Raw genomic sequence first — 57,522 nt, forward strand, 5'->3', positions numbered from 1 at the left:
AGTTCCAGGATCTCGGTGGCCTCGTCCAGGGTGCCCGTGCCGCCCACCATGACCACGACCGCGTCGGACCTGGCGAGGAGCAGCGCCTTGCGCTCGGCGAGGTCCCGTGCGACGACCATCTCGTCGGCCCGGGCCCGGACCTTGTCGTGGAGGAACTCCACGGACACGCCGACCAGCCGGCCGCCGGTGTCCTCGACCGCGTCGGCCACGACCTTCATCAGCCCGCAGTCCGAACCGCCCCAGACCAGGGTGTGCCCGCCCTTGCCGATCAGCTCGGCGAACTCCCGGGCGGGGCCGGTGTAGCAGGGATCGAGGTCGGCGGCGGAGAGGAAGACGCAGATGTCCATGGCCCCACGGTACGGCCCGCCGGGGCTCCGGCCGCCGCCGCGTCGACCGGGCCCCCCGTCGGGCCCGGTGCGCGTCGGGGCGGGACGGGCAGGCGGCGGAACGGGGAGGCGGCCACCGTCGTGATCAGGTCATGTCCGGCGGGGGAACCGGCCCTACCGGTGGCCGCCCGGTGCGCCTGGGGCGTGAGACGTGATCTGGTGGAGCGGGTGCGGGTGGGGTGCCGCACCGCGTCCGGCCGCCTGGTCGCGGTGGGCGCGGTGGAGCCGCCCCGTGGGAGGGGCCGTCGGCCCCCGGCTCTCCGGAGCGGTTCCGCACCGCCCGCGCATCCACCGCGTACCGCACGGCCTCGTGCCGCACCTCGGAATTCGGAGCACCCCATGTCCCCTCCTGCGACCGGCCGTCTGCGTGCCGCCCTGCTGGGCCCGGCGCTCGCGCTCGGTGTCCTTGCCACCGGCTGCGGTTCCCCCTCGGACGCCCCGGCGGAGACCTCGGCCCGTCAGCAGCCCGCGGCACCGGCGGAGTCCACACCGGCCTCGCCCGCGGCGTCTCCTGCCGCGTCGCCGTCGCAGGGTCGGGAGCTGGCGACGGAGCAGGAAGTCGAGCAGGAGCTGGACGAGGTGGGCAGGGAGCGCGCCCGGCGGGAGGCGGTCCCGGGCGCCGTTCCGGTCTCGCCCGGCACGGCGGAGGCCGGTGCGCCGGGCACCCCCGTCGCCCAGGAGGGGGACGTGACCCTGTTCCCGCCCGTCAGGCGCGGCGAGGAGATCGCGGTGCCGGTGGAGATCGCCAACACGGGCGCCCGGCGGGCGATCTACCGCGTCGAGGTCCGCGTCACCGGTGCGGGCGGCTTCGACGCCACGCGCTCCCTGGAGACCGACACGGTGGGCGTCTACCCGGGCGCGTCCTGGCCGACCGAGCTGACCTTCACCGATCCCGGCGGCCCGGTCCCGGACGACCCGCGGGTCTCCATCGTCAGCAGCAGCAGGGAGATCATCGGCTGAGGACCCGTGGGCGTGCCGGACGCCGTCGGCACGGACACGGAGGGGAGCCGGTGCCCCGGGCCCGTCGATGCCCGGGGCGGCCGTGCGCATCGACGGGCCAGCGGCGTCAGGCGGTGCAGCCCACTCCGCGCTTCACGCTGGGGACGAAGTCGGCGACGAACGCCTCGACATCGGCCACACGCTGCCCGGCCTCCACACCGTGGTCCGGGTCGAAGAAGAAGCGGAAGAAGAGAGCCGAGTAGGGATCCTCGCACCCGGTGAGAGCCAACGCCCGGTCACTGCCCACGAGAGCCTTCTCCGTGGACGGAATCCGCGCCGTCGCACCGTCCTTGAAATTCGCGGGCTCCCAGTCCTCGGGATGCAGCCCACCCTCCTTCGACTCCCTGACCTCGACCGCCACGGCAATCCGACCGTCGATACGGATCCGGCAGAACGCGACGTACCCAGCCCCCGCCTGCGATGTGTCGGCAAGGCTCTCGCCGTCGAGCAGCACCGGGGACAGCGCGGCCTCCTGGACCTCGAAACCGCAGAACTCCTCCGGAACGGAGTAGCCACGCGCTTCGGAGGCGCAGCCGGCAAGCAGGCTCACCGCGGACACCCCCGCAAGCAATCCCGTCCCGTACGGGTTGCGCGCCACTCTCTTCCTCTCGCTCCGGCGTTCATCTCGCCCCGGCAACACCAGAACATGCTTCGCCGTCACGGTGAACCGATTCTCCGATCCCGATGCCACCGAACCGGCACGGCTCGACTCATCCTCACTGGAACGATCCATCAGGCCGTGCAGCCCACTCCCCGCTTCACGCTGGGGACGAAGTCGGCGACGAACGCCTCGACATCGGCCACCCGCTGCCCGGCCTCCACACCGTGGTCCGGGTCGAAGAAGAAGCGGAAGGAGAGAGCGGAATAGGGATCCTCGCACCCGGTCAGGGCCAGCGCCCGGTCACTGCCCACGAGGGCCTTCTCCGTGGACGGAATCCGCGCCGTCGCACCGTCCTTGAAGTTCGCGGGCTCCCAGTCCTCGGGATGCAGCCCGCCCTCCTTCGACTCCCTGACCTCGACCGCCACGGCCGTCCGGCCATCCACGACGACACGACAGGACGCAATAAGGCTCGGAGGATTATATGAAACGTCAGTGAGGCTTTCACCGTCAGGAAGAATCGGAGAGAGTGCGGATTCTTGCACCTCGAATCCGCAGTACTCCTTGGGAACAGCGTATCCGCGCCCGTCTGAGGTACACCCGGCCACTGCGGCCACGAAACCGACCACAAGCAGTGATGTCCAGAACCGACCGCCGCTCATTCCTGCTCCCCCGTAGTGCCATCGAAGGAAGAATTACCGGCATTGGCTGCTTCTCCGATCCGCTCGTAGACACCTTGCTCGCGCGAGTACCCAGTTTCGTTGGCTGCCCATTCGGAGTTGACCGAGTACCACTGATCAGCAAGGGACATGAGGTGCCCCTGGCGACGGTCGTACACCCTCACGTTCTCCGTCTCCATCGCCTTCTCTTCTCTTTGCGTCTCGTTCATCACCCACTGCGTGGTGACCATGTCGGCCCCCCTTTGCGCTATGTCGCCCACGACCGGGATGAAGTTCAGAACGGCACCGGAAGCGTGGTAGCTCCATGCCTTGTCCCAGGTCCGGTCCTTCAGGTCGCCCTGCATCGCGTTGTAGCGGCTCTCCTCGAGGAAACCGACCGTCCGGCCGGCCGACGACAGCGTGTCCTCCGGCGCACGATTCGTGTCGTGGAAGGATTCGACGATCGCGTAGTTCATCCCGGCGTTCAGGATGTCGTAGGAGTCCCTACTGCGGGATACCTGCTTCGTGATCTCGGCCAGCTGGTCGCGGTCCAGGACCGAGCTCCTGCCGTGCGTGTCGCTCATCTCCTCGTGCACTTCCCGGCCGTGGTTGATGAGGATCTTCGCCATGTCGTCCCGCAGCGCGGAGTGCATCTCGTCGCCCTGCTTCGACAGGAACTCCAGGCTGTGCTTGAAGACGCGGTCGTTGGCCTCGCTGTGCGACGTGGGCCGCGGTTCGCCGCCCGAGGGGTCCACGCCCGTGGCCGCCGCGGTGAGGGCCGCGCCCAGGCCCGCCCGGGTGTCCGCGTCCTCGACGTCCGGACCGGAGGTCTCGACCTTGCGGTACTCCCTGGTGTCGACGACGTCCCAGTCGCGCGCGCCGTCGCCCTGTCCCAGCAGGTACTCGAAGCGCTTCTTGCCCTCGTCCGTGGCCGGGTCCAGGTAGACGGCGGCACCCTCCGGGTCGCGGCTCATCACACCGAGCGCCCCGTCGACGGGGTCGTTGGCGAACCAGCCGTCCTTGTCGCCGCTGAAGTCTCCCCGCAGGTCCCAGATGTCGGGGTCCTTCTTCTCCATCGCGATCATGTTGTCCGTCACCTCGGAGACGAACGACGGGGAGTACCCCTCGCCCTGCTGCATGAGCGTGACCAGGCTCTGGTAGCCCCGTACCTCCTGGCCGTGGCCGTGGCCCAGCGAGATCTTCTCCCCGACGACCTCGGAGTCGAACTCGTCGTCCCCGAGCCTGTCGAGCTCGTCGATCCACTCGCGGTAGAAGCGCCCGTCGGAGGAGGCCCGCCATTCGCCGAACCGCTCCCGGTACTCCTCGCTCCCGTACTTCAGCGGCTGCCGCTTGCCGTCGGCGCCCCGGGGGCCCAGGAACTCGGGGACGCGTGTCGCGGTGGCGAGCGAGTTCGCCAGCCCCGTGTTGATGTGCAGATAGGAGCGCTTGTCCTTGGCGTCGTCGAGGTACGCGAGGTCGTTGAGCCGGTTCGACAGCTTGAGCGTGTCCTCGGGCCCGAGCGAGTTGAGCAGCGTCTGGCTGAAGACCCTGTTCTGGGAGTTGTCGCGCATCAGGCGCTCCCACTCCGCGAGGTCGGACGGCTCGCCGCCGGCCAGGATCTGGTCCGCGTAGACCTTGGCCCTGCGGGCCTCCACCAGTTCGATGTCGCCGACCGCGTTGGCGTTGAACCCGTCGCGTCCCAGAACGGAGTCAAACATCCGCTCGAAGAAGCTCTTGACGCCCGCCGCGTCGTGCAGGGCGAGCTTGACGCCCTTGTCGGCGTCGTCGACGGCCTTCACGGCCTGCTTGACCTTCTCGTTCCAGACGTCCACCGCGGCTCGCTTCTCCGCCGCCAGGTCCTTGGAGTCCGGGTCGTTCCGGTACTTGTTCAGCTCGGTGAAGTCGAAGTGGACCGTCCCGTTGGAGTCGACGTCCATCCCGTCCTTCTTCGCCTGCTCCACGACGTCGCGCACGGCGCCCACGAGAAGCGTGAACTGGCCGTGGGCGTCCCTGAGGATGTCGGCGATGGCTCGGGCCTCGGTCTGGCCCGCCGCGAACTCGGCCTTGGTGGCGTTGAACTTGACCGCGGCGGCGGCCGCGCTGATGCCCACCCATTCACCCCCCGTCGCGACGCCGAGGACCGTGCCGCTGTAGGCCTCTTCGAGCCTGCGGAAACCGTCGGCCATGTCGTCCCAGTCGTCGGCCGTCGAGGTGAGCGAGCCGAGGTCGGCGGAGACGACGTCCCGGTAGCTGAGCATGTCGGTGTCCCCCCGTCCGTCAGGCGTCGCGACGCGTCGCGGACGTGTTCACGGTCACCGACGACGCCTGGCCGTGCACCTCGTGGTCCACGAACCGGAAGTCGCTCTTCGCCTGCGTGAGCGCGGCCTGGTCGCCTTCGAGCCGGGTCTGGAGCATCGCCACCTGCCTCGCCCACTCCTCGTGCGCGTCCTTCAGGCCCGACCCGGTGTCCCAGGTGAGGAACTCGCGCTCCGTGGAGTTCGTCGAGTCGTCGGCGTGAACGCCCACCCTGCGCAGCCCGGGGCGTATGTGGACCTCAAGCGCGTTGATCGCGGCCTTCTTGCCCTGGGAGTGCGTCCGCAGGTCGGCGGCGCCGTCGGACCCCGAGGCGCTGTTCAGCTGCGTGCCGCCGTCGTTCCGCGCGGCGACGTCGGACTTGATCTGGTCCCACTCGTCCCAACCCATTGCTCTCCCCGTGACGATGTGTGATGTCGATGCCGGTGGCGTACCGCGCAGCGGCCCGGCAGGACGGTCCGGGCACCCGGACGCCGCCGTGGCGGCCGTGTCCCGGGCGTGCCCGGCTCTGCCGCCGTTCACGGCCGCCTGCCGGTGTGTCACGCCTCAGAACCCTCACCCCCGCCGTCCCGCCGCCCCGCATCCTACGTGGCACGGCGCGGCCCACCCGGCGGGCCGTCCGCCCGGGGCCCGGGCGGCCTCAGGCCGAGGCGGCGGGTCCGTCCGCGTCGGCCGGCACGTCCAGGAAGGCGCGGACCTCGCGGTTGAAGGCGTCGGGGTTCTCCCAGAACGCGAAGTGGCTCGCGCGGCCTTCCAGGATGCGCAGGGCCGCTCCCGGCACGGCCGAGGCCGTGAAGCGGGCGGCGGCGGTGGGGATCACGCTGTCGGCACCGCCGAGGACGAGGGTGGGGACGGTGATCCGGGGCAGGATGTCGCGCCAGTCCTGCACCACGTTGTCCAGGAGCAGCCTCCCGGCGTACTCCCTCGGCAGGAGCAGGTTCCGGGCGAGGACCCAGCGGCGGTCCTCCTCGGGGGCCGCAGGGCTCCACATGCCGTCCAGGAACTCGGCGCTCAGGCTCTCGGCGTCCGCCCCGGGGGCGCGCAGGCCCGTCACGACGTCGGCGATCTGGGCCAAGTCGTAGAGCGCGCCGACGCGGTCCGCCAGCCCGTCCGGCCAGTAGGGCTGCCTGATCAGGACCGGGGGTTCGTCGAAGAACACCAGGCGCGCCAGCCGGTCACCGCCGAAGAGGTCCCAGTAGGCCCAGGTGACGGAGCAGCCCATGGAGTGGGCCACCAGCACGATCCCGTCCAGGTCCAGGCCGTGGACGAGCTGGTGGAGGTCGTTCGCGAGGCGGGCGATCCGGTAGCCGTGGCCGGGCCGGTCGGAGTCCCCGTGGCCGCGGTGGTCCACGGCGACGACGTGGTGGGTCCGTGCGAAGTGGTCGATCTGGTGCCGCCACTGCGCGGCGGTCTGCGACCAGCCCGGCACGAGGAGCATGTCCGGCCCCGAGCCCGCCTCCAGGTAGTGGAGGCGGACACCGTCGTCGGTGGTCACGGAGCCGCTGCGCGCGTCGTACGTCCCGGTCCTCCGTGGTGCCGCGGGCATGTCGTGCCTCGTCCCTCCGCCCGGGGACACCGACGGTTTCGACAGCCTTGTCCCGGTATGACGTGTACGGAAGGCGATCCTGCACGGGTGCCCCGCCCGGGACAACCTCCCACGCCGAGCGGCCGGGCACCGGCGGCCCGCCCCCGGCTCCCGCCCGGTGGCGGGGCCGGGGGCGGAGGGCGAAACGGCGTGGCGCCCGCAGAGCCCCGTGTGCCAGGCTCGCCGTATGAACCGTGGAATCGAGATCCCCCGCACCCGGTGAGCCCCGTGACGGAGCGCCACGCTCCCCCGACGGGACCGTCCCTGTACGAGCAGGTGTGCCGGCTGCTGGACGCCGAGCCGGACCGCCGCCTCCCCGACCGCGCCTACGTGCTTCCCCGACCACCCCGAACGCCCGACTCCCCGGGTTACCCGCCGCGCCGCACTCACCAGGAGCGCGAAGAGATCGCCCGGCAGGCCCTTTCCGCCCTGGTGGCCGTCGAGAACCCGCCCACGTCGCGGGTGGACGAGGCCGAAGGCCACTTTCAGGCCATGCAGTTGAGGCCCTTTCATCTGTCGCGGGCCGTGCAGGCACTGGACGGCCCCGATACCGCTCGCGCTGCCGCACTCGGACGGCAGCTCGTGCGCAGGGGCCGCACGAGCCTCGGCGTCACCGCCGGAATCGCGCTGCTGGGGCGGTTCGGCGGCGCCGGGGACGTCCCCCTGATCTCGACCGTCGGCCTGGTGCGCGACCTGACCCCCTCGGCCGTCCGCGCGCTCGACAACCTCGACGAGGGCGCCGCCGCACGCTTGTGGCTGCCGCTGCGGCTCCGCGGCGCCATGAGGGCGCTGTACGCCGAACCGCCGCCCGTCGCAGCGGACTTCGAGGCCGTCCGGCGCTGGTTCGGGGACCTTCCCTCGGGCAGGCCGCCGATCGGGCCCACCGCGGCCCGCCGGCTCGCCGAGGCCGTCGACCTGCCCGGCCTGCTGGAGGCCGCTCCCGAGGACACCCGTGCCGCGGCCCGGGCGGCGCAGCTGCTGGCCACCATCACCGACCGGCACGGCGGCGACACCGAGATCCGCGCCTGCTCAGGGGCCGTTCGCGTCTACGAGGCCCTGCTGGGCCGCGTTCCGGCACTGCTGCGGGCCGACCCGGGCGTGGCCCCGACGCTGGTCGCCCTCGCCGTGGAGCTGCGTACGGGCGCGAGCGTCCTGCTGGACTGGCCCGCCGGTCGGCGGGAGGAACTGCTGGAGCGCCTGGCGGGGCAACTGCGTTCCGCCCTCGTCTCCGACACCGGCGGAACCTCGCCTCCCCACCGGGCGTGGGCCCGCCGCACGCTCGGCCGCCCCCTCGGTCCGGTACCGGGCGACATCCCGCTGCATGTGGAGGCCGCCGTGCCCGATCCCGCACGCCCGGGAGCCGTGGAGACGCGGATCATGCTGTACGGGCGCCCCATGGTGGCCGAGCTGTTCGGGCCGGGTCCTGCCGGAGACCCCTCCCACCTGCTCGACGGCGGCGGTCTGCGCGCCACCGAGGAGCCGCGCGAGGTGCGCCTGGCGGAGGCGTACTGCACCGAGGGCTGCTGCGGCGCGCTGTACGTGACCATCCGGCGCGAGGGCGTCGAGGTGGTCTGGGACGGCTGGCGCGGCGCGGAGCGGGGGGCGACACCCCCCGCGTACCGATTCGACGCCTCGGCGTACGACGCGGAGATCGCCCGCGCCGAGGAGGACCGGTCCTGGCAGTGGCCTGCCTGGCGGACGGCGCGCCTGATCGCCGACGGCCTCCGGAGGGAGGCCGTCCGGCGCGCCCTGGAGCGGTGGGAGCTGTGCCGCCCCAGGGCGTACACCCTGGAGGACCGGCCGGATGCCGTCGTGGTGCGGTTCACGCACCAGCCGGAGGCCGACGGGCCCTGGCTCCACTTCGCCCTGCACGTCCCCGACGACGGGAGGCCACCCGAGAAGGCGGCGGAGGCAGTGCTGCGGGGCATCGGGGAACGGGACCCCAAGGAGACCGCCACCGTATGCGGCGGCTCACCCGCGTACGCGCGGGCGCTGGGCTTCGCCTGGCCGGAGCGCCCGTCGCCCTGAGCTCAGGCGGCGAGGGCGGGCGGTGTCGGAGGCGTTGCGGGGAGGCGGAGCTCGAACCAGACGACCTTGCCCGTCCGCCCCGGGGCCGCCGCCTCCCGCACGCCCCCGCCCCAGGTGTCCGCGAGGAGGTCGAGGAGTTCCAGGCCGCGTCCGCCCTCCCGGTCCGCCGGGCAGGGCACGGCGAGGCGCGCGGGGAAGACCGGGCTGGGGTCGCTGACGCTCACCCTCAGCACGGGGTGCGCCCAGCGCAGCCGCATCGCGGCCGGACCGGGGGTGTGGCGCACGGAGTTGGTCGCCAGCTCGGAGGCCAGCAGCTCCGCCCGGTCGGCGAGTTCGCCCAGCTCGTGCGCGCACAGCACGGCACGCAGCAGGCCGCGCGCGATGCGGGGCGCACGGGGGTCGCGCGGGAAGTGCAGCTCGTACTCCCAGGGACGGGTGAGGGGGATGGGCCGGGGGGCGGGGTGCGGGGCGGTCGCCTCGTGGGTCATCGCGTCTCCGTGAGGGGGGTGGGTGGCTGGGGTCTGGCGTGGGGGCTCGACTCGACGGCCTCATGCGGCCCGGATCGGGACCGTGCGCTCCGCGTCGCGTCGGTTCCCCACTCGATCCACAACCCTGGCCGCTACTGACTCACATGTGAGTCAGAATTCACGAACGAGTGAATCGGAACTCGACCGCGATCGACGTGGGTTGATGATCTGACAGGCTTGCCCGGATACGGGAGGAAGGGGAGTCGTTGCATGGCGTCGCGAGCCGCACCCACGGGCCGTCAGCGTCGGCTGGCGACCGAGCTGCGCCGCATGCGCGAGGGTGCTGGCGTCTCCATCCGCGAGGCGGCAGCGATGCTGGGGGCCGACCGAACGATGATCTCCAACATCGAGGCCGGTCGCACGAGTGTCAGCGAGGACCGCGTCAGGCAGCTCGCCTGCCACTACCGCTGCCCCGACGAGGATCTGGTCGACGCGTTGAGCGCCATGGCGGCGAGCCGTCGGCGACACCACTGGTGGCGTGACTACCGGGGGCGGCTCCCGGACGGCCATCTCGACGTCTCGGAGGTTGAGCACCACGCCGTCCGCATCCGGACCGCCCAGACCGTCCATCTGCCGGGCCTGCTACAGACGGAGGACCACGCCCGCGCGATCTTCGAGCTGGCCGTGCCCAGACTGTCCCGTCTCGATGTCGAGCTGCGCGTGGCGCATCGCATGCAGCGGCAGTCGGTACTCCACGGGGACACCCCGACGCCGTACACGGGGATCATCCACGAGGCCGCCCTCAGGCTGGAGTTCGGCGGCCGAGCCGTTGCGCGCAGGCAGTTGGAGCGCCTTGCGGACGCCTGCGCCCAGCCGCACATCCGGTTGCTGGTGATCCCTTTCAGCGCAGGCGAGTTCCACGGCGCGGGGCAGTCGGTCCTGTACGCGGAGGGTCCGGTGCGGGCCTTGGACACGGTGCAGCTCGACACCGCGTTGGGAGCCAACTTCGTTGATGCACCGACGCCGTTGGCGAACTATCGTTCGCTGCTGGACCTGATGGAGCGGTCGGCGCTGCCGGCCGACGACTCACAGGACTTCATCCGGTCCATGGCGAAAGGACTGTGAATGGACCGGCGCACACCCGCCGCCCACTGGCGCAGGTCGTCGTACTGCGCCGGCGGAGGCAACAACTGCGTGGAGATAGCCCGCCTCGGCGAGGACGCCGTGGCCGTCCGCGACAGCGCAGCGCCCAGCCGGGCCCTGCGCGTCGGCGCCCCCGCCTTCGCCTCGTTCCTCGGCGCGCTCAGGCGGCCTCGGTCGTCCGGCGGACGGTAGCGGAGATCGTCGCGGAACCCACCACGCGCGTGCCGTCGTACAGGACGATCGCCTGCCCCGGCGCCACACCGCGGACCGGCTCGTCGAAGGTGACGCGCAGTTCGGCGCCGTCGACCGGCTCCGCCGAGACCGCGCACTCGCCGCCGTGGGCGCGCAGCTGCGCCGTGTAGCGGCCGGGGCCCTCGGGGGCGGAGCCGCACCAGCGGGGCTTGATCGCGGTGAGGCCGGTCACGTCCAGCGCCTCGACGGGACCGACGGTGACCGTGTTGTCCACCGGGGAGATGTCCAGGACGTAGCGGGGCTTGCCGTCGGGGGCGGGGTGGCCGATGCGCAGGCCCTTGCGCTGCCCGATGGTGAAGCCGTAGGCCCCCTCGTGGCTGCCGAGCCTGGTCCCGCTCTCGTCGACGATGTCGCCCTCCGCCCGGCCGAGGCGGTCGGCGAGGAAGCCCTGGGTGTCGCCGTCGGCGATAAAGCAGATGTCGTGGCTGTCGGGCTTCTTCGCGACCGCGAGGCCGCGCCGCTCTGCCTCCGCCCGGATCTCGTCCTTGGTGGTGAGGGTGTCGCCCAGCGGGAACATGGCGTGGGCGAGCTGCCGCTCGTCCAGCACGCCGAGGACGTAGGACTGGTCCTTGGCCATGTCGCTGGCGCGGTGCAGCTCGCGGACGCCGTCCTCGCGGAGGACGACCGTGGCGTAGTGCCCCGTGCACACCGCGTCGAACCCGAGCGCAAGGGCCTTGTCGAGCAGCGCGGCGAACTTGATCTTCTCGTTGCAGCGCAGGCAGGGGTTGGGCGTGCGCCCGGCCTCGTACTCGGCGACGAAGTCGTCGACCACGTCCTGGCGGAAGCGGTCGGCGAGGTCCCACACGTAGAAGGGGATGCCGATGACGTCGGCCGCGCGGCGGGCGTCGCGTGAGTCCTCGATCGTGCAGCAGCCCCGCGCTCCCGTGCGGAAGGACTGCGGGTTGGCGGAGAGGGCCAGGTGCACGCCGGTGACGTCGTGCCCCGCTTCCACCGCCCGGGCGGCGGCGACGGCGGAGTCGACTCCGCCGGACATGGCGGCGAGGACACGGAGGGGGCGCGGAGAGGTCTCAGTCATAGCCCCACCAGGGTAAGGGTGCCGGGGAACCGAAAGCTCGCGGATAGGCGTTGTCACGGGCATGGGGAACGAGAGCGGGCAGGGCGGCGGCAGCGGCAAGGGCAGGGTCACGCGCCGGGCCGTGCTGTTCGGGGGCGGTGCGGCGGTCCTCGGCGGGGGCTATCTCGTCCAGGACGAGGTCCGGCGGCTGTGGCGCGGAATGCCGTGGGTGCGGCCGCCCCGCAAGGAGGGGGAGATCGACCACGCGGGCGCCCAGTGGATCGCGGCCAACGCGGCGAACTGGCGGCTGGCCTACCGGCCCGACGACTACGAGATCGACCGCGTGGTGATCCATGTGGTCCAGGGCAGCTACCCGACCGCGCTGAAGGTGTTCCGGGACCCGACGCACGGGGCCGCGACGCACTACGTGGTCCGCAAGGACGGGCACGTGGCCCAGATGATCCGCGAGCTGGACGTGGCCTACCACGCGGGCAACCGCTCCTACAACGAGCGCAGCATCGGTATCGAGCACGAGGGCTTCGTGGACCGCCCCGAGGACTTCACCGACGCGATGTACGCGGCCTCGGCCCGGCTGACGGCCGACGTCTGCGCACGCTACGGCATCCCCGCGGACCGCGAGCACGTCGTCGGCCATGTCGAGGTCCCCGGCACCGACCACACCGACCCGGGCCCGCACTGGGACTGGGACCGCTACCTGCGGCTGGTGCGCGAGGCGCTGCCGCAGGCGCGCCGCGCCGCGGAGCGCAGGGCCTGAGGGACCGCTCCCGGGCGGAGCGGGCCGGGTCGCCCCGGCCCGCCGGCCGGGGGTCTTCGGCCTCAGCTGAGACCGGCGGTGCGGGCCCGTTCCACGACCGGGCCGATGGCGGCGGCGAGGGCGTCCACGTCCGCCTGGGTGGAGGTGTGGCCGAGGCTGAAGCGCAGCGTGCCGCGGGCCAGGTCCGGGTCGGTGCCGGTGGCCAGGAGGACGTGGCTGGGCTGGGCGATGCCCGCGGTGCAGGCGGAGCCCGTGGAGCACTCGATGCCCTGGGCGTCGAGGAGCAGCAGCAGGGAGTCGCCCTCGCAGCCGGGGAAGGTGAAGTGCGCGTTGGCGGGGAGCCGGTCGACCGGGTCGCCGCCGAGGACCGCGTCCGGGACGGCGTCGAGGACGGCGCGCACCAGGGCGTCGCGCAGGGCGCCCACCGTGCGGGCGAACTCCTCGCGGCGCCCGGTGGCGAGACGGCCCGCCACGGCGAAGGCGGCGATGGCCGGGGTGTCCAGCGTGCCGGAGCGCACATGGCGTTCCTGGCCGCCTCCGTGGAGGACGGGCACGGGGGTGTACTCGCGGCCGAGGAGGAGGGCCCCGATGCCGTAGGGGCCCCCGATCTTGTGGCCGGAGACGGTCATGGCCGCCAGGCCGGAGGCGGCGAAGTCCACGTCGAGCTGGCCGACGGCCTGGACCGCGTCGGCATGCAGCGGCACACCGAACTCGGAGGCCGTGGACGCGAGTTCGCGTACGGGGAAGACGGTGCCGATCTCGTTGTTGGCCCACATCACGGTGGCCAGGGCCACGTCGTCGGGGTTGCGGGCGATCGCCTCGCGCAGGGCCTCGGGATGCACCCGGCCGTGGGGGTCGACGGGCAGGTACTCGACGGTCGCGCCCTCGTGCCCGGCGAGCCAGTCGACGGCGTCGAGGACGGCGTGGTGCTCGACGGGGCTGGCGAGGACGCGGGTGCGGGCGGGGTCGGCGTCCCTGCGCGCCCAGTACAGGCCCTTGACGGCGAGGTTGTCGGCCTCGGTGCCGCCCGAGGTGAAGACGACTTCGCTGGGTCGCGCGCCGAGCGCCTCGGCGAGGCTCTCGCGGGCCTCCTCGACGGTGCGGCGGGCCCGGCGGCCGGCGGCGTGGAGGGCCGACGCATTGCCGGTGGCGACGAGCTGGGCGGTCATCGCCTCGACCGCCTCCGGAAGCATCGGGGTGGTCGCGGCGTGGTCGAGGTATGCCATGGTGACCCCGATTCTACGAGGCGGTCGCGGGGGCGCGGACGCGGCGCAGGGGTGCACGCTCGTCCGGCGTGCGCCCCCGGGGCATCGGCGGGGCCCGCACGGGGGCGGGGCGGCTCTCCCCGCGTGCGCCCTCGGCCCTGTGCGGCGGAGGAGACCCGCCGTCAGGAGCCGAAGCCCCAGACGACGTTGCCGCCCGCGGTCACCACGGCGGCGAGGACCACGAGGTCGGTGATGCCGAGGGCGAGCCCGAGGAGGGCGCGTCCGCGGCGGGTGGTGCCCCGGAGCAGGGCGAGCGAGGCGAGCACGACGGCAGCCGGGCCGAGGACGATGTTCATCACGAGGAGGCCGACGAGGCCGAGGACGAAGGCGGCGACGGCCATGCCGTCGGCGTCGCCCCGCGGCCGGCGCCCCTGTGGGGCGGGGGTCCCGGGGCCGCCGGGGGTGCGGCCCGCGGGCCGTGCGCGGTCGCGCTCCGTGCGGCGCGGCGGGAGCAGCAGGGTCATGGCGGTGGTTCTCCTTCCGTGGGTCGGGTACGTGGCGCGGAGCGGTTCAGCCGCGCCGGGCGTGGCGCTCGCGTACGGCGAAGACGAGCAGCCAGGCACCGATGGCGGCACCCGCGGCGAGCGAGACGGGGGCGGGGAGGTGGACCACGGCGCCCAGCATCACGCCCATCAGCAGGAGGACGGCTACGAGGATGATCACGGTCTTCCTTCCGGTGAACGGAGTTTGAGAGTACGACTGTTCACTGACTCTGAGTCTACCCATTCCCCTCCGCGGCGAACGGTTGTTTACTGAATGTCATGAGTCACACGGTCGGAATCCGCCAGGCGCAGAAGCAGAAGACCCGCCAGGCCCTCATGGACGCGGCTCTGCGCCTCCTGGAGGCGCAGAGCCTGTCCAGCGTGGGACTGCGGGAGGTCACCCGGGCGGTGGGCGTCGCCCCCACGGCCTTCTACCGCCACTTCCGGGACATGGCGGACCTCGGCGTCGCGCTCGTCGAGGAGTCGCTGGGCGCCCTGCACGCCACGATCGGCGAGGCGCTGGCGGAGGCCGACGACGCGGCGAGGATCGACCACTCCGTCGCGGTGGTCGCCGCGCTGGTGCGCACCTCGCCCGCCCATGTGCGCTTCCTGGCCCGGGAGCAGCACGGCGGCGTCGCACCGGTGCGCGAGGCGATCGGGAGGCAGCTGCGGCAGTTCGGCGACGAGGTCGCGGCGGCCTTCGCGGACGAGCCGGAGGCGGCGGGGTGGAGCCCGGAGGACCTGCGGATGCTCGCCGGCCTGTACGTCGACCACATGGTCGTGACGGCCTCGGCACTGCTGGAGGCGGGCCCGGACGGCGAGGAGGAGATCGCCGGGCTGGCACGCAGGAGGCTCCGGCTCATCAGCCTGGGGCGCCGGCACTGGCTGGACTGACGGCGCTCCGCGGGGCGCCCGGACACCGGTGCGGGCGCGACGGCGGGAGCCCCGTTGCCCCGGCCTCACCGGCCGGGGCAACGGGGCTCCCGTACGGGGCGGCGGACCGCCCGGGGGTGCCAGGGGCCCGCCACCCGGGAGGGCCGGACCCGCGGCTTCAGGGCCTCGGGGCCCTCGCCAGCTGGCGGGACTGGGCGACCAGGCGGCCGGCCGAGTCCCAGACCTCGGCGTCCTCCTCCAGGAAGCCGCCCGCCAGGTTGCGGGTGGTGATCGACACCCGGAGCGGGCCGGGGGCCGGGCGGCAGCGGACGTGCGTGGTCAGCTCCACGGTCGGCGTCCAGCCGGTCAGCCCCAGCTCGAAGGAGGTGGGAGGCAGCGCGTCCACGGTCAGCAGCAGGGACAGCGGGTCGGGGTCGCGGCCGTCCGCGAGGCCGAACCAGCCGCGCATCTCGCCCCTGCCGGAGGGGGCGCCGACCGCCCAGCCGACCGTGGCGGGATCGAGGCGGATGTCCAGGCGCTCGGTGATCGCGGAGCTGCCGGGAATGGGGGCGGGGCCGTCCGCGGGACCGAGGCACCGCTCGATCGGCGGGATCGCGGGCGGGGCCGCGCTGGTGCGCACCTCCGGGGTCAGCCCGTCGAGGTCGCCGTAGGTGGCGAGCACCCGGATGCGCTCGACCTCGGTGCCGTCGTCCTCGAACTGGACGAGGGAGGCCTGGCCGGTGGAGAGGGTGCGGCCGGTGCGCACCACCTCGGTGCGGATCACGGCGGGGCCGGGCCGGGAGGCGGTGAGGTAGTGGGCGGAGACCGTGAAGGGGTCGGAGTGGGGCAGGGCGTCGCCGAGCGCCCGTCCGAGCAGCGCCAGCAGATAGCCGCCGTTGACGGCCGAGATGATGGTCCAGCCCGCCGAGAGCTCCGCGTCGTAGACGCCCGGCTCGCGCCGCGTCACGGCGGTGTCGCGGTCGAACTCGCTGTCACCGACGGCGGCGCGCGTCGGCTGTGCCTGTGCCTGTGCCATGGCGGTACCGTACAACAAGCAATTACTAAGCGGTAGCTTTTACTCCTCGGTAGCCTCCGACCTGCGGTTCCAGGCACGCGGGGCGCGCCAGTGGTAGCGCAGGGCCAGCAACCGCAGGCTGAAGGCGGTGACCACGGCCAGCCCGCTGGTGACGGCGTTGAGGGTGTCGAAGCGGATGAAGAGCACCACCATGGTGGCTCCGACGATCGCCGGTACCGCGTACAGGTCCCGGTCCCAGCGCAGCAGCGAGGGCACCTCGTTGGCCAGGACGTCGCGCAGCACACCGCCGCCCACGGCCGTCGCCAGCCCGAGGACGGCGGAGGAGGTGAGGCTGAGGCCGTACTCGTACGCCTTCGTCGTCCCGGTCACGCAGAACAGGCCCAGCCCGGCCGCGTCGAAGACGTTGACCCCGGTCTGGATGCGCTCCACCTGGGGGTGGAGGAAGACGACCAGACCCGCGGCGACCAGCGGCATCAGGAAGTAGCCGAGATCGGTGAAGGCGGCCGGGGGCACGGCCCCGATCACCAGGTCGCGGAAGAGCCCCCCGCCCAGCGCCGTGGCCTCGGCGAGCACGGCGATGCCGAACACGTCGAAGTTCTTGCGCACGGCGAGCAGCGCGCCCGAGATCGCGAAGACGAAGATCCCCATGAGGTCGAGCGCGTGCTGGACGGAGGGCGTGAAGAGTTCTTGGAACACCGGACAGTTCTACCGTGTGCGTCCCCGTCCGGTGTCCCCGCCGCCTCCGTGACCGCTCAGCCCGTCCCCGGGGACCTCTCCCCCGCGTCCGCGGACTCGGCCGTGCTCTGCGCGGGCACGGCCGGGGCCTCGTCCGCCCCGCCGGCGTCGGCCTCCGCCGCGGCGGTGCCGGTCCCGGGCCGGCCGGCGCCGACGGAGGCGTCCGCCCCGGACTCCGCGGCGGCGGAGGGGACCCCGGCCGCCGCCGGGTCCCCGGCCTCCTGGGCGACCTCGGCGTCCTTGCGCACCACCGCCTTCGTCGCGACCACCGCGTCGATCCCGGTCGAGCGCGTCTGCTCGACGGTGCCCTCCTCGATCTCGCGGGCGAAGTGGCAGGCGACCTTGTGCCCCTCCCCCAGGTCGGTCAGGACCGGCCGCTCGCTCGCGCAGCGCTCCTGCGCCCAGGGGCACCGGGTGTGGAAGCGGCAGCCGCTCGGCGGGTTCGCGGGCGACGGGAGGTCGCCCGCGAGCAGGATCCGCTCACGGGCGTCCTCGACCTCCGGGTCCGGTACGGGCACCGCCGACATCAGCGCCTTGGTGTACGGGTGCCGGGGCGACTCGTAGAGGACGTCGCTCGGCGCCTCCTCCACCAGTCCGCCCAGGTACATCACTCCGATGACGTCGGAGATGTGCCGGACGACGGCCAGGTCGTGGGCGATGACCAGATAGGTCAGGCCCAGCTGCTGCTGGAGCTCCTCCAGCAGGTTGATCACCTGGGCCTGCACCGAGACGTCGAGGGCCGACACCGGCTCGTCGCAGATGATCACGTCCGGCTCCAGCACCAGCGCGCGGGCGATGCCGATGCGCTGGCGCTGGCCGCCGGAGAACTCGTGCGGGTAGCGGGACAGCGCGTTGGCCGGGAGCCCGACCTTGGCCAGGATGTCCTTGATCTTCTCCCGGCGCTCGCCCTGGTCCCTGCCGATCCCGTGCGCGGCCATGCCCTCGCTGAGGATCGACTCGATGTTCTGGCGCGGGTTCAGGCTGCCCAGCGGGTCCTGGAAGACCATCTGCAGACGCCGGCGGAAGCCGCGCATCTCCTCCCCGGGCAGCCGGGCCAGGTCCGTGCCGTCGAAGACGACCCCGCCGCTGGTGATGTCCACCAGCCGCAGCACCGCACGCCCCAGGGTGGTCTTGCCGCAGCCCGACTCGCCCACCAGGCCGTAGGTCTGGCCGGCCTCGACCGTGAGCGAGATGCCGTCCACGGCGTAGACGTGGCCGACGGTGCGGTCGAACAGGATGCCCTTGCGCACCGGGAAGTGGACCTTGACGTCGTCCAGTTCGAGCAGACTCATGCCGAGACCTCCGCCTGGGGCTTGGGAAGGACCGGGTTGACGCAGCGCACCTGGTGGCCCGCGGCGCGCGGTTCGGTCAGTTCGGGCGTGCCGGTCAGGCACTCCATCGTGTAGTGGTCGCAGCGGGGGGCGAAGGCGCAGCCGTCGGCCCAGGAGATGCGGTCGTTGATGGACCCGCGGATCGGGCTCAGCGGCTCCCCCCGCGGCGCGTCCAGTCGCGGGATCGAGCCGAGCAGCCCGTGGGCGTAGGGGTGCGTCGGGTGGGCGAACAGCTCGCGCCGCCCCGCCGACTCCACCGCCCGCCCGGCGTACAGGACGTTCACCTGGTCGCACAGGCCCGCCACGACGCCCAGGTCGTGGGTGATCATCAGCAGGGCGGTGCCCTCCTGGTCGACCAGTTCCTTGAGCAGCTCCAGGATCTGGGCCTGGATGGTCACGTCGAGCGCGGTGGTCGGCTCGTCCGCGATCAGCATGCGCGGAGCGCAGGCCACCGCCATGGCGATCAGCGCGCGCTGGCGCATGCCGCCGGAGAGCTGGTGCGGGTACTCCTTGAGCCGCCGGTCCGGGTCGGGGATGCCGACCCGGTCGAGCAGGTGGGCGGCCTCCTTGCGGGCGGCCTCCCCCTTCATGCCGCGGTGGCGCCGGAGGATCTCGGTGACCTGGACGCCGATGGGGACGACCGGGTTCAGCGAGGACAGCGGGTCCTGGAAGATCATCGCGAGCTGGCTGCCGCGCAGGTCGCGCCGCTTGCGCGGGCTCATGGTGAGCAGGTCCTCGCCCTCGAACAGGGCCCGGCCCCCGACGCGGACGCCCTTGTCGGGCAGCAGGCCCATGAGCGCCAGCGAGGTGACCGACTTGCCGCAGCCCGACTCGCCCACCAGGCCGACGACCTGGCCCTGGTCGACGTCGAAGGAGACGCCGTCCACGGCGGTGGAGTCCTTGCGGCCCTTGGCGGTGAAGGTGACGCTGAGTTCGTCGACAGAGAGCAGTGCCATGGGGCTTCAGCCTCGCAGCTTGGGGTCGAGGGCTTCGCGCATCGCCTCGCCCAGCAGGGTGAAGCCGAGGGCGGTGATGATGATCCCGACCGCCGGGTAGACGGCCATCATGGGCTCGTTGTCGAAGAAGCGCTGCGCCTGGGAGAGCATCACGCCCCACTCGGGGATGGCCGGGTCGGGGTTGCCGAGGCCCAGGTAGGACAGGGCGGCGGCCTCGATGATCGCGGTGGCCAGGCTCAGGGTGGCCTGCACGATCACGGGGCTGATCGAGTTGGGCAGGATCTGCGTGAGGACGATCCGCTTGTTGCGGATGCCGAGGGCCTTCGCCGCGAGCACGTAGTCCGAGCCGCCCTGGGCGAGCATCGAACCGCGCAGCAGGCGGGCGAAGATGGGGATCTGCACGACACCCACGGCGATCATCACGGTGGTCAGGGACTGGCCCATCACGGCCGCGATGGAGACCGCGAGCAGCAGGGACGGCAGCGACAGCATGATGTCGGTGACCCGCATGATCACGGTGTCGACCCGCTGCCCGGCCCGCCCGCCGAGGGTGGCGGCCGCGCCGGAGAGCACTCCCACCAGGGCGCCGACGAGCAGGCCGATGAGCATGGAGACGACGCCCACCAGCAGCGTCTGGCGGGCGCCGACGAGCATCCGGGAGAACATGTCGCGGCCCAGGTGGTCCAGGCCGAACCAGTTCTCGCCGCGCATGCCGACGAACTTCCCCTGGTTGGCGAACACCTCGCCGCGCCAGGTCTGGGCGGTCGGTGCATGGGGCGCGACCCACGGACCGACGACCGCGAGCACCACGAACACCGCGATGACGACGGCGCCGATGATCGCCATCTTGCTCCGGCGCAGCCGCCTCATGGCCTCGCGCCAGAGGCTGGCGCCGGTGGTGGCCTCGGAGGACTGCATCAGCTCCGCGAGCCGGTCGATCTTGTCGGCCTTCTTGGTCATGGTCGTCACGTCAGTGCACCCGCACTCTCGGGTCGATGAGGCTGTACGCGAGGTCGACCAGCAGGTTGATGACCACGTACACCATCGCGATGAAGAGGATGAACCCGACGAGCACGGGGTAGTCGCGCGCGTCGATCGAGGTGCGGATGAAGGAGCCGATGCCGCCGAAGGAGAACACCGACTCGGTGAGGACCGCCCCGGAGAGCAGGCTGCCGGTCAGCAGGCCGACGGCGGTGACCACGGGCAGCATCGCGTTGCGCAGCACATGGCGGCCCCGGACGACCCTCTTCTCCAGGCCCTTGGACTCGGCGGTGCGGACGTAGTCCTCGCCCAGCACCTCCAGCACGCTGGCCCGGGTCATGCGCACGATCACCGCGAGCGGGATGGAAGCCAGCGCCACCGAGGGCAGGACCAGGTGCGTCACGGCGTCCCAGCTGGCGTCGAACTCGCCGGTGAGCAAGCCGTCGAGGATCGCGAAGCCGGTCACCTGGGTGGCGTCCAGACCCGTGGACAACCGTCCGTAGCTGGGGAACCAGCCCAGCTCGACGGCGAAGAAGCCCTTGAGGAGCAGGGCGAGGAAGAACACCGGGATGCAGATGCCGATCAGCGAGCCGGAGACGGACGCCACGTCGATCCAGCCGCCGCGGTGCCTGGCCGCCAGGTACCCGAGCGGGATGCCGACGACGACGGCGATGAGGATCGCCGCGAGGCTGAGCTCCACGGTGGCCGGGAAGCGCAGGGTGAACTCGTCCCAGACCGGCTGCCCGGTCTGGGTGGAGGTTCCGAGGTCCAGCTCGGCGATGCGCTTCAGGAAGCGCCAGTACTGGACGTGGACGGGCTCGTCGAGTCCCAGAGCCCGGTTGATGCGTGCCACTTCGGCTTCGGTCGCCCGCTCGCCCAGGATCGCTGAGGCGGGTCCGCCGGGCAGTCGGTTCAGCCAGAGGAACAGCAGGACCGACAGGCCGAGCAGGGTGGGAATGAGCTGTAGCAGTCTTCGTACGACAAGTCGCAGCACCCCGCATGCCCCTTTCTCACGTGCGTCGATGCGGGTCCGCCCGGCCACCGAGACGCGGTGGCCGGGCGGACCCGCAGGTGTGCGTTACTTGAAGGAGACCTCGGCGAAGTTCTCCTGCGTGAGCGGGGAGACGTTCGGCGGGTTGACGTTCTTGCCGAAGGCGATGGCCGGCGGCGAGGAGGAGATCGGCACGCCGGGGACGTACGCCATGATGGCCTCGTTGGCCTTCTTGTACGCCTCGACGCGGGCGGCCGGGTCGGTCACCTTGGAGGCGGCGTTGACGGCGTCGAAGACCGTCTTGTCCTTGAAGCCCCACTGCTTGTCCGGGCCGGAGAACCAGGTGCCGATGAAGTTGTAGCCGTCGTTGAAGTCACCGGTCCAGCCGAGCATGTGCAGGGCGCAGGAGCCCGACTCGGTGGCGTCCAGGTAGTCCGGGGCCCACTTCATGGCCTTCGGGGTGACGGTGATGCCGGCCTTCTCCAGGTCGGCCTTCATGCGCTCGAACATGTCCTGCGGAGCGGGCATGTAGGGGCGGGTGACCTCGGTCGGGTAGCAGAACTCGATCGAGAGCTTCTCCTCACCGGCCTTCTTGAGGAGCGCCTTCGCCTTGGCGGTGTCGAAGGGGTAGGTCTTCACCGTGTCGGAGAAGCCGGCGACCGTGTCGGGCATGAACTGGGTCGCGACCTTGCCGCCTTCGGGCAGCTGCGTCTTGACGATGCCCTCGCGGTCGATGGCGTGGGTGATGGCCTGGCGGACCTCGGGCTTGGTCAGCGCCGGGTTCGCGGACTGCGTCATGCCGACGTAGAAGATGTTGAAGACGTCGCGGGTCGGGACCTCGAAGCCCTCGCCCTCCAGCGTCTTGACGTCGGCCGGGGCGACCAGGTCGTAACCGTCGATGTCACCGGCCTGGAGCGCCTGACGGCGACCCTCCTCGGTGTCGATGGTGCGGAAGACCAGGTTCTTCACCTTGGCCTTCTCGCCCCAGTAGTCCTCGAAGCGTTCGAGGGTGACTTCCTTGTTGCCCTTGTTCCACTTGGTGATCCGGTACGGCCCGGTGCCGGCGACCGTGCCGGCCTCCTGGCTGTACTTGGGGTACGTGATCGCGTCGCCCTTGGCGGTCGCCTCCTGCTTCTCGTACTCCTTGATGGCCTTCGGCGAGTGGATCGCCAGGGCCTGGAGGGAGAAGCCGCCGGGAAGGTTGGCGGAGGACTCGTTGACCTCGATGACGGCGGTGTTCTCGTCCTTGGCGGTGCAGGACTTGTAGTTCGCCTCCGGGGCCTCGGGGTCCTCGTTGTTCGCGAACCCGCCCATGATGGACTGCCAGTAATAGGAGACCGCGCTGGTCTGGTAGGTGCCCTTCCAGTTGAACCAGTGGTCGTAGTTCGCGCAGACGGCGGCGGCGTCGAATGCCTCACCGTCGTGGAACTTCACGCCCTTGCGGAGGTTGAAGGTCCACACGGTCCCCTCGGGATTGCTCGACCAGGTCTCGGCGAGACCGCCCACGAGCTCGCTGCCGCCGGACTCGTGCTCCAGCAGGGCCTCGAAGGCCTGGCGCGTGACGCGGAACGTTTCTCCGTCACTCGCCAGTGCGGGGTCCAGTGACCCGGGGTCACCGGCGCCGGCGAACACGAACGTGTCCTTGCCGTCCGCCTTGTCACCGTCCTGGCCCCGCTCACTGGCACAACCGGTCGCGATCAGGCCGACGGAGACCGCCGCCGTGATCGCCCGGATCGCCCCGGACTTGAATATTCGCATGGGTCCACCCCTGGTTCACCATGTGGAGAGGTCTTGACGGCCGAACACTACAGACGGGAACCACCCGGGAGAACAGTCCGGATAGCGGTGATACCTAGTCGAGACCCGGACGTTCAACAAACCGGCCGGATACGGGACATCCCCATCGGGCCGGTTAACACTCTTGACATTTGCGATGGTTCAGAGGTGCATTCCCGGAATTACATCCCGGGTTCCGGACAACTCCGCACGCACCGCCTCTTCCTGACCGGACACCCCCGAAGCGCCCACCGCACACCGCTCACGGCGGCGGCTCAGTGCGGGGCGGAGCCGGGCTGCGGGTAGCCGTATCCCGGCGCGGCGGGCGCGCCGACGTGCGCGTCCCGGTCGTAGAAGGGGCGGGCGGCCGCCCGCATCCACAGCGCGACCGGGTCGTAGTCGTCGGACAGCGCGACGGTGGAGACCGGCAGGCCCTCCGGGACGGCCGCGACCGCCTGCCGCATCATCGCCCGGGCCGCGTCGACCGAGGCGGGGGAGCCGTCGTACAGATCGAGGCCGACGGCCAGATAGGCCACGCCGACGGAGGGCTGCACCCAGGCGCGGCGGAGCGAGCGCACCGCCGGGGTGCGGTGCGCGTGCTGCGTGAGCAGTGCGTAGAACTGCGGGATCTCGACGGCAGGCTCGGACAGCCGCAGCGGTCCCGCGGGCATCCGATCCAGCCCCGTGGCGATACGGCGCAGGTCCGGCCAGGGGATGCCGACCCCGCCGCCGGGGGCGTGCGGGTTGAGCCAGATCCCCAGGCGCTCCGGGTAGAGGGAGCGGGCGACCTCGACCGCCGGGGCGACGTCGTGGGCGCGGCTCCAGCCGGAGACGGCGAGTTCCTGGGCCGAGGTCACGCAGGGCACGTAGCCCAGGCCCTCGACCTCCATCGCGCCGTACCGGGCGTCGGGGGACCCGGGCTGCCCGTGCCAGAGCAGCATCCAGACCCGGCCTCCGGCCGGGTCCGCGAGGGCGCGCAGCAGCGCCTCGTACGCGTCGAAGCGTCCGGGAGTCACCTGGCGCAGCATGTGCTCGACCTGCCCGGTCGCCGCGGTGCCTTGCGCGCTCACCCTGGGTTCCGCCCCTTCGTCCTCTATCGATCCGGGGACACGATCCAACGATCCCCCGCCCGCCGCCTGCCGGTCGCGCCCTGCGCTCGCCGGACGGCCCGCGGTACATCCGCTCAGGCCATCAAACCAGCTTAGGCGGGCACGGCGACACAGGCCCGGCTTCCGGACCTCGTCCCGGGGTGCCCGCACGCGGTGCCGCCGGGGCCCGGGCACCGTGCCCGCGGGTGTCCGCGTGCGGGTGGCCACGGGTGCGCGCGCCGGGCCCGGAAGGTGCTCAGAGGGGGTGCCGGGCGTAGAACGGGCGGACCCGCTCCGACATCCAGTCGCCCACGGGGTCCTGCGCGAGGTCCAGCAGGACCAGGTTCACCGGCCAGGGGACCGCGACACGCCCGAGGGCGCGGCCGAGGGCGTCCATGGCGGCCCGGCGGCCGGCGTCGTCCGGCGCGGAGAGCCGGACGGCGACGAAGAGCGCGGGCGGCCCCGCCTCGACCGAGGCCAGCGCGCGGCAGGCGCTGAGCACGGCGCCGGAGGCCTCGAACTCGCCGGCCGCGGCCGCGAGGAAGTCGACGGGCTCCTCCTGCCAGTCCGGCTCGAACAGCCGGACGCGCCCGCCGGTGGGCTCGCCCTCCAGGGGGGTGCGGCCGCCCCGGCACAGCTCGGCGACGGCGGGAGGGGGCAGCGGCACGGCGACGGCGCCGCCGGGGTTCACGGCGATGCCCAGCTGGGGCGGCAGGCCGCGGGCGAAACCGACCGCGGGGGCCACGGTGAACGCCAGGTGCGCCCCGGCCGCGGCGCGGAACTGCTGCTCGGAGCTGAAGACGGGGACGTACGCGGCGCCGTCGATCTCGGTGGTCGGCAGGTCCAGATGGGGGCTGTCGGGGCCGCCTCCGTTGGGCAGGGGTATCCAGAGGTGGCTGCGGGCGAGCACCTCGACGATACGGGCTCCCGCGGAGGGGGTGCCGAGGGACGCGGCCAGCGTCTCCTCCAGTTCGTTGGCGGGCCAGCCGTGATGCGGGTTGTCCATCTGCTCGTCTCTTCGTCGCGGTCCCACGACCCGGGCGTCCCCGGGGACGCCCCGACTCTATTGCCTGGCCCCGCCCCGCCGTGCCCCCGGGCGCCTCAGCCGGAGAAGGCGACGGAGCGCAGGGCTCCCGCCGCCGGGCGGTCGAGCAGCACCGCCGAGGCGCACCCCGCGGGCAGGCGGCCCTCCTCCGCCCGGCGCACCAGCCGGCCCACCGCGCGGCGGTGGCGGGCGAAGGCGTAGGACGAGACCCCGCGGCCGCGCTCGCGCTGCCCCTCCCGGGCCACCTCCGCCGAGACGTCGAGCAGCACCAGGTGCAGGGCCCGGCCGCGCCGCGCGGCCTCCCGGGCCAGCCAGCGCCGGACCCACGCCTGGGTGCCGCAGTCGTGCACCACGAGGCTCCCCCCGGCGCGCAGGGCCCGGCGCAGCCCGGCGTAGTGGGCGATCCGCACGAGGGGGCGGTAGACGGCGTAGGGCAGCCACCGGGGGGTGCGGGAGTCGAAGCGGTCGCGGGTGTCCTGGGAGTCGACGCCGAGCCCCCCGGCGGACCGCTGGATCAGTGTGGTCTTGCCGCTTCCGGGCAGGCCGGACACGACCACGAGGTCCCCCGCGGCGAAGGTCAGCCGCCCGGGCCCGCGCCCCGACCTGTCGCGCAGGTCGCGCAGGACGGGCGCGGGCGCGCCGACGGCCCCGTCGGCCGGGACGCCCGGCCGGGCCGGGACCCCCGTGGCCGCGGCGTATGCACCGGACCGCTGCACCGTCATCACCCTCCCCCTCGCCGGGCCCGTGGCCCGTCGCCTTGAGCCTGCTCACGCAGTGTAAAGAACCGGTAATACACACCGGTCGATTTCCGCGGCGGTGTGCCGAACGGGACCGGGCCCTCGCCGAGGGTTCCGGCACCGCACTCCCCCACTCTTCCCCGATGCGTGTCATGATGTGCGCGCCAACTGCATACCGGCCGCTTGAATCCGCGCGGGAGAGTCCCTGCCACCCGGTGGCGGGCGCCGAAGGAGCAAGTTCCTCCCTTGAATCTCTCAGGCCCCGTACCGCGCGCGACGAGGCAGATCTGAAAAGCGGGCCGCTCTGCGGTCCCACCCAAGGTGCAAGCCGTGACCGTCCGTACACCATCCGTACGCGGGGTCTCGGCGAACCTCTCAGGTTCCGATGACAGATGGGGAGGATTGTCCTCGCCGCCATGCCCTGGGAGCCAGATCCATGAGCACTTCCCCCCGCCGTACAGCGCTCGATGCCCTGCATCGCTCGCTGGGCGCGACCATGACCGACTTCGCCGGCTGGGACATGCCGCTGCGATACACCAGCGAGCGCGACGAGCACCAGGCCGTCCGCACCCGGGCCGGGCTCTTCGACCTCTCCCACATGGGGGAGATCACCGTGACCGGCCCGCAGGCGGTCCAGCTGCTCGACCACGCCCTGGTCGGGAACATCTCCACGGTCGGCCCCGGCCGTGCGCGGTACACCATGATCTGCCGCGAGGACGGCGGGATCGTGGACGACCTCATCGTCTACCGCCTCGGTGACACCGAGTACATGGTCGTCGCCAACGCGGGCAACGCCCAGGTGGTGCTCGACGCCCTGACCGAGCGCGCCGCCGGTTTCGAGGCGACCGTCCGCGACGACCGCGACGCCTATGCGCTGATCGCCGTGCAGGGCCCCGAGTCCCCGGCGATCCTGGCCTCGGTGACCGACGCGGACCTGGACGGGCTGAAGTACTACGCGGGGCTGCCCGGCACCGTCGCCGGCGTCCCGGCGCTGATCGCGCGCACCGGCTACACCGGCGAGGACGGCTTCGAGCTGTTCGTCGAGCCGCAGCACGCGGAGAAGCTCTGGCTGGCGCTGACCGAGGCGGGCCGGGAGAAGGGGCTCGTCCCGTGCGGGCTGTCCTGCCGCGACACCCTCCGCCTGGAGGCGGGGATGCCGCTGTACGGCCACGAGCTGACCACTGCCCTGACGCCCTTCGACGCCGGTCTCGGGCGGGTCGTGAAGTTCGAGAAGGCGGGCGACTTCGTGGGCCGGGAGGCCCTGCGCGCCGCCGCCGACCGGGCCGAGACCGCGCCGCCCCGCAGGCTGGTCGGCCTCGTCGCCGAGGGCCGACGGGTGCCGCGCGCCGGGATGGCGGTCGTGGCCGGCGGCCAGGTCGTCGGCGAGGTCACCTCCGGGGCCCCGAGCCCCACCCTGGGCAAGCCGATCGCCATGGCATATGTGGACGCCGGGCACGCCGAGCCCGGCACGGCGGGCGTGGGCGTCGACATCCGCGGGAGCCACGAGCCCTACGAGGTCGTCGCCCTGCCCTTCTACAAGCGCCGGAAGTGACCCCGGCACCGGGCCTCCGCCCGGTGCGGCGGCGCACGACCGTCCACATGCCGTACACGTTCACCACCACTCCCCCGCGTACAGGAGAATTCAGGTCATGAGCAACCCCCAGCAGCTGCGCTTCAGCAAGGAACACGAGTGGCTGTCGCCCGCCGAGGACGGCGTGTCGACCATCGGCATCACCGAGTTCGCGGCCAACCAGCTGGGCGACGTGGTGTACGCCCAGCTCCCCGAGGCCGGCGACACGGTGACCGCGGGCGAGACCTGCGGCGAGCTGGAGTCGACGAAGTCCGTGAGCGACCTCTACTCGCCGGTGACCGGCGAGGTCGTCGAGTCGAACCAGGCCGTGGTGGACGACCCGTCCCTGGTGAACACCGCTCCGTTCGAGGGCGGGTGGCTCTTCAAGGTGCGCGTCAGCGAGGAGCCGAAGGACCTGCTCTCCGCTGACGAGTACACCGAGTTCTCCGGCAACTGAGGATCATCCCTATGTCGCTTCTGAACACCCCTCTCCACGAGCTGGACCCGGACGTCGCCGCCGCCGTCGACGCCGAGCTCCACCGCCAGCAGTCCACCCTCGAGATGATCGCCTCGGAGAACTTCGCTCCGGTGGCCGTCATGGAGGCCCAGGGCTCCGTCCTGACCAACAAGTACGCCGAGGGCTACCCCGGCCGCCGCTACTACGGCGGCTGCGAGCACGTCGACGTGGTCGAGCAGATCGCGATCGACCGCATCAAGGAGCTGTTCGGCGCCGAGCACGCCAACGTACAGCCCCACTCGGGTGCGCAGGCGAACGCCGCCGCGATGTTCGCCCTGCTGAAGCCGGGCGACACGATCATGGGCCTGAACCTGGCCCACGGCGGCCACCTGACCCACGGCATGAAGATCAACTTCTCCGGCAAGCTCTACAACGTGGTCGCCTACCACGTGGACGACGCCACCGGCCAGGTCGACATGGCCGAGGTCGAGCGCCTCGCCAAGGAGTCGAAGCCGAAGCTGATCGTGGCCGGCTGGTCGGCGTACCCCCGCCAGCTGGACTTCGCCGCGTTCCGCCGGATCGCGGACGAGGTCGGCGCCTACCTCATGGTGGACATGGCGCACTTCGCGGGCCTGGTGGCCGCGGGCCTGCACCCCAACCCGGTGCCGCACGCCCACGTGGTGACCACGACCACCCACAAGACCCTCGGCGGCCCGCGCGGCGGTGTGATCCTCTGCACCTCCGAGCTGGCCAAGAAGATCAACTCCTCGGTCTTCCCCGGCCAGCAGGGCGGTCCGCTGGAGCACGTGATCGCGGCCAAGGCGGTCTCCTTCAAGGTCGCGGCCTCCGAGGACTTCCGCGAGCGCCAGCAGCGCACGCTGGACGGCGCCCGCATCCTCGCGGAGCGCCTGGTGCGCGAGGACGTCACGGAGCACGGCGTGTCCGTGCTCTCCGGCGGCACCGACGTGCACCTGGTCCTGGTGGACCTGCGCAACTCGGAGCTGGACGGCCAGCAGGCCGAGGACCGCCTCCACGAGGTCGGCATCACCGTCAACCGGAACGCCGTCCCGAACGACCCGCGGCCGCCGATGGTGACCTCGGGCCTGCGGATCGGCACCCCGGCCCTCGCCACCCGCGGCTTCCAGGCCGAGGACTTCCGCGAGGTCGCCGACATCATCGCCGAGGCGCTGAAGCCCAGCTACGACGCCGCGGCGCTGCGCGCCCGGGTGACCGCCCTGGCCGGGAAGCACCCGCTTTACCCTGGTCTGTAACCGGACCGGACACCGTCGCTGTCCGGCGCGAGACGCCGGCACGACGACAACGGGGCACCCCACCCGCCGTGCGACGGGTGGGGTGCCCCGCACCACGCCCCCACGCACCGCCCTGCACCGCCCGGCAGACACCGCCGTCTACCACCCTCAAGGAGTCCCCCGTGGCCATCTCGGTCTTCGACCTGTTCTCGATCGGCATCGGCCCGTCCAGCTCCCACACGGTGGGCCCGATGCGCGCGGCCCGCATGTTCGCCCGGCGCCTGAAGAACGAGGGCCTGCTGGCCCACACCGCCTCCATACGCGCCGAGCTGTACGGCTCGCTCGGCGCCACCGGGCACGGCCACGGCACGCCGAAGGCCGTCCTGCTGGGCCTGGAGGGCAACTCCCCGCGGACCGTCGACGTGGAGACCGCCGACGAGCAGGTCGAGCGGATCACCTCCGGGGGCCGCCTCAGCCTCCTGGGCATGCACGAGATCGCCTTCGACGCCGACGAGCACCTGGTGCTGCACCGCCGCAAGGCCCTGCCCTACCACGCGAACGGCATGACCGTCGCCGCCTTCGACGCCGAGGGCGCGACGCTCCTGGAGAAGACCTACTACTCGGTCGGCGGCGGCTTCGTCGTCGACGAGGACGCCGTGGGCGAGGACCGGATCGTCCTCGACGACACCGTGCTCAAGCACCCCTTCCGCACCGGCGACGAGCTGCTGCGGCTCACCCGGGACACCGGGCTGTCGATCTCCGCGCTGATGCTGGAGAACGAGAAGGCCTGGCGCACCGAGGAGGAGATCCGCGAGGGGCTGCTGGAGATCTGGAGCGTGATGCAGGCGTGCGTGTCGCGCGGCATGTCCCGCGAGGGCATCCTGCCGGGCGGCCTGAAGGTGCGCCGCCGGGCGGCCACCACCGCCCGCAAGCTCCGCTCCGAGGGAGACCCGACCGCACTGGCGATGGAGTGGATCACGCTCTACGCGATGGCCGTGAACGAGGAGAACGCCGCGGGCGGCCGGGTGGTCACGGCACCGACCAACGGCGCCGCGGGCATCATCCCGGCGGTCCTGCACTACTACGTGAACTTCGTGCCCGGCGCGGACGAGGACGGCGTGGTGCGCTTCCTGCTCGCCGCGGGCGCCATCGGCATGCTGTTCAAGGAGAACGCCTCCATCTCGGGCGCCGAGGTCGGCTGCCAGGGCGAGGTCGGCTCCGCCTGCTCCATGGCGGCCGGCGCCCTGGCGGAGGTTCTCGGCGGGTCCCCGGAGCAGGTGGAGAACGCGGCAGAGATCGGCATGGAGCACAACCTGGGCCTGACCTGCGACCCCGTCGGCGGCCTGGTGCAGATCCCGTGCATCGAGCGGAACGGCATGGCGGCGGTGAAGGCCGTGACCGCCGCCCGGATGGCCATGCGGGGCGACGGCAGCCACAAGGTGTCCCTGGACAAGGTCATCAAGACCATGAAGGACACGGGCGCGGACATGTCGGTCAAGTACAAGGAGACCGCGCGCGGCGGCCTCGCGGTGAACATCATCGAGTGCTGAGCCTGTAGGCCCGGACCGGCGTCCGGACGGGCGGGAACGGGCGACGGGCGAGCGCGACGGCCCCCGGCGCCCTGGGCGCCGGGGGCCGTCGCGCGGGGGACGGGCCCGCGTCACTTGTTCAGGTGGGCCCAGAACTCGTCGAAGGACAGGAGCTTGTCGCCGTCGGTGTCCTGTGCCGCGATCACTGCCTCGGCCACCGGCTCCGTGACGTTCCAGTCGCCCATCTGCGCCATGGCCGTCTTGTACTCGGCCGCGGTGATGTAGCCGTCGCCGTCCGCGTCGAAGCGCCTGAACGTCTCACGTGCCGTCTCGATGTCCGCCACCTGTCCACCCCTTCTCGATGCCTTGCTGAGGGTGATCAGATGAGCGGTCACCGCTCCCGGTCCTGCGGGGAGGCCTCCTCCCGGCCGGACGGCGCGGGCAGGGCGGGCGTGCGGTGACGCGGACGTGAGACGATCATGAACGGCGGTCGGGCGGCACCCCGGCCGGGGAGGGGCGCGCAGCCCGCACCGGGAGACGGGGGGCACCCCTGGCCGGCGCCCTGGGGCCCCGGTCCCCGGCCGCGCCGCACGGGACCGCGACCCGCCGCACGGCGCACAGCTTTCATCAATGATTCACTCATCAGATCTCATAGTCATGCATTGATTTGCAGGCAGGTAGTCAATCTCACCTAGGATTCATTTGCACAATCAGAGCTATGTACACGTGTGGGCGATTTGCCGTTTTGGAGCTGCAGCGTCCATCTGTCATAGTCGGTGGCACGACCCCCATTGACCCGGGCCAGGTCGTCTACGGCTGCCGTGGACACACCCCACCCCGTCCACGGCACTGCACACGGAAGCCCCCAGCCGCCCACCATGGCGCACGGGGGTTTCCGTGTGCCATGGCCGGGCCCGGCCCGTTCACCGCTCCATGATCCGCATCTCGAACCACGTGGTCTTCCCGCGCGGCAGCAGGTCGACCCCCCAGCGGTCGGAGAGGGTGTCCACGAGGAACAGCCCGCGCCCGCTGGTGTCCATCTCCTGGACGGGCATCAGGCAGGGCAGCCCCCGCGAGGGGTCCCGCACCTCGATCCTGATCCAGCCACGGCGACGGACCATCCGCAGACCGAAGACGCGGGCGCCGGTGTGGCGCACCGCGTTGCCGACGAGTTCGGAGACCAGCAGGACGGCGTGCTCGCAGGTCTGGGCCGGCAGCGCCCAGCGCAGCACCACCCCCGAGGTCAGCCTGCGGGCCACACCCGCGGACTCGGGGCGGGACGGCAGGCGCACCTCGCCGTCCGCCGGGCTCCCGTACAACTCCAGAGCCTTCAGCGCCTGTTCGTCGTCCACGGCCGGAACCCACCGCGCTGCGGTCGCGCCCGCGCGCTGCCGTGGCTGTCCCGTACCCTCCAGGCCCGCCATGGCTCCATGATGGCCGCTCCGCCGTGGACCCGAGAGCCTTCTACCGGAACGCGCCCCCCTTTGACTCAATCCGGAACCCGCCACGGCATATGACGGACGCGTGGGATGTTCCCGGGCAACCGGCCGGACCTGCGAGGGCACCGCCCCCGGCCGGATGCGCCCCCGAGCGGGGCGGCCGGAAGGAGTCGGGCCACCCGCACGGGCCGCGCAGCCGCGCATCGGGTTGACGCGCGGCCCGGGCGGGCGGCAACCGCCACCGCCTCAGAGGAACTCGGCCTTCCCCGGCCCCTCCTCCACGAAGCTGCGCATCCCGCGCTCACGGTCCTCGGTCGCGAACAGCCCCGCGAACCAGTTCCGCTCGACGGCGAGACCCGTCTCGATGTCCGTCTCCAGTCCGGCGTCGACGGCCTCCTTGGCCGCGCGCAGCGCCAGCGCGGGGCCCTTGGCGAGCCGCCCGGCCCAGGTACGGGCCTGCTCGTAGACCTCCGCGGCGGGGACCACCCGGTCGACCAGCCCCAGGGAGAGTGCCTCCTCCGCCTTCACCATGCGGCCGGTGAAGATGAGGTCCTTGGCCCGGGAGGCGCCGATGAGGCGGGACAGCCGCTGGGTGCCGCCGGCGCCGGGGATCAGGCCGAGGAGGATCTCCGGCTGCCCCAGCTTGGCGTTGTCCGCCGCGATGCGGTAGTCGGCGCAGAGCGCGAGCTCGCACCCGCCGCCGAGCGCGTAGCCGGTGACCGCCGCGACGACGGGCTTGGGGATGCGCGCGACGGCGGTGAAGGACTCCTGGAGGGCGCGGGAGCGCAGCACCATGGCGGTGTGGTCCATCGCCTGCATCTCCTTGATGTCCGCCCCGGCCGCGAACACCTTCTCCCCGCCGTAGAGGATGACGGCCCGCACGTCCTCGCGGCGGGTCGCCTCCTCGGCGAGCTCGCGCAGCCGGTCCTGCACGGCCACGTCGAGGGCGTTCATCGGGGGGCGGTCCAGGCGGATGGTGCCGACGCCTTCGGAGACTTCGAGGGAAACAGTCATGGCCCGAGGTTAGCCCTCGTTAACGCGGCGGGGCCCGGTGCCGTTGCTCACAGCACCGGGCCCCGCCCCGCCGTCCGGCCGTCCGCGGTCAGGCGATCCACTCCGCCCAGGGCATGTTCCAGCCGTTCAGCCCGTTGTCGGGCGCGATCTGCTTGTCCTTCGAGTTCTTCACGACGACGACGTCCCCGATGATCGAGTTGTCGAAGAACCACGCCGACGGCATGTCCTTGTCGTAGCCGCCGCGCACGTCCCGGAGGCCGACGCAGCCGTGGGAGACGTTGGCCGAGCCGAAGGTGCCCGCCGAGGCCCAGTAGTTGCCGTGCACGAAGGTGCCGGAGGTGGACAGGCGCATCGCGTGCGGCACGTCCTTGATGTCGTACTCGCCGCCGAAGCCCACGGTGGCGCCGTTCATCCGGGTCACCTCGTACTTCTCGCTGATCACCATCTGCCCGTTGTAGGTGGTGGTCGACGGGGCGCCCGCGGTGATCGGGAGGGTCTTGAGCTCCTTGCCGTCCCGGACGACCGTCATGGTGTGGGCGCTCGCGTCGACGGTGGACACCTGGGAGCGGCCGATGGTGAAGCTGAAGGACTTGGCCTGCTTGCCGTAGACCCCGGGCCGCCCCTCGACGCCGTCGAGGTTGAGCCGCACGGTGACCTTGGTGCCGGCCGCCCAGTACTTCTCGGGGCGGAAGTCGAGGCGGTCGTTGCCGAACCAGTGGCCCTCGATCGGCACCGCCGGGTCGGCGGTGACGGTGATGGCCTTCTCCACCGCCTCCGGCTCGGTGATCCCGCGGGTGAAGTTGAGGGAGACGGGCATGCCGACGCCGACGGTCGAGCCGTCCTCCGGCGTGTAGTGGCCGATGAAGGTGTTCTGGGGGACCAGGGTGGTGAACACGGTGTCCTTGGCCGACTCCCGGCCCTGGGCGTCCTTCGCGACCGCGTGCACCTTGTACCGGGTCGATGCGGCGAGGTGGTGCAGCGGCGTCCAGGAGGCGCCGTCCTCGGCGATCCTGCCGTCGACCGTGGTGCCCTTGTCGTCCTGCACGGTGACCGCGGTCAGCCTGCCCTTGCCGGCCGTCACCTTCAGCGCCCCCGTCGTCGCCACCGCCTCGGCGCCGTCCTTGGGGGCGATCGTCACCACGGCCTCGGAGGGCCCGTCCGCGACGGCCGTCGCGCCGGGCCTGTCGTCCGCCGCGTCCGCCGTGCCGCCCTTGCCGCCCCCGCATCCGGTGAGCACCAGCACCGCGCCGAGCGCCAGTGCCGTCAGACGGGCGGCCGCCCGCCCGCGTCCTTCCCGTCCGGCTCTGCCCGATGCCCCCGATACCGGCTGCCCGTTCACTCGCGTCTCCCCTCGCAGCGGACCGGCGTCACCCGGCCCGCGCCCCCGCGCCCCTCACGTGCGCACGGAACTCAGAAAATCACACGGAAGGTCATGGGACGTCCTCCCGGATGTCACCGTTCGGTCCCAACCTGTCCTCCCGGTCAGGCAGGGAAACGCCTGGCCGGGTCGGGTGCGGGGGCGGCGGCACGAGGGGGGCCCGGGCGCGGAGGGAAGGGGGCGGACTCCGGGACGGGCGGGGCGGCCCCCGAGCCGGGGCGTCAGCCGAGGGCGGAGCCCTCCTTCCACTCCCGCCAGCCGAGGTTCCACCCGCTGAGGCCGTTGTCCGGGGAGACCGTGCGGTCGTCGGAGCGCACGACCTCGACGACGTCCCCGACCAGCGTCCGGTCGAAGAACCAGCCCGCCGGCGACTCGCTGCTGCCGCCCTTGTCGTCGCGCAGCCCCACACAGCCGTGGGAGACGTTCGCGGCGCCGAACGCCTCCGTCTCGGCCCAGTAGTTGCCGTGCAGGAAGGTCCCCGAGGTGGTCAGCCGGACGGCGTGCGGCACGTCCTTGATGTCGTACTCGCTGCGGCCGTCCTCGGTGGTGAAGCCGACGGTCGCGCCGTTCATCCGGGTCACCTCGTACATCTCGGAGACGACCATCCTGCCGTTGTACGTGGGCGTCTCGTCCGCGCCCGCCGTGATCGGGAGCGTCGCCAGCGTCTCGCCGTCGCGGACCACGCGCATGGTGTGCTCCCGGGCGTCGACCGTGGACACCTGGGAGCGCCCCACGGTGAAGGTGACCGTCCGGTCCTGGACCCCGCGCACGCCCGGCGCCGCGGCGACGCCCCGCAACCGCATCTCGACGGTGACACGGGTCCCGGGCTTCCAGTAGCGCTCGGGCCGGAAGTCCAGCCGGTCCCCGCCGAACCAGTGCCCGGCGACCTCCACGTGCGGCACGGACGTGACCCGGATGGCCCGCTCGACCGCCGCCCGGTCGGCGATCTCCCGGTTGAAGGTGAAGGACACGATCATGCCGGTGCCGACGGTGGCCCGGTTCTCCGGCACGAAGTAGCCGATGAAGCGGTCCCGGGGGACCGCGGTGGTGAAGGTGGTGTGCCGGGCGACGCGCCGCCCCTGCGCGTCCCGGGCCACCGCGTCGACGCTGTACTTGGCCTCCGCGCTGAGTCGCGTGCCCTCGGACGGGGACCAGCTCAGGCCGTCCCCGGAGATCCTGCCCGGCACGCCGGCGCGGCCCTCGGACTCGATCCGGGTGACCCTCACCTGCTCCAGCCGCCCGGCGTCCAGTTCCACCCGCAGCGGCCCGTCCGGGGACACCCCCGTCGCGCCGTCCCGGGGCATCACCTGGATCGCCTCGTCCGGCCGGCCCTTGCCGCCACCCTCCGCGGGTCCCCCCGTGCACGCGGTGAGCCCCGCGAACAGCCCCGCTCCCGCCACTGCCAGCCCCGCGTGCCGTGCCGCCCGCTTCAGTAGGTCTCTCACGTCCCCGCCAACGACGCTCCCCCGTCCCGGGCAACGTCGCACGCGTCCGATGGGGGGACGCCGGGACCCGGGTGCGGTCGGGGCGATGTTGGGAGGCGGGCCGGGCGGGCAGACATGGACTCGGGAGCGACGCGCGGCGCGCGGCCGGGACGCCGTGCACCGGCGTCCGGGCGCGGCCCGGCGTCCGGACGGCGTCGCCTCTCGGGTCAGGGCCCGACGAGCCGCAGGAGGCGGACAGGTGTCGAGCGCAGCCGAGCAGCAGACGGCGGTCCAGGACGAGCGGGGCCCCGGACCGGCGGGCCCCTCGCCGGGGCCGGCCACCGGTCACCGCCCGCCGGTGCGCAGCGGGCCGCCCGCGTGGCCGGGCACCCCGACCCCGCTCGGCGCCCGCTGCCGGGTGGGGCCGGACGGCGTGGCGGGGACCAACTTCGCGCTCTGGGCGGGCGGGGCCGAGGGGGTGGAGCTGTGCCTGTTCGACGGGCCCGGACCGTCGGCGGTCGAGACCCGCGTGCCGCTCACCGAGCTGACGCACGAGATCTGGCACGGCTTCGTCCCGGGCGTGGGCCCCGGCCGGCGCTACGGCTACCGGGTCCACGGGCGCTGGGACCCGTGGACCGGGGCCCGCTGGAACCCGGCCAAGCTCCTGCTGGACCCGTACGCCCGGGCCGTCGACGGCGACTTCACCCTCCCGGCGGAGGTGTACGGGCACGTACGCGACTGGCCCGACCAGCACGTCGCCGACACCGTGCGCGACGACCGGGACTCGGCCCCCCACGTGCCCAAGGGTGTGGTGGTGGCCGACGACACGGGGGGCGGAGACGAGTGGCAGGACGACCGGCGGCCCAAGACGCCCTGGTCGGACACGGTCATCTACGAGATGCACGTGCGGGGCTTCACCCGGCGCCACCCGGGCGTCCCGGAGGAGCTGCGCGGCACCTACGCGGGACTCGCCCACCCCGCCGCGATCGAGCACCTGACCTCGCTCGGCGTGACCGCCGTGGAACTGCTGCCCGTCCACCAGTTCGCCCACGAGGACCACCTGCTGCGCCGCGGCCTGGTGAACTACTGGGGCTACAACTCCATCGGCTACTTCGCCCCGCACGCCGGGTACGCCGCCTCCGGCACCGCGGGGCAGCAGGTGGGCGAGTTCAAGCGGATGGTCCGCGCCCTCCACGCGGCCGGCATCGAGGTGATCCTCGACGTGGTCTACAACCACACGGCCGAGGCGGGCGAGCTGGGGCCGATGCTCTCGCTGCGCGGCATCGACAACCGCGGCTACTACCGCCTGCCGCACGACGCCCGGCGCTACGCGGACTACACCGGCTGCGGGAACACCCTGCACGTGGTGCGGCCCCAGGTGCTGCGGCTGATCACGGACTCGCTGCGCTACTGGGTCACCGAGATGGGCGTCGACGGGTTCCGCTTCGACCTCGCGGCGGCACTGGCCCGGTCGATGCACGACGTCGACATGCTCTCGCCGTTCCTCGCGGTGATCGCCCAGGACCCGGTGCTGCGCCGGGTGAAGCTGATCGCGGAACCCTGGGACGTGGGCGACGGCGGCTACCAGGTGGGTGCCTTCCCCCCGCTGTGGACGGAGTGGAACGACCGCTACCGGGACGCCGTGCGGGACTTCTGGCGCGGGGCGCTCCCCGACGTGCGCGACCTGGGCTACCGGATCTCCGGATCGAGCGACCTCTACGCCTGGGGCGGACGGCGGCCCTACGCCTCGGTCAACTTCGTCACCGCGCACGACGGGTTCACCCTGCGCGACCTCGTCTCCTACCACCACAAGCACAACGAGGCGAACGGCGAGGGCAACCGGGACGGCACCCATGACAACCGCTCCTGGAACTGCGGGGCGGAGGGGGAGAGCGAGGACCCGGCGGTCAACGCCCTGCGCCGACGGCAGCTGCGGAACCTGCTGACGACCCTGCTGCTGTCGACCGGTGTGCCCATGCTGGTCGCCGGGGACGAGATGGGCCGCACCCAGGGGGGCAACAACAACGCCTACTGCCAGGACAACGGGATCAGTTGGCTGGACTGGTCGCTGCCCGGGCAGCCCGGCTGCGGGGAGCTGCTGGCCCTGACCCGCCGGCTCATCGCCCTGCGGCACGCGCATCCGGTACTGCGCCGCCGCGCCTTCTTCTCGGGCCGTCCGCAGGCCCCGGACGGGCTGCGCGACCTGGCCTGGTTCACGCCCGACGGCACCGAGATGACCGAGGCGGACTGGTACGCGCCGTCGGCGACCCTGGCGCTGTTCCTCTCCGGCCGCGACATCCCCGGGCGGGACGCGCGGGGGCGGCAGGTCACCGACGACAGCTTCCTGACGGTCCTGCACGCGGGCGACGCCCCGGTGGACTTCCGGCTTCCCGGGCCGCCGTGGGCGACGGCGTACGAGTCGGTGGTGGACACCTCGCGGGAGGACCAGTCCGGGCCGCCGGGCACCGCGTACCCGGGAGGCGCACGGGTGACGGTTCCGGCGCGGTCGGTGCTGCTCCTGCGGGTGACCGCCGGGGACGCGGCGGCGGAGCCGCCCGACGCGCCCGACGCGCCCGGCACACCCGACGGCTGAGGGCGACCGGGGCCCGCGGCGCACCCGTGCGCCGAGGCCGGCGGCGCCCCTCGCCCGGCGGCGAAATTCGGATGAGCCCGTCAGTGGCGAACCGTACTCTCGGTCCTGATGCCCACTACTGCCCCAGCCTCCCAGGACCGGTCCGCCGTGCGCTCGCTGCTGCGGCTGTGGCCCTACGTACGGCCGGTGCGCGTCCGGCTGTTCAGCGCCGCCTTCGTGGCGGTCGTCGCCTCCTGCCTCAGCCTCGTCATCCCCCTGGTGCTCAAGTGGATGGTGGACGGGCCCGTGGCGGACCGCGACCCGGGCGGGGTGTGGCTCGGTGCGCTCGCCCTGCTGCTGCTCGGCATCGCCGAGGCGGTGCTGTTCGGCTTCCGGCGGTGGCTGGTGGCGCGGCCCCTGGCCGGCGTGGAGGCGGCCATGCGGGCGGACCTGTTCCGCCACCTCCAGCGGCTGCCCGTCGCCTTCCACGACCGGTGGGCCTCGGGCCAGCTGCTCTCGCGCGGCACCACCGACCTGATGCTGCTGCGGATGTTCCTGGCGTTCCCGCTGACCTTCCTGCTCGTCAACGGCACCACCCTCCTGGTCGGCTTCGCCCTCCTGCTCGCCCAGGACTGGACCCTCGGGCTGGTGCTGCTGGCCCCGGTGGTGCCGCTGGTGATCGCCTGCTCGATGTTCGAGGCCCGCTACTCGGTCGTCGCCCGCAGGTCCCAGGACCAGGTCGGCGACCTGGCCACGGTCGTCGAGGAGAGCGTGCTGGGCATCCGGGTCGTCAAGGGCTTCGGGCGGCACCGCAGCCAGGCCGAGGCCTTCCGCGGGCTCGCGGCGCGGCTGCGCGGCACCGAGCTGGGCAAGGCGCGCCTGCTGGGCGGGATCTGGGGGCTCATCACCTTCGTGCCCGAGCTGGCGATCGGCGCGGCCCTGGTGCTCGGCGCGGTGCAGGTGGCCGACGGCGACCTGTCCGCGGGCACGCTGGTGGCCTTCCTGTCCACGGCCCTGGCGCTGCGCTGGCCGGTGGACTCGATCGGCTTCCTGCTGGCCATGAGCCAGGAGGCGGCGACGGCGGCGGACCGCTACTTCGAGGTGCTGGACGAGGCCCCCGAGGAGGACGCGCACGCGGGCGGCGGGGAGCGGCCGCCCGGCCCCCGGGACGGGCTGCGGTTCTCGGGCGTGGTCTTCCGCTACCCCGACGCGCCCGAGGGGTCCGCCCCGGTGCTCGACGGCGTGGACCTCCATGTGCGCCCGGGCGAGACGATGGCGCTCGTCGGCGGCACCGGCAGCGGCAAGACCACGCTCACCGCGCTGGTGCCGCGGCTGTACGACGCGACCGCCGGGCGCATCACGCTCGACGGGCGGGACGTCTCCTCGCTGCCGCGGGAGCGGCTCCGGGCGGAGGTGGCCATGGCCTTCGAGGAGCCCACGCTCTTCTCCGCCAGCGTCGGCGAGAACGTGCTGATGGGAGCCGCCGAGGCGCCGGGGGGCCCGGCGGCGCCCCCCGGCGCGGACGCGGGGGCGGCGGACGCGGAGGCCCGCCCGGCGCCGCAGGACGCCCTGCGCCGGGCCCTGGACATCGCCCAGGCCGGGTTCGTGGACACCCTGCCGCAGGGGGCCGACACCCAGGTGGGCGAGCAGGGCCTGAGCCTGTCCGGGGGCCAGCGCCAGCGGCTCGCCCTGGCCCGGGCGGTGGTGGGCAGGCCGCGCTTCCTGGTGCTGGACGACCCGCTGTCGGCGCTCGACGTGCACACCGAGGCGCTGGTGGAGTCGGCGCTGCGGCGGGTCCTGGCGGACACCACGGCGCTGGTCGTGGCGCACCGCCCGTCGACGGTGATGCTGGCCGACCGGGTGGCGCTGCTGTCCGGCGGCCGGATCGCCGCGGTGGGCACCCACCAGGAACTGCTGCGCACCCACGCCGAGTACGCCTGGCTGATGTCCGGCGCGGACGGCGCCCCGGGAAGACGGCTCACGGGCGCCCCACCGGCGGCCGAGGACGCGGAGAGGACGGCGCGGTGACCACGCAGCCCCCCATGAAGCAGGCCGGTGACGGGCGGGCGGCCGGGCCGTCCCGACCGGACCCGGCGCCCGTCGCGGCCGGGACGGCCCCGTCGCCGTCCGCCGAGGGCCCCGCGGGCGGCCCCGGCGGCCGGGTGCCCCCCGCACCCGCGGGACCCGGGGACGGCGACCCCTTCGACCGGGACGCCCTGCCCGCCCCGGCCGGGGCGACGGGTGCCCTGCTGCGGTCGCTGCTGGCACCGCACCGGGCCCGGGTGGCGCTCACCGCCCTGCTCCTGCTGCTCCAGCAGGCCGCCGTGCAGGCGGGTCCGCTCCTGGTGGCCTACGCCATCGACCGCGGGGTCCCCGCCTACCGCGCCGGGGACCTGGGGCCGCTGGTCGCCGTCGGCGCCGGGTACGCCGTGTGCGCGCTGGCGGGAGGGGTCCTCCAGTACGCGTTCATCCGCTCCTCCGCACGGGTCAACCAGGACGCCCTGCTCGACCTGCGCGGCCGGATCTTCCGCCACGCGCAGGCGCTGAGCGTGGACTTCCACGAGCGCTACACCTCGGGGCGGCTGATCTCACGCTCCACCACGGACGTGGAGTCGTTGCAGGAGCTGCTGAGCGAGGGCCTTCAGGAGCTGATGGCCGTCGTGCTGTCGTTCGTCTACATCTCGGCCATGCTGCTCTGGCTGGACCTCGGGCTCGGGTCGGTCGCGGTGGCCTCGTTCGTGCCGCTCTACCTGCTGGTGCGGCTGTACCGGCGCCGCGCGGGGCACGTCTTCGCGAGCCGGTCCACGGCGATCGCGGCGGTGATCGTGAAGTTCGCCGAGACGATGAACGGCATCCGCCCGGTGCGCGCCTTCCGCCGGGAGCGCGCCAACGACGAGGCCTTCCGGGTGCTGAACCGCCGCCATGAGCGCAGCAACGGGGACACCCTGCTGGAGATGGCCCGCTATGTGGTCGGCTCCCGCCTGGTCGCCAACACGGCGGTGGCGGCCATCGTGCTGTGGGGTGCCTGGCGGGTCGCCTCGGGGACGCTCGCGCTCGGGGTGCTGGCGGCCGCCGTCCTGTACCTGCGCAGGCTGTACGACCCGATCGACCGGCTGGGGATGTTCCTGAACTCCTACGAGTCGGCAGCCGCCTCCCTGGGGAAGATCGCCGGGCTGCTGGCCCAGCAGCCGTCCGTCCCCGAGCCGGTGCGGCCGCGCCCGCTGCCCGCGCGGGGCTCCGGCGGGCCGGGGCGCGAGGTGGTCTTCGAGCGGGTGGGCTTCGGCTACCGCACGGGCGGCGAGGTGCTTCCCCGCTTCGACCTGAGGATCCCGGCCGGGCAGACGGTGGCGGTGGTCGGCTCGACGGGCGCGGGCAAGTCGACGCTGGCCAAGCTGCTGGCCCGCTTCTACGACCCGAGCGCGGGCCGGGTGCTGCTGGACGGCACGGACCTGCGGGACCTGGCCGTACCGGAGCTGCGCCGCGGCGTGGTGATGGTGACCCAGGAGGCCTTCCTGTTCTCGGGGACGGTGGCGGACAACATCGCCCTCGGACGCCCCGACGCCGGGCGCGCGGAGATCGAGCAGGCCGCCAAGGCCATCGGCGCGCACGAGTTCATCGCCGCCCTGCCCGAGGGCTACGACACCGACGTGCGCAAGCGGGGCGGGCGGATCTCGGCGGGGCAGCGCCAGCTGGTCGCCTTCGCCCGGGCGCTGCTCGCCGACCCGGCCGTGCTGATCCTCGACGAGGCCACCAGCTCGCTCGACATCCCCGGCGAACGGGCCGTGCAGCAGGCGATGGACACGGTGCTGCGGGGCCGCACCGCCATGGTGATCGCCCACCGGCTCTCCACGGTGGAGGTCGCGGACCGGGTGCTGGTGATGGAGGCCGGGCGCATCGTGGAGGACGGCCCCCCGGCGGAGCTGATCGCGGGCCCGGGGCGCTTCGCGGGCCTGCACAGCGCGTGGCGGGAGAGCCTCTCGGGCTGAGGGCGGTCGCCGGGGCCCGCGGCCCGCCGGCGCCGGGAGCGGTGCACCGGGCCCCCGGCGGGTCCGCCCGCGGTGCTCCCCGCCCGCCGGGGCCGCCGGGACGGCCCCGCGCTCCCGGCTCTCCTGACGTCCGCTCAGCGGTGCACCGTGGCCGCTCGGATCCGGCCATGGACGGCTCGGGCACCGCAGGGGTCCAGGGGGTCTCCCCCGCCTCCCGCGTCACCACCGCACACCGCGTCCACCGTCGCGGAAGCACTCCGGCGAACGCCCGACCACGGGTGTCCGCACGCCGACGAAACGTCCGCTTAACGAACCTGGACCATCAACCAGCGGACGAGTTCCGGCCAAGTTGTTGTCGCGCTCCTGACAGGAGTGCGTCACGGCTGCCAGTCTTCCCCCATTCCACGCACGACAGCTCCGCACGCCCCACTGCACGCCCGGCCGGCCCACCCAGCCGCCCGGTACCCCCCTCGCAGAAGGAGTTCGCGTGAGATCCACGCATCGCCGTCGCGCCACCGCGACCGGAGCCCTGATCGCCTCCGCCGCCCTGCTCGCGGTCGGGTTCCAGACCGGCACCTCGGCCGCCGCGCAGCCCGCGGCACCCGCCCCCCAGTCCTCCCAGGCGGACCCGGGCGCCCTGCCGAAGAACCTCACCCCCGCCCAGCGCGCCGAGCTGATCCGCGAGGCGACGGCGACCCGGGCCGCCACCGCCGGGGAACTCGGCCTCGGCGCCAAGGAGAAGCTGGTCGTCCGGGACGTCGTCCAGGACCGGGACGGCACCACCCACACCCGCTACGAGCGCACCTACGACGGCCTCCCGGTCCTCGGCGGCGACCTGGTCGTCTCCGCCTCCGGTGCGGGCGCGACCGAGTCGGTGGCGCTGGCGTCGGCCGAGCGGCTGGCGAACGTGGACACCCGGGCGGACGTCCCGGCCGCGACCGCCGAGACGCAGGCCCTCGGCGCCGCCAGGGCCGAGGGCTCCAAGGCGACCAAGGCCGAGCGCGCTCCGCGCAAGGTGGTCTGGATGGGGACCGGCTCCCCGACCCTGGCATGGGAGACCGTGGTCGGCGGCCTCCAGCACGACGGGACCCCGAACGAGCTGCACGTCGTCACCGACGCCGCCACCGGCGAGAAGCTCTTCGAGTGGCAGGCCGTCCACAACGGCACCGGCAACACCCAGTACAGCGGCACCGTGACGCTGGGCACCGCCCCGTCCTACACCCTGACGGACACCGGGCGCGGCAACCACAAGACCTACAACCTCAACCGCGGCACCTCGGGCACCGGGACGCTGTTCTCCGGCCCGGACGACGTCTGGGGCGACGGCACCCCGTCGAACGCGGAGACCGCGGGCGCGGACGCGCACTACGGCGCGGGCGTCACCTGGGACTACTACAAGAACGTGCTCGGCCGCTCGGGCATCCGGGGCGACGGCGTCGGCGCCTACTCCCGCGTCCACTACGGCAACAACTACGTCAACGCCTTCTGGCAGGACAGCTGCTTCTGCATGACGTACGGCGACGGCTCGGGCAACGCCAAGCCGCTCACCTCCATCGACGTGGCCGCCCACGAGATGACGCACGGCGTCACCTCCAACACCGCCGGCCTGATCTACAGCGGCGAGTCCGGCGGCCTCAACGAGGCCACCAGCGACATCTTCGCCGCGGCCGTGGAGTTCTACGCCAACAACGCCCAGGACAAGGGCGACTACCTCGTCGGCGAGAAGATCGACATCCGCGGCAACGGCACCCCGCTGCGCTACATGGACAAGCCGAGCAGGGACGGCTCGTCGAAGGACTACTGGTACTCGGGCATCGGCAACATCGACGTCCACTACTCCTCGGGCCCGGCGAACCACTGGTTCTACATGCTCTCCGAGGGCAGCGGCGCCAAGACCATCAACGGCGTGAACTACGACTCGCCGACCTCCGACGGCCTGCCGGTCACCGGCATCGGCCGCGAGAAGGCGGCGCTGATCTGGTACAAGGCGCTGACCACGAAGTTCAACTCGCGCACCGACTACGCGGGCGCCCGCGCCGGCACCCTCGCCGTGGCCACCGACCTCTACGGGGCGAGCAGCGCCGAGGTCAAGTCCGTCGCCGACGCCTGGGCCGGCATCAACGTCGGCAGCCGCCCCGGCGACCCGGGCGAGCCGGGCGACGTCTACGAGAACACCACCCCCGTCTCCATCCCGGACGCGGGCTCGGCGGTGACCTCCACCATCAACGTCGCGGGACGCACCGGCAACGCGCCGTCGAACCTCAAGGTGGACGTGGACATCACCCACACCTACCGCGGTGACCTGGTCATCGACCTGATCGCCCCCGACGGCACCTCCTACCGCCTGAAGAACAGCAGCGGTTCGGACTCGGCCGACGACGTCAAGGCGACCTACACGGTCAACGCCTCCAGCGAGGCCGCCAACGGTGCCTGGAAGCTCCAGGTCCGCGACGTCTACCGCTGGGACACCGGCCGCATCAACAGCTGGAAGCTCACCTTCTGACCCACCGCTCCGCACCGCTCCGACCCGAGCGAGGGCGCTGCCCGGACACCCCACCGGTGTCCGGGCAGCGCCCGTCGCGGTGCACGCCCGGGCGCGAGGCGGCGCCGTGCGACGGGACGCGGCCGCAGGCCCCGGGGCGGTGGCACCCGCCCCGCGAGGCCCCGTGCTCAGCGCAGCAGCACCCCGGCCTCCCCTCCCGCGACGTCCACGGCCTCCGCGGGAAGGGCGACCAGACCGAGGTCCGCGCCCGCGGGGAGCAGCCGGTGGGCGGGCAGCACCCGCACCGTGTAGCCGAAGGGGCCCGTCCGGTCGAGCGCGAGCGGTCCCTCGTAGATCCAGCGGCCCTCCAGGTCGGGGCCGCCCGCGGGCTTCAGCGGGAAACTCCTGGCGTCCCGGATGGCGTCGTCCGGGTCGACCCGGCCGGCCACCACCTGGACCTCCACGTCCTCCGGAGCGAGGTCGCCGAGGGCGGCCTGCACCCGCAGGGTGAGCGTGGATCCCAGCCCGGCCGTCCCCGCGGCCCCGTCGGGCGCCTCCTGGTCGACGGCCTCCACATGGCCCACCGCCACCTGGGGCCAGGCCGCCCGCACCCGTGCCTTCCAGCCCGCCAGCTCCTCGGCCGCCCCGGGCTCCATCGCCCGGTGCGCCTCGGCGGCCGGGACGTACAGCCGCTCCACGTACTCACGGACCATGCGCCCGGCCAGCACCTTGGGACCCAGGGTGGCCAGGGTCCGGCGGACCATCTCGATCCAGCGGTCCGGCAGGCCGCCCGCGCCCCGGTCGTAGAAGCGGGGGGCCACCCGGTCCTCGATCAGCGCGTACAGTGCGGCCGCCTCCAGGTCGTCGCGCCGGTCCTCGTCGGTGCACTCGCCGTCCGCCGTGGGAATGGCCCAGCCGAAGTCCGGCTCGTACCACTCGTCCCACCAGCCGTCCAGGACCGAGAGGTTGAGCGAGCCGTTCAGCGCGGCCTTCATCCCGCTGGTGCCGCAGGCCTCCAGCGGCCGGAGCGGGTTGTTGAGCCACACGTCGCAGCCCGGGTAGAGCTTCTTGGCCATCGCCATCCCGTAGTCCGGGAGGAACACGATCCGGTGCCGCACCCGGGGGTCGTCGGCGAACCGGACCAGCTCCCGCACCAGGCGCTTGCCGCCGTCGTCGGCCGGATGCGCCTTGCCCGCCACCACGATCTGGACGGGCCGGGTGGGGTGCAGCAGCATCTCGGTCAGCCGCTCCCGGTCGCGCAGCATCAGCGTGAGCCGCTTGTAGGAGGGGACGCGGCGGGCGAAGCCGATGGTGAGCACGTCCGGGTCCATCACCCCGTCGATCCAGCCCAGTTCGGCCGCTCCCGCGCCGCGCTGCCGCCAGGAGGCACGCAGCCGCTCGCGCACCTCGGCGACCAGCTGCTCGCGCAGCGAGCGGCGCAGCTCCCAGATCTCGGCGTCGGGGATGTCGGCGACGGCGTCCCAGCGGGGCGAGCCGCCGACGGACAGGGCGTCCTCCGCGCGGCCCGCGCCGATCCGGCGGGCGCCCAGGCGGAACACCTCGGGCGCCACCCAGGTCGGGGCGTGGACACCGTTGGTGACCGAGGTGATCGGCACGTCGGCGGCGTCGAAGCCCGGCCACAGCCCGGCGAACATCTCCCGGCTGACGGCCCCGTGGAGCGCCGAGACGCCGTTGGCGCGCTGCGCGAGCCGCAGCCCCATCACGGCCATGTTGAACACGCCCGGATCGCCGCCGGGGTAGCTCTCCGCCCCGAGGCGCAGCACACGGTCGAGCGGTACGCCCGGCAGCTCGGCCCCGTCGCCGAAGTGGCGGGCGACGAGCTCCCGGTCGAAACGGTCGATCCCCGCGGGCACCGGGGTGTGGGTGGTGAAGACCGTACCGGCGCGCACCGCCTCCAGGGCCGCGTCGAAGCCGAGTCCGGGCGCCTCGCCGAGCTCGCGGATGCGCTCCAGGCCGAGGAAGCCGGCATGGCCCTCGTTGGTGTGGAAGACCTCGGGGGCGGGGTGCCCGGTGAGCCGGCAGTAGGTCCGCACGGCGCGCACACCGCCGATGCCGAGCAGCATCTCCTGTAGCAGGCGGTGCTCGCTGCCGCCGCCGTAGAGGCGGTCGGTGACGTCGCGGGCGCCGGGTCCGTTGCCTTCCACGTCGGAGTCGAGCATCAGCAGCGGCACCCGGCCGACGCGGGCGACCCACAGGTGCGCGTGGAGCAGCCGCCCCGCGGGGAGGGCGAGGGTGACCCGGGCGGGTGTCCCGTCCTGCTCGCGCAGCAGGCTCACGGGCAGCTCGTTGGGGTCGAGCACCGGGTAGTGCTCCTGCTGCCACCCGTCGCGGGACAGCGACTGGCGGAAGTAGCCGTGGCGGTAGAGCAGGCCGACGCCGATCAGCGGGGCGCCCAGGTCGCTGGCGGCCTTCAGGTGGTCCCCGGCGAGGATGCCGAGGCCGCCCGAGTACTGCGGCAGTGCCGCGGTCACGCCGAACTCGGGCGAGAAGTAGGCGACGGCGGCCGGGAAGCGGGCGGCGCCCGGGCCCTCGGCGGCGCCCTGGTACCAGCGGCGGCCGTGGAGGTAGTCGTCCAGGTCGTCGGCGGCCGCGGCGAGACGCCTCAGGAAGCGCCGGTCGCGCGCCAGTTCGGCCATCCGGTCGGCCGACACGGTGCCGAGCAGCCGCACCGGGTCCCCGGCGGCGGCGCGCCAACCCCCGGGGTCGACGCAGCGGAACAGCTCTTGGGTCTCGGTGTGCCAGGACCAGCGCAGATTGCGCGCCAGGTCGCTGAGCGGTCGCAGGGGTTCGGGCAGGACGGGGCGGACGGTGAACCGACGAATGGCCTTCACAGGTCCCACCTTCGCAGGGGAGGTACGCATCCGGGCGGACGTACGGCGGTGTCGTGTCGTACGCCCCCCTCTCTCTCGTCGGCCACGACCGTAGCGGCGCCCCGTGGGCGCTGCCACGGCGCGCGGCGGCCCCCGGGGGCTCGCCGGGGGCTCGCGGCGGGGTGGGCGGCCCGTCCGCGGGGGCGCGGGCTCAGCGGGCGCGCCCCCGCGCGGGGCCGCCGTAGGGGGAGCCGGCGTTGACGCTGGCGGGGTCGAAGGCCCCGGTTGCCGCGTAGCGGGCGGCGATGCCGGCCCGCTCGGCGGGCGGGACGACGGCGTCGATGTCCGGGAAGCCGGCCGGGGCGCGCTCGTGGGCGAGGCGGATGACGACCTCCGGGCCCAGCCGCCGGTTGGCGAGCTGGAGTTCGGTCATCGCCGGGCGCCGGTCGGCCTCGTAGGCGGCCAGCGCGGCGACGGGGTCCCGGTGGGTGGCCAGCGCATGGGCGAGGGCGCGGCCGTCGACGACCGACTGGGTGGCGCCGTTGGACCCGACCGGGTACATGGCGTGGGCGGCGTCGCCGACGAGGGTGGTGCGGCCCCGGGACCAGTGGGGCAGGGGGTCGCGGTCGACCATCGGGTAGACGTAGGCGGCCTCGGCCGCCGCCAGGATCTCGCCCACGCGGACGCCGTCGAACTCCCAGTCGGCGAAGTGCCGGGCTATCGCGTCGGGAGGGACGCGCCGGTTCCAGTCGCCGCGGTGGGCCGCGGTGCCGTCCCCGGCCGTACCCGGCCCCACGCAGGCCCAGTTGACCAGGACCGTGCCCTCGGCGTCGGGCAGGGTGAGCGGGTAGACGACCGCCTTGCGCCGGTCGTCGCCCGCGATGAACATGAACGCCGCGCTCCGCTCGGCGGGCACCCGGGAGACACCCCGGTGGATGAGCTGCCCGTTCCAGGGCGGGTCGCCCTCGCCGGGGTGGAGGGCGGCGCGGACCGCCGAGCGGATGCCGTCCGCGCCGATCAGCAGATCGGGCGCGAGGGAGGCGCAGCCGTGCCGTCCGCCGTCGCGGTGGTCCAGGCTGACCCGGGGCAGTCCGTCGGCGGCGAGGGGGTCGGCGCCCGTCACGCGGACGGCGGTGAGCAGGGCGGACGGGCCGAGGCGCTCGCGGACGGCGGCGGCGAGCACCCGCTGAAGGGCGCCGCGGTGCACGGAGAGCTGGGGCCAGTGGTAGCCCGCCCGGACACCGCGCTGCTCCACGGAGATCAGCGAGCCGCTGCGGTGGTAGTAGCGCAGCTCCCGGGTGCGGACGGCGTGGGGTTCCAGGGCGTCGAGCACACCGAGCTCGTCCAGTTCGCGGACGGCGTTGGGCATGATGTTCAGGCCCGCGCCGACCGGGCGGAGTTCCCGGGCGGCCTCGGTCACGGTGATCCGCTCGAATCCGGCCGCGTGCAGGGCGAGGGCCGTGGTGAGCCCGGCGACTCCGCCGCCGGCGATCAGGATGTGGGTCATGGCTGGTGTGTCTCCTCGACGTCTGCGGGGCTCTGCGTCGCCGTACGGTCAGGGGGTGGGCCCGCCCAGCGGGCGGCGCACCAGGGTCTCGTTGTCCCGGGTGAGGTCGAGCACGGTGCGCAGCAGGGCCACCGGGGCCCCTCCGCTGCCCTCCTCGTAGCGGCGCACCTCCTCGGCGTACGCCTTGCGGGCGAGGGTGAGGTGGCGGGCGCGGAAGGTCTTGAGCACCTTCAGCACCCGGGCCAGCGCCTCGGCGGAGGCGGCGAGCACGGCGGGGACGGCCGCGGGCCCCTCCCAGCTGAAGGCGGCGGAGAGCTTGGACACGGCCGAGATCCCGTAGCGGTGGGCCTCGCGGTGGGCGCGCCACGAGGGGAGGCTGTAGCGGACGGAGGCGTCCAGGAAGGCGTCGTAGCCGGCGTCGCCGCGGTCGCACTGCCAGAGCGTCAGGTCGACCAGCCAGAGCGGCACCTGGGCGGCGGCGGGTCCCAGGTACTCCTCGCCGCCGACGTCGATCTCCTCGAAGTAGGCGCGCAGCTCGCGGGCGAAGAAGACGGGCGAGACCCGGGCCACGGTGAGGTCGATGGAGTCGACCATGGCGCCCGCCAGATGGCCGATGCGGTCCAGTGCGGCGGCGAAGCCGGGGTCGTAGGGCTCCAGCCGGGCCAGCTCCGCGCAGGCGTCCAGGCAGGCGACCAGCCGGGGGAAGACCATGCGGACGGCGTCCTGGAGGCGGCCCTCCATCGGGTCTCCGGTGTACATCCGCTGCCGCCGCCCGGTGGGGTTCCAGGCCGTGTAGTGGTGGACCGTGTCGCGGGGCACCATGTCGGTGCGCCGGGCGAGCCGCCGCAGGACGGGGAGCGCCTCGGGCACGGCGTCGAGCGGCTGCACGCCGTGGCGCTTGAGTGATCCGAGCAGGACGCCGAGGTCGCGCATGGCCGCGAGCGCGTCGGTGACCCCGAAGGCGGCGGCCTCCTCGGTGCTCGGCAGCAGCGCGCGCAGGGCCGCGCTGAGCGCGCGGACGTCCGCGACCGCGTTCATGGCGGGGAGCGCGGCGAGCAGCGGGTCGGCGCCGAGCGGGTCGGCCGCGCGTATCTCCGCTATGCGGTAGCGGGGTTCGCCGCGGTACCGCGGCGCAGCCAGCGTGTCGGGACCGGACGCGACAAGGTCGTGCAGGGCCAACGGAAGTCCCCCTCGGACGGAGCGGATCGGTTCGCGGTGCGTCGGGCGCGGGCGGCGGGCGCCCGCGCCCGGCCGGGTGTCACTCCACGGCGCGGTGGGCCCCGTCCCGGTGCGGCGCCCCCGCGGCGGGCGCGGACGGTCGCGTCCGGACGGCCAGCAGGGCGGCGGCCGCGGCGAGCGCGGCGCCCGCGAGCAGCGCGCCGCGGACGCCGGCGGTCTCGGCCGCCGGGCCGCCGGTGCCGGGGGCGGCCGCGCCGGCCACCGCGACGAGCAGGGCCAGCCCCAGGACGGAGCCGAACTGCTGGCTGGTGTTGACCAGTCCGGAGGCCAGGCCGGTCTCCTCGGGCGGCACGACGGCGGTGGCGGCCGCACTGGTGGTGACCACGGCCAGCGGAAGAGCGGCGCCCAGGACCAGGCTGGGGGCGAGCACCGTGGTGGCGAAGGTGCCGTGGGCGTCCAGGGCCAGGGCGAGCCAGGCCGTCCCCACGGCCAGCAGGGCGAAGCCCGCGGTCATGACGGGCCGCAGCCCGTGCCGGGCGATGAGGGCGCCGGTGCGGGGCGCGACCGCGACCACCACGAGGGACAGCGGCAGCAGGCCGAGGCCCCCGGCCAGCGGGGAGAGCTCCAGCACCCGCTGGAGATAGAGGCTGACCAGGAAGAACATCGGGAACAGGGTGGTCTGGGCGAGACCGCTGAGGAGGTTGGCCGAGGCGACGTCGGGCCGGCGCAGCACCGCCGGGGGCACCAGCGGGTGCCGGGCGCGCCGCTCCAGGGCGGCGAACACCGCGAGCAGCGCCGCTCCCCCGGCGGCCGCGCCGAGGGTGCAGGGCGAGGCCCAGCCCGCCGCGTCGGCGCCGACCAGGGCGAAGGCGAGCAGTCCCAGGCCGCCGGTGGCGGTGAGCGCGCCGCCGAGGTCGAAACCGGTCGCCGGGCGGCGCGTCCCCCGGTCGAGCACCCGCAGCGAGGCGGCGGCGAGGACCGCCGCGGCGAGCACGTTGAGCCACAGAGTGGACCGCCAGCCGAGCAGGTCGGTGAGGACGCCGCCGAGCACGGTGCCGGCCACTCCGCCGAGACCGCCCATGGCGGCGAACAGGCCGAGCGCCCGGTGCCGGGCGGGCCCGTCGGGGAAGAGGGCGAGCACCGCGGCGAAGGCGGCGGCCGCGGCGAGCGCGGCGCCGGTGCCCTGCGCGGCGCGCGCGGCGACGAGTTCGGCCGGGGTGCGGGCGAGGCCGCCGGCGGCCGAGGCGACCGCCAGCACGCCGAGGCCCGCCAGGTGGAGGGCGCGGTGCCCGAGCAGGTCGGCGGCCCGGCCGCCGAGCAGCAGCAGTCCTCCGAAGGCGATGAGGTAGGCGTTGGCCACCCAGGAGAGTCCGGCGGGGCCGGATCCGAGGTCGCGGCCGACGGAGGGCAGCGCGACGTTGACGACGGCGGTGTCCATGATGAGCAGCAGCTGGGTGGCGGCCAGCACCGCCAGCGCCCCGCGCGCGCGGTTCCCCGGCTCCGGCCCGGCGGCCGCGCCGGGCGGCGGGGCGGCGGGGGCACGGCGCCCCGGGCCGGGGGCGGCTGGCGGGCCGGGCCGGGCCGCGTCGGGGCTCACCGCGGTGCTGTCCCGTCCGACGGCAGCCCGTACCCCGCCAGGCACTCCCGCACCAGGGTCTCGCAGGCTTCGGTGTCGCCCTCCCACGCCTGCTGGGCCAGGTACACGTGCGGAGCCCCGTGCGAGAGGGTCTCGTACTGCTCCTGGCGTGCGGCGAACTCGGTGCCGAGGGCGTCCCAGGCGAGCTTGAGCAGCTTGACGCGCTCCTCGGCGCCGTGCCCGGGCGCTCCGAGGAACCGGCGCACCAGGGGCCCGAGCTCGGGGTGGAGCAGGTCCTCCCCCGAGGCGGGCAGCTGGACGACCCCGCCGCCCGCGAGCTGCCGTACCTCCCGCAGGGCGGCCGGGTACAGCTCGCCCGCCATGATGCGCTGGGCGTAGGAGATCTCCCGTCCCGGCATCACCCCGCCGCGCCCGGAGTCGACCTGCTCGAAGGACGCCTCCGCGGCGAGCACGAAGGCCTTCGCCTGGGCGACCCGGCCCATCATCCGGCCCACCGCCTGGGTGACGGGCGGCAGCTCGTAGGTGCCGCCCGCCTTGGCCAGCAGGATCGCCAGCCCGGTCAGGAACTCCAGCTTGGTCCAGAAGCGGGTGGCCGCCTGGTGCACGAGGTTCACGTAGGCCGGCGTGTGCCACCACATCCGGAAGGCGGCGTCCACGTCCCGGTAGGTGAGCACGCGCTCCCAGGGGACGAAGACGTCGTCGCAGACGAGCAGCACGTCGTTCTCGTCGAAGCGCGAGGACAGCGGGTTGTCGAACAGGCTGCGCGCGCGGCCCTCGTAGGAGGTGCGGGCCAGGAGGGTGAGGCCGGGGGTGGCCACGGGGATGCTGAAGGACACGGCCTGCTCGGTGTCCTGCGGGGCCAGCGGTTCGATCGTGCCGACCAGCACCTCGTCGGCGAAGGCGGCGGCCGTGCCGATCATCTTGGCGCCGCGGACGACGACCCCGCCGTCCTTCTCGGCCACGACGCGCACCGCGGGGTCGTCCCCGTCGCGGGGGCCGCCCGCCGCGGTGCGGCTGGCGCGGGGGTTGGTCAGGGTGAAGGCGGCGTACAGGTCGCCCTCGGCCATCCGCCGGTGGAGGGCCCGGGCGTGGTCCGCGCCGTCGAAGCCCCCGGTGGTGAACACGCCGGGGGCGGCGGTGAAGGCGGTCGCGGCGGCGGCCATGCAGTCCGGGGTCCGGCCCAGGAAGCCGTAGGCGGCCTCGGCCCAGATCTTGTGGGCGCGGCGGCGGGCGACGAGGTCCGCGTGGCCGCGGGGGACGGTGAAGGCGCGGTGGACACCGCCGGCGGCGAGGGCCGCGGAGTGCTCGGAGTCGTGTGCGAGGTCGTAGAGCCGGCCGAGGGAGGCCGCGGTGTTGCGGAAGGCCGGATGGCGGGTGACGTCGCGGGCGCGCTCGCCGTCGATCCACACCTCCCGTCCGTCCCGCAGTGAGGCGAGGTACTCCTGGCCGGACCTGGTCAACGTTGCTCCTCGAACCGAAAGAACCGCGGACGACGGGTTTCAGCCGAGCCTCCACGGCGCCGGCGGGGCCGGGCAATGAACGACCGTCCAGCGGTCCTTAAGAACCGGCCAGGGCCGCGGGCGCTCATGCGGCGGGCACCCGCCCGGCCCGGTACTCCCCCGGCGTCATCCCGAACCACTTGCGAAACGCCAGGTGGAAGCCGACGGCGCTCTGGTAGCCGACGCGCCCGGGGACCGCCGACTGCGGCAGCACGGTCTCCTCCAGCAGCCGGGCCGCCTCCTGCATCCGCCGCCCCGTCAGATGGCGTGCCGGGGCCTCGCCGACCAGCTCCCGGAAGGCGGCGGTGAACGCGGAGCGGGACATGCCGACCTCGCGGGCCAGCGACTCGATGGTCCAGGGCTCGGCGAAGCGGGTGGCGATGACGACCATGGCCCGGCTGATACCCGGGTGCCCGAGGACCGGCAGGGCGTCGGGCGTTCCCGCGAGTTCGCTCAGCAGCGGCCGGAGCGCCAGGACCAGGGCCATCTCGAAGGCGCGCAGGGTGATCAGCCGGTCCCCGGGGCCGACGGGCCGGTCGGTGGTCGCGAGCAGGCGCAGCGTGTCCCGGAGCAGGGGCTCCCTCTCGACCTGGGTGCCGTCCAGCACCAGTGCCCAGGGGAGCGCCTTGTACAGGCCCGTCGCGACGCTCGCGTCGTAGTGCAGCCCCGCGCACAGCAGCCGGCTGACGGGCCCCTCCCCCTCGATGCGTATCTCGCCGGAGGTGCCCGGCCGCCGCTCGGGCAGCACGGCGGCGAGCGAGACGCCGCGGCGGTCGGGCGAGTCGGCGAGCCGGTGGGCCGTACCGGTCGGGAAGACCGCCAGATCGCCCTCGCGCAGATGGATCGGCGTCCGGCCCTCGCCGGTGATCCAGCAGCCGCCCTCGGTGATGAAGTGCAGGACGGCGCAGCTCTGCTCGGCGTCGCCTTCGATGGCCCAGGGGGCTCGCACATGCCAGCGGCTGTCGAACACGCCGGTGAGGCGGAGGGGTTTCAGCAGTTCGCTGAGAAGGTCCCCGTCCTCGCCGTCGTCGTCGCCCCGTCCGGGCGACCGGGCCTCAGGTCGGTGCTTCGGTCGGTCCATTGGACGATCCTTCAACCCCCGCCCCGGATTGTTAATTGATCGGCCGAACTCGCCGCCACGAGCCTTGAGGAGCCGTTCGCGGCAGCATGCACACCCTACCGAAGGGCTTTCACACTCATGTCCGATCACATTCCCATGCGCGTCGCGGTGGTGGGCGCGACCGGCCATCAGGGCGGTGCGACGGCACGGCTGCTCGCGAGCCGGGGCCATCCGGTGCGCACCCTGAGCCGGCGTCCGCAGGCCGACCGGCCGGCGCTGCCCGGTGTACTCGTCATCGACGGGGACCTCGGCCGGCAGGAGGACGTGCACCGGCTCTTCGACGGCGCGACCCACGCGGTGGTGGCGATGCCGCTGGTCTACGAGGCGGAGAAGGTGATGCGCTACGCCCAGCACCTGGCCAAGGCGGCGCGGGAGAGCAGGCTGCGGCGGATCGTCTACAACGCCAACACCCGGATGCCGTCCGGGACCACGCGGCTGGCCGCGTTCGAGACACGGCGGCTGGCCGAGACGGTGCTGCGGGAGGGGCTGGCGGACGGGGGTGCGGAGCTGGTGGTGCTCCGGCCGCCCGTGTACCTGGACAACCTCTTCAGCCCGTGGAACGGCCCGGCCCTGGTCGACGACGGCGTGCTGGCCTATCCGCTGCCCGCGGACTCCCCTGTGGCGTGGCTGTCGCTGCGGGACCTGGCGGGCGCCGTGGCCGCCGCGCTGACGGCCGAGGGGGTCGGGGGGCGCTCGTTCGACATCGGGGGCGAGCGGAGCCTGACGGGCGCCGAACTCGCGGAGGCGTTCGGGCGCGGACTGGGGCGCACCGTCGAATACCGGCCGCTCGGGCCGGAGGTGTTCGAGCGCACGCTCGCGCGGATCCTGGGCCCGGCCTCGGCACACGGCGTGGCGGGCGTCTACCACTTCATGGCCGGGCGGACGGAGCCGCTGCTGATGGCGGACGACGGAGGGGAGTGGACGAAGGCGCTGGACACGGCGCCGGCACCGGTGGAGGAGTGGGTGGCGCGCCAGCCGTGGCGGACCTGGTCGGAGCGGCCCGTGCAGACGGCGGAGCCGGCCTGAGCGCGCGGCGCGCGGCCCGTATACGAGCTCCGGGAGAAGGACCGGTTCCGCCAACACGGCGGACCGGTCCTTCCTCGTGCGTCTTGTCGATCCTGCTACGTCCTAGTAGTTAACACATAGCCGGATTGCCCCGCGCGGGACGCGGGGAAGGCTCATCCGGTACGCCTGCGCGCACCCCCGAGACCGCATCCTTTCCGTCCACCCGAGTGAACGCGGACTGGAGCCGACATGCACGCACCCGGCCGACCACCTGCCGAGCAGTTACAAAGTAGACACACACTGCGCAATCCCTCTCCATGTGCGCGAACCGACCTGCCCGCACAGCCCCCAGGTGATGTTGTGAAATCGCTGATTGGCCGCATTCCCGTCCTGGACGTACGCCCGCTCGTCGACTGCGGAAGACGTCCCGCCAAGGCGGTGGCGGGTGAGACCTTCCAGATCACCGCCACCGTCTTCCGCGAGGGCCACGACGCCGTCGCCGCCGACGTGGTGCTGCGCGACCCGCGCGGCCGCAGGGCCCCGTTCACCCCGATGCGGGAACTGGCCCCCGGCACCGACCGCTGGGGTGCCTGGGTCACCCCCGAGACCGAGGGCGACTGGACCTACGCCGTGGAGGCGTGGAGCGACCCGGTGGCCACCTGGCGGCACACCGCGGACGTCAAGGTCCCGGCGGGCATCGACACGGAGCTCGTGCTGGCGGAGGGCGCCGAGCTGTACGAGCGCGCCGCCGCCGGGGTGCCGAAGAAGGACGGCCGGGAGTACGTGCTGGCCGTGGCCGACGCGCTGCGCGACGGCTCCCGCCCGCCCGCCGCCCGGCTCGGGGCCGTGCGCTGCCCCGACGCGAGCGGTGCCCTGGCACGCCATCCGCTGCGCGAACTGGTGAGCTCCTCGGCCCGGCTGCCGCTGCGGGTGGAGCGGCGCAGGGCCCTGTTCGGCTCCTGGTACGAGCTGTTCCCGCGCTCCGAGGGGGCGGTCCTCGCGGAGGGCGAGCCCCCGGTGTCCGGCACCTTCCGCACCGCCGCCGAGCGCCTGCCCGCCGTCGCGGCGATGGGCTTCGACGTGGTGTACCTGCCGCCGATCCACCCCATCGGCGCCACGCACCGCAAGGGCCCGGACAACGCGCTGACCGCGGGCGCCCACGACGTCGGGGTGCCCTGGGCGATCGGCTCGGCCGAGGGCGGCCACGACGCGGTCCACCCGGACCTGGGCACGCTCGCCGACTTCGACCACTTCGTGCGGGCGGCGCGCTCCCTGCGGCTGGAGGTGGCCCTCGACTTCGCCCTCCAGTGCTCGCCCGACCACCCCTGGGTCAAGGAGCACCCCGAGTGGTTCCGCCACCGGCCCGACGGCTCCATCGCCTACGCCGAGAACCCCCCGAAGAAGTACCAGGACATCTACCCGGTCGCGTTCGACGCGGACATGCCCGGGCTGGTGACGGAGAGCGTACGCGTCCTGCGCTTCTGGATGGACCGCGGTGTGCGCATCTTCCGGGTGGACAACCCGCACACCAAGCCCGTCGTCTTCTGGGAGCGCGTACTGGGGGAGATCCGCCGCACCGACCCGGACGTCGTCTTCCTGGCGGAGGCGTTCACCCGCCCGGCGATGATGCACGCCCTGGCGGCGGTGGGCTTCCAGCAGTCGTACACGTACTTCACCTGGCGCACCGCCAAGCACGAGCTGACGGAGTACATGGCGGAGCTGACCGGCGAGGCGGCCTCCTACATGCGGCCGAACTTCTTCGTGAACACGCCCGACATCCTGCACGGCTACCTCCAGGAGGGCGGCCGCCCCGCCTTCGAGGTGCGGGCCGTACTGGGCGCCACGCTCTCCCCCTCCTGGGGCGTCTACGCGGGCTACGAGCTCTGCGAGAACACCCCGCTGCGCCCCGGGAGCGAGGAGTACCTCGGCTCGGAGAAGTACGAGCTGAGGCCGCGGGACTGGGAGGCGGCCGAGCGCGAGGGCCGTACGATCACCCCGCTGATCACCCAGCTGAACCGGCTGCGGCGCCGCCATCCGGCGCTCCAGCAGCTGCGCGACATCCACTTCCACCACGTCGACAACGACGCGGTCATCGCCTACTCGAAGCGCTCGGGAGCGGACGTCGTCCTCGTCGTCGCGAACCTCGACCCCCACCACACCCAGGAGG

The 57,522-nt window shown here is 73.4% G+C and carries 48 protein-coding genes and 1 riboswitch (2 of these 49 running past the window's edge); of the genes, 16 read left to right on the top strand and 32 right to left on the bottom strand.

Translation table 11 applies throughout. The annotated features are described in order from the left end of the window. Positions 1-347, bottom strand: partial view of a TIGR00730 family Rossman fold protein gene (locus tag NPS70_RS05595; RefSeq protein WP_256522877.1) — the 5' portion only. Its footprint begins 193 nt before the window's first position; 347 of the gene's 540 nt are visible here — the first part of the coding sequence; its start codon is at positions 345-347; the stop codon falls past the left edge of the window. 378 nt (positions 348-725) lie between these two features. On the opposite strand from NPS70_RS05595, the gene NPS70_RS05600 reads away from it, so the two are divergent. After that, the gene (locus NPS70_RS05600) at positions 726-1,346 is read left to right on the top strand and encodes a hypothetical protein (protein ID WP_256522878.1); all 621 of its coding nucleotides are present in this window, start codon (positions 726-728) and stop codon (positions 1,344-1,346) included. A 106-nt stretch (positions 1,347-1,452) separates the two neighbouring features. Here the strand turns inward: NPS70_RS05600 and NPS70_RS05605 are convergent, their stop codons facing one another. The 5 genes from NPS70_RS05605 to NPS70_RS05625 all read right to left on the bottom strand — a co-directional run bounded on the left by NPS70_RS05605 (position 1,453) and on the right by NPS70_RS05625 (position 6,501). Further along, complete coding sequence (locus NPS70_RS05605) at positions 1,453-2,046, bottom strand: hypothetical protein (protein WP_256522879.1); 594 nt, start codon at positions 2,044-2,046, stop codon at positions 1,453-1,455. A 71-nt stretch (positions 2,047-2,117) separates the two neighbouring features. Then, positions 2,118-2,429, bottom strand: a complete 312-nt coding sequence (locus NPS70_RS05610; RefSeq protein ID WP_256522880.1) for a hypothetical protein — start codon at positions 2,427-2,429, stop codon at positions 2,118-2,120. A gap of 212 nt (positions 2,430-2,641) precedes the next feature. Beyond that, on the bottom strand, positions 2,642-4,900 hold the full coding sequence (locus NPS70_RS05615; RefSeq protein WP_256522881.1) for a hypothetical protein: 2,259 nt from the start codon (positions 4,898-4,900) through the stop codon (positions 2,642-2,644). Between the two features lie 19 nt (positions 4,901-4,919). After that, entirely contained in the window at positions 4,920-5,345 is a 426-nt protein-coding gene (locus NPS70_RS05620) for a hypothetical protein (protein WP_256522882.1), read from the bottom strand. Between the two features lie 250 nt (positions 5,346-5,595). Next, the gene (locus NPS70_RS05625; RefSeq protein WP_256522883.1) at positions 5,596-6,501 is read right to left on the bottom strand and encodes an alpha/beta fold hydrolase; all 906 of its coding nucleotides are present in this window, start codon (positions 6,499-6,501) and stop codon (positions 5,596-5,598) included. A 267-nt stretch (positions 6,502-6,768) separates the two neighbouring features. Between NPS70_RS05625 and NPS70_RS05630 the strand changes: the two genes are divergently transcribed. Continuing rightward, positions 6,769-8,568 (top strand): hypothetical protein, encoded by a 1,800-nt coding sequence (locus NPS70_RS05630; RefSeq protein ID WP_256522884.1) that lies wholly within the window; start codon positions 6,769-6,771, stop codon positions 8,566-8,568. Between the two features lie 2 nt (positions 8,569-8,570). Here the strand turns inward: NPS70_RS05630 and NPS70_RS05635 are convergent, their stop codons facing one another. After that, positions 8,571-9,056, bottom strand: a complete 486-nt coding sequence (locus NPS70_RS05635) for an ATP-binding protein (RefSeq protein ID WP_256522885.1) — start codon at positions 9,054-9,056, stop codon at positions 8,571-8,573. 249 nt (positions 9,057-9,305) lie between these two features. Between NPS70_RS05635 and NPS70_RS05640 the strand changes: the two genes are divergently transcribed. Together NPS70_RS05640 and NPS70_RS05645 are read left to right on the top strand one after the other, a co-directional pair. Continuing rightward, entirely contained in the window at positions 9,306-10,160 is an 855-nt protein-coding gene (locus NPS70_RS05640) for a helix-turn-helix transcriptional regulator (protein ID WP_256522886.1), read from the top strand. Beyond that, positions 10,161-10,370 carry a DUF397 domain-containing protein gene (locus tag NPS70_RS05645; protein ID WP_256522887.1) on the top strand — a complete coding sequence of 70 codons (210 nt, stop codon included), beginning with the start codon at positions 10,161-10,163 and terminating at the stop codon, positions 10,368-10,370. Here the strand turns inward: NPS70_RS05645 and mnmA are convergent. Continuing rightward, positions 10,339-11,466 (bottom strand): tRNA 2-thiouridine(34) synthase MnmA, encoded by a 1,128-nt coding sequence (gene mnmA / locus NPS70_RS05650; RefSeq protein WP_256522888.1) that lies wholly within the window; start codon positions 11,464-11,466, stop codon positions 10,339-10,341. The two genes, NPS70_RS05645 and mnmA, sit on opposite strands and share 32 nt — an antisense overlap. 61 nt (positions 11,467-11,527) lie before the next feature. On the opposite strand from mnmA, the gene NPS70_RS05655 reads away from it, so the two are divergent. Next, complete coding sequence (locus tag NPS70_RS05655; RefSeq protein WP_256522889.1) at positions 11,528-12,220, top strand: N-acetylmuramoyl-L-alanine amidase; 693 nt, start codon at positions 11,528-11,530, stop codon at positions 12,218-12,220. A gap of 62 nt (positions 12,221-12,282) precedes the next feature. Here NPS70_RS05655 and NPS70_RS05660 read toward each other — a convergent pair whose 3' ends face one another. The 3 genes from NPS70_RS05660 to NPS70_RS05670 all read right to left on the bottom strand — a co-directional run bounded on the left by NPS70_RS05660 (position 12,283) and on the right by NPS70_RS05670 (position 14,148). After that, the gene (locus NPS70_RS05660) at positions 12,283-13,446 is read right to left on the bottom strand and encodes a cysteine desulfurase family protein (protein WP_256522890.1); all 1,164 of its coding nucleotides are present in this window, start codon (positions 13,444-13,446) and stop codon (positions 12,283-12,285) included. A gap of 161 nt (positions 13,447-13,607) precedes the next feature. Beyond that, positions 13,608-13,949 (bottom strand): DUF4190 domain-containing protein, encoded by a 342-nt coding sequence (locus NPS70_RS05665; RefSeq protein WP_256522891.1) that lies wholly within the window; start codon positions 13,947-13,949, stop codon positions 13,608-13,610. A gap of 46 nt (positions 13,950-13,995) precedes the next feature. After that, positions 13,996-14,148, bottom strand: coding sequence for a hypothetical protein (locus NPS70_RS05670; protein ID WP_256522892.1), 153 nt, complete (start codon positions 14,146-14,148; stop codon positions 13,996-13,998). A 98-nt stretch (positions 14,149-14,246) separates the two neighbouring features. Between NPS70_RS05670 and NPS70_RS05675 the strand changes: the two genes are divergently transcribed. After that, complete coding sequence (locus NPS70_RS05675; protein WP_256522893.1) at positions 14,247-14,861, top strand: TetR family transcriptional regulator; 615 nt, start codon at positions 14,247-14,249, stop codon at positions 14,859-14,861. Between the two features lie 157 nt (positions 14,862-15,018). Here the strand turns inward: NPS70_RS05675 and NPS70_RS05680 are convergent, their stop codons facing one another. The 10 genes from NPS70_RS05680 to NPS70_RS05725 form a co-directional block, all read right to left on the bottom strand. Then, the gene (locus tag NPS70_RS05680; protein ID WP_256522894.1) at positions 15,019-15,876 is read right to left on the bottom strand and encodes a thioesterase family protein; all 858 of its coding nucleotides are present in this window, start codon (positions 15,874-15,876) and stop codon (positions 15,019-15,021) included. 39 nt (positions 15,877-15,915) lie between these two features. After that, entirely contained in the window at positions 15,916-16,572 is a 657-nt protein-coding gene (locus NPS70_RS05685) for a trimeric intracellular cation channel family protein (protein WP_256522895.1), read from the bottom strand. A 56-nt stretch (positions 16,573-16,628) separates the two neighbouring features. Beyond that, the gene (locus NPS70_RS05690) at positions 16,629-17,903 is read right to left on the bottom strand and encodes an ABC transporter ATP-binding protein (RefSeq protein WP_256522896.1); all 1,275 of its coding nucleotides are present in this window, start codon (positions 17,901-17,903) and stop codon (positions 16,629-16,631) included. After that, complete coding sequence (locus NPS70_RS05695) at positions 17,900-18,898, bottom strand: ABC transporter ATP-binding protein (protein ID WP_256522897.1); 999 nt, start codon at positions 18,896-18,898, stop codon at positions 17,900-17,902. The genes NPS70_RS05690 and NPS70_RS05695 overlap by 4 nt, the downstream gene beginning before the upstream one ends. Positions 18,899-18,904: 6 nt before the next feature. Then, positions 18,905-19,858, bottom strand: a complete 954-nt coding sequence (locus NPS70_RS05700; RefSeq protein ID WP_256523069.1) for an ABC transporter permease — start codon at positions 19,856-19,858, stop codon at positions 18,905-18,907. Positions 19,859-19,868: 10 nt separating this feature from the next. Then, positions 19,869-20,873 (bottom strand): ABC transporter permease, encoded by a 1,005-nt coding sequence (locus NPS70_RS05705; protein WP_256522898.1) that lies wholly within the window; start codon positions 20,871-20,873, stop codon positions 19,869-19,871. 84 nt (positions 20,874-20,957) lie between these two features. Beyond that, positions 20,958-22,628, bottom strand: coding sequence for an ABC transporter substrate-binding protein (locus tag NPS70_RS05710; protein WP_256522899.1), 1,671 nt, complete (start codon positions 22,626-22,628; stop codon positions 20,958-20,960). Positions 22,629-22,921: 293 nt separating this feature from the next. Continuing rightward, on the bottom strand, positions 22,922-23,716 hold the full coding sequence (locus NPS70_RS05715; RefSeq protein ID WP_256522900.1) for an enhanced serine sensitivity protein SseB C-terminal domain-containing protein: 795 nt from the start codon (positions 23,714-23,716) through the stop codon (positions 22,922-22,924). A 274-nt stretch (positions 23,717-23,990) separates the two neighbouring features. Continuing rightward, on the bottom strand, positions 23,991-24,740 hold the full coding sequence (locus NPS70_RS05720) for an enhanced serine sensitivity protein SseB (RefSeq protein WP_256522901.1): 750 nt from the start codon (positions 24,738-24,740) through the stop codon (positions 23,991-23,993). Between the two features lie 95 nt (positions 24,741-24,835). After that, entirely contained in the window at positions 24,836-25,501 is a 666-nt protein-coding gene (locus NPS70_RS05725; protein WP_256522902.1) for an AAA family ATPase, read from the bottom strand. 199 nt (positions 25,502-25,700) lie between these two features. Further along, positions 25,701-25,796: riboswitch (glycine riboswitch) on the top strand. Positions 25,797-25,952: 156 nt separating this feature from the next. On the opposite strand from NPS70_RS05725, the gene gcvT reads away from it, so the two are divergent. From gcvT to NPS70_RS05745, 4 genes are all read left to right on the top strand, one after another. Further along, a complete protein-coding gene (gcvT, locus tag NPS70_RS05730; RefSeq protein WP_256522903.1) occupies positions 25,953-27,068 on the top strand; it encodes a glycine cleavage system aminomethyltransferase GcvT in 1,116 nt (371 codons plus the stop codon). Positions 27,069-27,165: 97 nt separating this feature from the next. Beyond that, complete coding sequence (gene gcvH, locus NPS70_RS05735; RefSeq protein WP_256522904.1) at positions 27,166-27,543, top strand: glycine cleavage system protein GcvH; 378 nt, start codon at positions 27,166-27,168, stop codon at positions 27,541-27,543. A gap of 11 nt (positions 27,544-27,554) precedes the next feature. Beyond that, positions 27,555-28,814: a serine hydroxymethyltransferase gene (gene glyA, locus NPS70_RS05740; protein WP_256522905.1), complete on the top strand. Its 1,260-nt coding sequence runs from the start codon at positions 27,555-27,557 to the stop codon at positions 28,812-28,814. 161 nt (positions 28,815-28,975) lie between these two features. After that, a complete protein-coding gene (locus NPS70_RS05745) occupies positions 28,976-30,343 on the top strand; it encodes an L-serine ammonia-lyase (protein WP_256522906.1) in 1,368 nt (455 codons plus the stop codon). Positions 30,344-30,453: 110 nt separating this feature from the next. Here NPS70_RS05745 and NPS70_RS05750 read toward each other — a convergent pair whose 3' ends face one another. The 5 genes from NPS70_RS05750 to NPS70_RS05770 form a co-directional block, all read right to left on the bottom strand. Further along, on the bottom strand, positions 30,454-30,666 hold the full coding sequence (locus NPS70_RS05750) for an EF-hand domain-containing protein (RefSeq protein WP_256523070.1): 213 nt from the start codon (positions 30,664-30,666) through the stop codon (positions 30,454-30,456). A 579-nt stretch (positions 30,667-31,245) separates the two neighbouring features. Continuing rightward, the gene (locus tag NPS70_RS05755) at positions 31,246-31,746 is read right to left on the bottom strand and encodes an ATP-binding protein (protein ID WP_256522907.1); all 501 of its coding nucleotides are present in this window, start codon (positions 31,744-31,746) and stop codon (positions 31,246-31,248) included. Between the two features lie 261 nt (positions 31,747-32,007). Continuing rightward, positions 32,008-32,775 carry an enoyl-CoA hydratase/isomerase family protein gene (locus NPS70_RS05760; RefSeq protein WP_256522908.1) on the bottom strand — a complete coding sequence of 256 codons (768 nt, stop codon included), beginning with the start codon at positions 32,773-32,775 and terminating at the stop codon, positions 32,008-32,010. Between the two features lie 88 nt (positions 32,776-32,863). Further along, the gene (locus NPS70_RS05765; protein ID WP_256522909.1) at positions 32,864-34,114 is read right to left on the bottom strand and encodes an Ig-like domain-containing protein; all 1,251 of its coding nucleotides are present in this window, start codon (positions 34,112-34,114) and stop codon (positions 32,864-32,866) included. Positions 34,115-34,374: 260 nt separating this feature from the next. Then, positions 34,375-35,598: an Ig-like domain-containing protein gene (locus tag NPS70_RS05770; RefSeq protein WP_256522910.1), complete on the bottom strand. Its 1,224-nt coding sequence runs from the start codon at positions 35,596-35,598 to the stop codon at positions 34,375-34,377. 337 nt (positions 35,599-35,935) lie between these two features. Here NPS70_RS05770 and glgX point away from each other — a divergent pair, with 337 nt between their 5' ends. The 4 genes from glgX to NPS70_RS05790 all read left to right on the top strand — a co-directional run bounded on the left by glgX (position 35,936) and on the right by NPS70_RS05790 (position 44,638). Beyond that, on the top strand, positions 35,936-38,170 hold the full coding sequence (gene glgX / locus NPS70_RS05775) for a glycogen debranching protein GlgX (protein WP_256523071.1): 2,235 nt from the start codon (positions 35,936-35,938) through the stop codon (positions 38,168-38,170). Between the two features lie 108 nt (positions 38,171-38,278). Continuing rightward, positions 38,279-40,177: an ABC transporter ATP-binding protein gene (locus tag NPS70_RS05780; protein WP_256522911.1), complete on the top strand. Its 1,899-nt coding sequence runs from the start codon at positions 38,279-38,281 to the stop codon at positions 40,175-40,177. A gap of 14 nt (positions 40,178-40,191) precedes the next feature. Next, complete coding sequence (locus tag NPS70_RS05785) at positions 40,192-42,135, top strand: ABC transporter ATP-binding protein (RefSeq protein WP_256523072.1); 1,944 nt, start codon at positions 40,192-40,194, stop codon at positions 42,133-42,135. A gap of 487 nt (positions 42,136-42,622) precedes the next feature. Then, positions 42,623-44,638 carry a M4 family metallopeptidase gene (locus tag NPS70_RS05790; RefSeq protein WP_256522912.1) on the top strand — a complete coding sequence of 672 codons (2,016 nt, stop codon included), beginning with the start codon at positions 42,623-42,625 and terminating at the stop codon, positions 44,636-44,638. A gap of 167 nt (positions 44,639-44,805) precedes the next feature. Here the strand turns inward: NPS70_RS05790 and glgP are convergent, their stop codons facing one another. From glgP to NPS70_RS05820, 6 genes are all read right to left on the bottom strand, one after another. Further along, the gene (glgP, locus tag NPS70_RS05795) at positions 44,806-47,469 is read right to left on the bottom strand and encodes an alpha-glucan family phosphorylase (protein WP_256522913.1); all 2,664 of its coding nucleotides are present in this window, start codon (positions 47,467-47,469) and stop codon (positions 44,806-44,808) included. A 190-nt stretch (positions 47,470-47,659) separates the two neighbouring features. Further along, on the bottom strand, positions 47,660-48,955 hold the full coding sequence (locus NPS70_RS05800; protein ID WP_256522914.1) for an FAD-dependent monooxygenase: 1,296 nt from the start codon (positions 48,953-48,955) through the stop codon (positions 47,660-47,662). Between the two features lie 48 nt (positions 48,956-49,003). Further along, positions 49,004-50,134, bottom strand: a complete 1,131-nt coding sequence (locus tag NPS70_RS05805; protein ID WP_256522915.1) for a monodechloroaminopyrrolnitrin synthase PrnB family protein — start codon at positions 50,132-50,134, stop codon at positions 49,004-49,006. Between the two features lie 79 nt (positions 50,135-50,213). Further along, positions 50,214-51,731, bottom strand: a complete 1,518-nt coding sequence (locus NPS70_RS05810; protein WP_308314986.1) for an MFS transporter — start codon at positions 51,729-51,731, stop codon at positions 50,214-50,216. Further along, positions 51,728-53,191: a 4-hydroxyphenylacetate 3-hydroxylase family protein gene (locus NPS70_RS05815; protein ID WP_256522916.1), complete on the bottom strand. Its 1,464-nt coding sequence runs from the start codon at positions 53,189-53,191 to the stop codon at positions 51,728-51,730. Before NPS70_RS05815 ends, NPS70_RS05810 begins: the two co-directional genes overlap by 4 nt. A gap of 124 nt (positions 53,192-53,315) precedes the next feature. Continuing rightward, positions 53,316-54,311 carry an AraC family transcriptional regulator gene (locus NPS70_RS05820; RefSeq protein WP_256522917.1) on the bottom strand — a complete coding sequence of 332 codons (996 nt, stop codon included), beginning with the start codon at positions 54,309-54,311 and terminating at the stop codon, positions 53,316-53,318. A gap of 117 nt (positions 54,312-54,428) precedes the next feature. On the opposite strand from NPS70_RS05820, the gene NPS70_RS05825 reads away from it, so the two are divergent. Both NPS70_RS05825 and NPS70_RS05830 read left to right on the top strand, forming a co-directional pair. Then, positions 54,429-55,376 (top strand): SDR family oxidoreductase, encoded by a 948-nt coding sequence (locus NPS70_RS05825; protein ID WP_256522918.1) that lies wholly within the window; start codon positions 54,429-54,431, stop codon positions 55,374-55,376. 348 nt (positions 55,377-55,724) lie between these two features. Continuing rightward, positions 55,725-57,522, top strand: partial view of an alpha-1,4-glucan--maltose-1-phosphate maltosyltransferase gene (locus NPS70_RS05830; protein ID WP_256523074.1) — the 5' portion only. 191 nt of this gene lie beyond the right edge of the window; the window shows 1,798 of its 1,989 coding nt (coding positions 1-1,798); its start codon is at positions 55,725-55,727; its stop codon lies off the right edge, out of view.

Origin of the sequence: Streptomyces sp. C10-9-1, from assembly GCF_024497955.1 — a bacterium.
GTDB classification, from domain to species: Bacteria; Actinomycetota; Actinomycetes; order Streptomycetales; family Streptomycetaceae; genus Streptomyces; species Streptomyces sanyensis.

Bases quoted from the DNA above. Each gene is read 5' to 3' on its own strand.
- gcvH (WP_256522904.1), top strand. From the start codon at position 27,166: ATGAGCAACCCCCAGCAGCTGCGCTTCAGCAAGGAACACGAGTGGCTG.
- NPS70_RS05665 (WP_256522891.1), bottom strand. From the start codon at position 13,949: ATGACCCTGCTGCTCCCGCCGCGCCGCACGGAGCGCGACCGCGCACGG.
- NPS70_RS05625 (WP_256522883.1), bottom strand. From the start codon at position 6,501: ATGCCCGCGGCACCACGGAGGACCGGGACGTACGACGCGCGCAGCGGC.
- NPS70_RS05700 (WP_256523069.1), bottom strand. From the start codon at position 19,858: ATGACCAAGAAGGCCGACAAGATCGACCGGCTCGCGGAGCTGATGCAG.
- NPS70_RS05655 (WP_256522889.1), top strand. From the start codon at position 11,528: ATGGGGAACGAGAGCGGGCAGGGCGGCGGCAGCGGCAAGGGCAGGGTC.
- NPS70_RS05615 (WP_256522881.1), bottom strand. From the start codon at position 4,900: ATGCTCAGCTACCGGGACGTCGTCTCCGCCGACCTCGGCTCGCTCACC.
- NPS70_RS05760 (WP_256522908.1), bottom strand. From the start codon at position 32,775: ATGACTGTTTCCCTCGAAGTCTCCGAAGGCGTCGGCACCATCCGCCTG.
- NPS70_RS05820 (WP_256522917.1), bottom strand. From the start codon at position 54,311: ATGGACCGACCGAAGCACCGACCTGAGGCCCGGTCGCCCGGACGGGGC.
- NPS70_RS05785 (WP_256523072.1), top strand. From the start codon at position 40,192: ATGAAGCAGGCCGGTGACGGGCGGGCGGCCGGGCCGTCCCGACCGGAC.
- NPS70_RS05640 (WP_256522886.1), top strand. From the start codon at position 9,306: ATGGCGTCGCGAGCCGCACCCACGGGCCGTCAGCGTCGGCTGGCGACC.
- NPS70_RS05645 (WP_256522887.1), top strand. From the start codon at position 10,161: ATGGACCGGCGCACACCCGCCGCCCACTGGCGCAGGTCGTCGTACTGC.
- NPS70_RS05680 (WP_256522894.1), bottom strand. From the start codon at position 15,876: ATGGCACAGGCACAGGCACAGCCGACGCGCGCCGCCGTCGGTGACAGC.
- gcvT (WP_256522903.1), top strand. From the start codon at position 25,953: ATGAGCACTTCCCCCCGCCGTACAGCGCTCGATGCCCTGCATCGCTCG.
- NPS70_RS05825 (WP_256522918.1), top strand. From the start codon at position 54,429: ATGTCCGATCACATTCCCATGCGCGTCGCGGTGGTGGGCGCGACCGGC.
- NPS70_RS05620 (WP_256522882.1), bottom strand. From the start codon at position 5,345: ATGGGTTGGGACGAGTGGGACCAGATCAAGTCCGACGTCGCCGCGCGG.
- NPS70_RS05720 (WP_256522901.1), bottom strand. From the start codon at position 24,740: ATGGACAACCCGCATCACGGCTGGCCCGCCAACGAACTGGAGGAGACG.
- NPS70_RS05635 (WP_256522885.1), bottom strand. From the start codon at position 9,056: ATGACCCACGAGGCGACCGCCCCGCACCCCGCCCCCCGGCCCATCCCC.
- NPS70_RS05780 (WP_256522911.1), top strand. From the start codon at position 38,279: ATGCCCACTACTGCCCCAGCCTCCCAGGACCGGTCCGCCGTGCGCTCG.
- NPS70_RS05710 (WP_256522899.1), bottom strand. From the start codon at position 22,628: ATGCGAATATTCAAGTCCGGGGCGATCCGGGCGATCACGGCGGCGGTC.
- NPS70_RS05800 (WP_256522914.1), bottom strand. From the start codon at position 48,955: ATGACCCACATCCTGATCGCCGGCGGCGGAGTCGCCGGGCTCACCACG.
- NPS70_RS05660 (WP_256522890.1), bottom strand. From the start codon at position 13,446: ATGGCATACCTCGACCACGCCGCGACCACCCCGATGCTTCCGGAGGCG.
- NPS70_RS05690 (WP_256522896.1), bottom strand. From the start codon at position 17,903: ATGAGTCTGCTCGAACTGGACGACGTCAAGGTCCACTTCCCGGTGCGC.
- NPS70_RS05695 (WP_256522897.1), bottom strand. From the start codon at position 18,898: ATGGCACTGCTCTCTGTCGACGAACTCAGCGTCACCTTCACCGCCAAG.
- NPS70_RS05600 (WP_256522878.1), top strand. From the start codon at position 726: ATGTCCCCTCCTGCGACCGGCCGTCTGCGTGCCGCCCTGCTGGGCCCG.
- NPS70_RS05725 (WP_256522902.1), bottom strand. From the start codon at position 25,501: ATGACGGTGCAGCGGTCCGGTGCATACGCCGCGGCCACGGGGGTCCCG.
- NPS70_RS05675 (WP_256522893.1), top strand. From the start codon at position 14,247: ATGAGTCACACGGTCGGAATCCGCCAGGCGCAGAAGCAGAAGACCCGC.
- glyA (WP_256522905.1), top strand. From the start codon at position 27,555: ATGTCGCTTCTGAACACCCCTCTCCACGAGCTGGACCCGGACGTCGCC.
- mnmA (WP_256522888.1), bottom strand. From the start codon at position 11,466: ATGACTGAGACCTCTCCGCGCCCCCTCCGTGTCCTCGCCGCCATGTCC.
- NPS70_RS05755 (WP_256522907.1), bottom strand. From the start codon at position 31,746: ATGGCGGGCCTGGAGGGTACGGGACAGCCACGGCAGCGCGCGGGCGCG.